The organism is Acinetobacter sp. ANC_7588, assembly GCF_056783995.1.
Window position 1 is genome coordinate 57,672 of sequence record NZ_JBWYIU010000012.1, and the last position, 56,932, is coordinate 114,603.

58 protein-coding genes, 2 tRNA genes and 2 pseudogenes (2 of these 62 only partly in view) are annotated in these 56,932 nt (G+C 37.6%); 46 read left to right on the plus strand and 16 right to left on the minus strand.

Annotation, left to right across the window (positions count from 1 at the left end; all coding sequences use genetic code 11):
- The 11 genes in view from AC1M9J_RS11745 to galE are tightly spaced (at most 32 nt apart) and all read left to right on the plus strand, a layout consistent with a single transcriptional unit that may run on beyond the window.
- Window positions 1–986, plus strand: the 3' portion of a protein-coding gene (locus AC1M9J_RS11745) for a polysaccharide biosynthesis protein (RefSeq protein ID WP_481952363.1). It extends 892 nt beyond the left edge of the window; the window shows 986 of its 1,878 coding nt (coding positions 893–1,878); the start codon falls outside the window, past its left edge; the stop codon is at window positions 984–986.
- A gap of 9 nt (window positions 987–995) precedes the next feature.
- Window positions 996–2,519 carry an MATE family efflux transporter gene (locus AC1M9J_RS11750; protein WP_481952364.1) on the plus strand — a complete coding sequence of 508 codons (1,524 nt, stop codon included), beginning with the start codon at window positions 996–998 and terminating at the stop codon, window positions 2,517–2,519.
- Between the two features lie 32 nt (window positions 2,520–2,551).
- Window positions 2,552–3,529 carry a polysaccharide pyruvyl transferase family protein gene (locus tag AC1M9J_RS11755; protein WP_481952365.1) on the plus strand — a complete coding sequence of 326 codons (978 nt, stop codon included), beginning with the start codon at window positions 2,552–2,554 and terminating at the stop codon, window positions 3,527–3,529.
- Between the two features lie 16 nt (window positions 3,530–3,545).
- Window positions 3,546–4,559: an EpsG family protein gene (locus AC1M9J_RS11760; protein ID WP_481952366.1), complete on the plus strand. Its 1,014-nt coding sequence runs from the start codon at window positions 3,546–3,548 to the stop codon at window positions 4,557–4,559.
- A 9-nt stretch (window positions 4,560–4,568) separates the two neighbouring features.
- Window positions 4,569–5,585: a glycosyltransferase family 4 protein gene (locus AC1M9J_RS11765; RefSeq protein WP_481952367.1), complete on the plus strand. Its 1,017-nt coding sequence runs from the start codon at window positions 4,569–4,571 to the stop codon at window positions 5,583–5,585.
- A gap of 3 nt (window positions 5,586–5,588) precedes the next feature.
- Window positions 5,589–6,419 (plus strand): glycosyltransferase family 2 protein, encoded by an 831-nt coding sequence (locus AC1M9J_RS11770; protein WP_481952368.1) that lies wholly within the window; start codon window positions 5,589–5,591, stop codon window positions 6,417–6,419.
- Window positions 6,420–6,434: 15 nt separating this feature from the next.
- The gene (locus AC1M9J_RS11775) at window positions 6,435–7,058 is read left to right on the plus strand and encodes a sugar transferase (protein ID WP_481952369.1); all 624 of its coding nucleotides are present in this window, start codon (window positions 6,435–6,437) and stop codon (window positions 7,056–7,058) included.
- A gap of 27 nt (window positions 7,059–7,085) precedes the next feature.
- Window positions 7,086–7,961 (plus strand): UTP--glucose-1-phosphate uridylyltransferase GalU, encoded by an 876-nt coding sequence (galU, locus tag AC1M9J_RS11780; RefSeq protein ID WP_481952370.1) that lies wholly within the window; start codon window positions 7,086–7,088, stop codon window positions 7,959–7,961.
- Window positions 7,962–7,974: 13 nt separating this feature from the next.
- Window positions 7,975–9,231 (plus strand): nucleotide sugar dehydrogenase, encoded by a 1,257-nt coding sequence (locus tag AC1M9J_RS11785; protein WP_481952371.1) that lies wholly within the window; start codon window positions 7,975–7,977, stop codon window positions 9,229–9,231.
- Window positions 9,231–10,904 (plus strand): glucose-6-phosphate isomerase, encoded by a 1,674-nt coding sequence (pgi, locus tag AC1M9J_RS11790; RefSeq protein ID WP_481952372.1) that lies wholly within the window; start codon window positions 9,231–9,233, stop codon window positions 10,902–10,904. The genes AC1M9J_RS11785 and pgi overlap by 1 nt, the downstream gene beginning before the upstream one ends.
- Complete coding sequence (gene galE, locus AC1M9J_RS11795) at window positions 10,897–11,916, plus strand: UDP-glucose 4-epimerase GalE (protein ID WP_481952373.1); 1,020 nt, start codon at window positions 10,897–10,899, stop codon at window positions 11,914–11,916. Before pgi ends, galE begins: the two co-directional genes overlap by 8 nt.
- 39 nt (window positions 11,917–11,955) lie before the next feature.
- Here the strand turns inward: galE and AC1M9J_RS11800 are convergent, their stop codons facing one another.
- The 3 genes from AC1M9J_RS11800 to AC1M9J_RS11810 all read right to left on the minus strand — a co-directional run bounded on the left by AC1M9J_RS11800 (window position 11,956) and on the right by AC1M9J_RS11810 (window position 13,792).
- A complete protein-coding gene (locus AC1M9J_RS11800) occupies window positions 11,956–13,326 on the minus strand; it encodes a phosphohexomutase domain-containing protein (protein WP_481952374.1) in 1,371 nt (456 codons plus the stop codon).
- Between the two features lie 270 nt (window positions 13,327–13,596).
- Window positions 13,597–13,672, minus strand: a tRNA-Gly gene (locus tag AC1M9J_RS11805).
- A 47-nt stretch (window positions 13,673–13,719) separates the two neighbouring features.
- Window positions 13,720–13,792: transfer RNA gene (locus tag AC1M9J_RS11810), tRNA-Gly, on the minus strand.
- A 227-nt stretch (window positions 13,793–14,019) separates the two neighbouring features.
- On the opposite strand from AC1M9J_RS11810, the gene AC1M9J_RS11815 reads away from it, so the two are divergent.
- The 5 genes from AC1M9J_RS11815 to AC1M9J_RS11835 all read left to right on the plus strand — a co-directional run bounded on the left by AC1M9J_RS11815 (window position 14,020) and on the right by AC1M9J_RS11835 (window position 16,878).
- Window positions 14,020–14,328, plus strand: a complete 309-nt coding sequence (locus AC1M9J_RS11815) for a BolA family protein (RefSeq protein ID WP_481590688.1) — start codon at window positions 14,020–14,022, stop codon at window positions 14,326–14,328.
- Between the two features lie 26 nt (window positions 14,329–14,354).
- Window positions 14,355–14,747, plus strand: coding sequence for a SirB2 family protein (locus tag AC1M9J_RS11820; protein WP_481952375.1), 393 nt, complete (start codon window positions 14,355–14,357; stop codon window positions 14,745–14,747).
- Between the two features lie 79 nt (window positions 14,748–14,826).
- A complete protein-coding gene (locus AC1M9J_RS11825) occupies window positions 14,827–15,663 on the plus strand; it encodes a ParA family protein (protein ID WP_481952391.1) in 837 nt (278 codons plus the stop codon).
- Between the two features lie 35 nt (window positions 15,664–15,698).
- Complete coding sequence (locus tag AC1M9J_RS11830) at window positions 15,699–16,088, plus strand: hypothetical protein (protein ID WP_416224328.1); 390 nt, start codon at window positions 15,699–15,701, stop codon at window positions 16,086–16,088.
- A gap of 199 nt (window positions 16,089–16,287) precedes the next feature.
- Window positions 16,288–16,878: a LysE family translocator gene (locus AC1M9J_RS11835; protein ID WP_092767920.1), complete on the plus strand. Its 591-nt coding sequence runs from the start codon at window positions 16,288–16,290 to the stop codon at window positions 16,876–16,878.
- Window positions 16,879–16,955: 77 nt separating this feature from the next.
- On the opposite strand, the gene AC1M9J_RS11840 is transcribed toward AC1M9J_RS11835, so the two are convergent.
- A complete protein-coding gene (locus AC1M9J_RS11840) occupies window positions 16,956–17,603 on the minus strand; it encodes a DedA family protein (RefSeq protein ID WP_035268957.1) in 648 nt (215 codons plus the stop codon).
- 198 nt (window positions 17,604–17,801) lie between these two features.
- Between AC1M9J_RS11840 and AC1M9J_RS11845 the strand changes: the two genes are divergently transcribed.
- The 6 genes from AC1M9J_RS11845 to AC1M9J_RS11870 all read left to right on the plus strand — a co-directional run bounded on the left by AC1M9J_RS11845 (window position 17,802) and on the right by AC1M9J_RS11870 (window position 23,453).
- Window positions 17,802–18,218 (plus strand): DoxX family protein, encoded by a 417-nt coding sequence (locus AC1M9J_RS11845; protein WP_481952376.1) that lies wholly within the window; start codon window positions 17,802–17,804, stop codon window positions 18,216–18,218.
- Window positions 18,219–18,451: 233 nt separating this feature from the next.
- Window positions 18,452–20,020, plus strand: a complete 1,569-nt coding sequence (guaA, locus tag AC1M9J_RS11850; RefSeq protein ID WP_481589363.1) for a glutamine-hydrolyzing GMP synthase — start codon at window positions 18,452–18,454, stop codon at window positions 20,018–20,020.
- Window positions 20,021–20,690: 670 nt separating this feature from the next.
- Entirely contained in the window at window positions 20,691–21,641 is a 951-nt protein-coding gene (locus tag AC1M9J_RS11855; protein ID WP_481596437.1) for a pirin family protein, read from the plus strand.
- A 22-nt stretch (window positions 21,642–21,663) separates the two neighbouring features.
- Window positions 21,664–22,062, plus strand: coding sequence for an OsmC family protein (locus tag AC1M9J_RS11860; RefSeq protein WP_481592181.1), 399 nt, complete (start codon window positions 21,664–21,666; stop codon window positions 22,060–22,062).
- A gap of 136 nt (window positions 22,063–22,198) precedes the next feature.
- Window positions 22,199–22,840, plus strand: coding sequence for a glutathione S-transferase family protein (locus AC1M9J_RS11865; RefSeq protein WP_481592182.1), 642 nt, complete (start codon window positions 22,199–22,201; stop codon window positions 22,838–22,840).
- Between the two features lies 1 nt (window position 22,841).
- Window positions 22,842–23,453, plus strand: a complete 612-nt coding sequence (locus AC1M9J_RS11870; protein ID WP_481596436.1) for an alpha/beta fold hydrolase — start codon at window positions 22,842–22,844, stop codon at window positions 23,451–23,453.
- 47 nt (window positions 23,454–23,500) lie between these two features.
- Here the strand turns inward: AC1M9J_RS11870 and AC1M9J_RS11875 are convergent, their stop codons facing one another.
- From AC1M9J_RS11875 to AC1M9J_RS11885, 3 genes are all read right to left on the minus strand, one after another.
- Window positions 23,501–24,109 (minus strand): SPOR domain-containing protein, encoded by a 609-nt coding sequence (locus tag AC1M9J_RS11875; RefSeq protein ID WP_035268975.1) that lies wholly within the window; start codon window positions 24,107–24,109, stop codon window positions 23,501–23,503.
- Between the two features lie 132 nt (window positions 24,110–24,241).
- Window positions 24,242–26,032: an arginine--tRNA ligase gene (gene argS, locus AC1M9J_RS11880; protein WP_481952377.1), complete on the minus strand. Its 1,791-nt coding sequence runs from the start codon at window positions 26,030–26,032 to the stop codon at window positions 24,242–24,244.
- 269 nt (window positions 26,033–26,301) lie between these two features.
- Window positions 26,302–26,904 (minus strand): hypothetical protein, encoded by a 603-nt coding sequence (locus AC1M9J_RS11885; RefSeq protein WP_481587717.1) that lies wholly within the window; start codon window positions 26,902–26,904, stop codon window positions 26,302–26,304.
- A 297-nt stretch (window positions 26,905–27,201) separates the two neighbouring features.
- Between AC1M9J_RS11885 and AC1M9J_RS11890 the strand changes: the two genes are divergently transcribed.
- From AC1M9J_RS11890 to AC1M9J_RS11910, 5 genes are all read left to right on the plus strand, one after another.
- Window positions 27,202–28,902 (plus strand): NAD-dependent malic enzyme, encoded by a 1,701-nt coding sequence (locus AC1M9J_RS11890; protein ID WP_035268988.1) that lies wholly within the window; start codon window positions 27,202–27,204, stop codon window positions 28,900–28,902.
- A gap of 156 nt (window positions 28,903–29,058) precedes the next feature.
- Window positions 29,059–32,448, plus strand: coding sequence for a type VI secretion system Vgr family protein (locus AC1M9J_RS11895; RefSeq protein WP_481952378.1), 3,390 nt, complete (start codon window positions 29,059–29,061; stop codon window positions 32,446–32,448).
- Between the two features lie 9 nt (window positions 32,449–32,457).
- Window positions 32,458–32,970, plus strand: coding sequence for a hypothetical protein (locus tag AC1M9J_RS11900; protein WP_481593730.1), 513 nt, complete (start codon window positions 32,458–32,460; stop codon window positions 32,968–32,970).
- Window positions 32,971–32,975: 5 nt separating this feature from the next.
- Complete coding sequence (locus tag AC1M9J_RS11905; protein WP_481952379.1) at window positions 32,976–35,393, plus strand: hypothetical protein; 2,418 nt, start codon at window positions 32,976–32,978, stop codon at window positions 35,391–35,393.
- Window positions 35,394–35,396: 3 nt separating this feature from the next.
- Window positions 35,397–35,933: a hypothetical protein gene (locus tag AC1M9J_RS11910; RefSeq protein WP_481596432.1), complete on the plus strand. Its 537-nt coding sequence runs from the start codon at window positions 35,397–35,399 to the stop codon at window positions 35,931–35,933.
- A 111-nt stretch (window positions 35,934–36,044) separates the two neighbouring features.
- Here the strand turns inward: AC1M9J_RS11910 and AC1M9J_RS11915 are convergent.
- Window positions 36,045–36,505: pseudogene (locus tag AC1M9J_RS11915) on the minus strand (Dyp-type peroxidase); the annotation flags it as partial.
- Between AC1M9J_RS11915 and AC1M9J_RS11920 the strand changes: the two are divergent.
- The 3 genes and pseudogenes from AC1M9J_RS11920 to AC1M9J_RS11930 all read left to right on the plus strand — a co-directional run.
- Window positions 36,496–36,723: pseudogene (locus tag AC1M9J_RS11920) on the plus strand (LysM peptidoglycan-binding domain-containing protein); the annotation flags it as partial. The pseudogenes AC1M9J_RS11915 and AC1M9J_RS11920 overlap by 10 nt on opposite strands.
- Window positions 36,720–36,968 (plus strand): hypothetical protein, encoded by a 249-nt coding sequence (locus AC1M9J_RS11925; RefSeq protein ID WP_481596431.1) that lies wholly within the window; start codon window positions 36,720–36,722, stop codon window positions 36,966–36,968. The pseudogene AC1M9J_RS11920 and the gene AC1M9J_RS11925, both read left to right, overlap by 4 nt.
- A gap of 179 nt (window positions 36,969–37,147) precedes the next feature.
- On the plus strand, window positions 37,148–37,609 hold the full coding sequence (locus tag AC1M9J_RS11930; RefSeq protein WP_481596430.1) for a hypothetical protein: 462 nt from the start codon (window positions 37,148–37,150) through the stop codon (window positions 37,607–37,609).
- 75 nt (window positions 37,610–37,684) lie between these two features.
- Here AC1M9J_RS11930 and AC1M9J_RS11935 read toward each other — a convergent pair whose 3' ends face one another.
- Window positions 37,685–38,605, minus strand: a complete 921-nt coding sequence (locus AC1M9J_RS11935) for a Dyp-type peroxidase (protein WP_092767896.1) — start codon at window positions 38,603–38,605, stop codon at window positions 37,685–37,687.
- Between the two features lie 160 nt (window positions 38,606–38,765).
- Between AC1M9J_RS11935 and AC1M9J_RS11940 the strand changes: the two genes are divergently transcribed.
- Window positions 38,766–39,386 carry a LysE family transporter gene (locus tag AC1M9J_RS11940; protein ID WP_481952380.1) on the plus strand — a complete coding sequence of 207 codons (621 nt, stop codon included), beginning with the start codon at window positions 38,766–38,768 and terminating at the stop codon, window positions 39,384–39,386.
- Window positions 39,387–39,515: 129 nt separating this feature from the next.
- Window positions 39,516–39,902, plus strand: coding sequence for a hypothetical protein (locus AC1M9J_RS11945; protein WP_481952381.1), 387 nt, complete (start codon window positions 39,516–39,518; stop codon window positions 39,900–39,902).
- Between the two features lie 17 nt (window positions 39,903–39,919).
- On the opposite strand, the gene znuB is transcribed toward AC1M9J_RS11945, so the two are convergent.
- The 3 genes from znuB to AC1M9J_RS11960 are packed head-to-tail and all read right to left on the minus strand — an operon-like array spanning window position 39,920 to window position 41,982.
- Complete coding sequence (znuB, locus tag AC1M9J_RS11950) at window positions 39,920–40,720, minus strand: zinc ABC transporter permease subunit ZnuB (protein ID WP_481596427.1); 801 nt, start codon at window positions 40,718–40,720, stop codon at window positions 39,920–39,922.
- A gap of 3 nt (window positions 40,721–40,723) precedes the next feature.
- A complete protein-coding gene (znuC, locus tag AC1M9J_RS11955) occupies window positions 40,724–41,512 on the minus strand; it encodes a zinc ABC transporter ATP-binding protein ZnuC (protein ID WP_035268168.1) in 789 nt (262 codons plus the stop codon).
- Window positions 41,491–41,982, minus strand: a complete 492-nt coding sequence (locus tag AC1M9J_RS11960) for a transcriptional repressor (protein ID WP_035268172.1) — start codon at window positions 41,980–41,982, stop codon at window positions 41,491–41,493. The genes znuC and AC1M9J_RS11960 overlap by 22 nt, the downstream gene beginning before the upstream one ends.
- A gap of 138 nt (window positions 41,983–42,120) precedes the next feature.
- Here AC1M9J_RS11960 and AC1M9J_RS11965 point away from each other — a divergent pair, with 138 nt between their 5' ends.
- The 13 genes from AC1M9J_RS11965 to AC1M9J_RS12025 all read left to right on the plus strand — a co-directional run bounded on the left by AC1M9J_RS11965 (window position 42,121) and on the right by AC1M9J_RS12025 (window position 53,520).
- Complete coding sequence (locus AC1M9J_RS11965) at window positions 42,121–42,963, plus strand: metal ABC transporter solute-binding protein, Zn/Mn family (protein ID WP_035268175.1); 843 nt, start codon at window positions 42,121–42,123, stop codon at window positions 42,961–42,963.
- A 169-nt stretch (window positions 42,964–43,132) separates the two neighbouring features.
- Entirely contained in the window at window positions 43,133–43,525 is a 393-nt protein-coding gene (locus AC1M9J_RS11970; protein WP_035268179.1) for an ATP synthase subunit I, read from the plus strand.
- Between the two features lie 111 nt (window positions 43,526–43,636).
- Complete coding sequence (gene atpB / locus AC1M9J_RS11975) at window positions 43,637–44,512, plus strand: F0F1 ATP synthase subunit A (protein ID WP_035268181.1); 876 nt, start codon at window positions 43,637–43,639, stop codon at window positions 44,510–44,512.
- Between the two features lie 80 nt (window positions 44,513–44,592).
- The gene (atpE, locus tag AC1M9J_RS11980; RefSeq protein ID WP_035268188.1) at window positions 44,593–44,847 is read left to right on the plus strand and encodes a F0F1 ATP synthase subunit C; all 255 of its coding nucleotides are present in this window, start codon (window positions 44,593–44,595) and stop codon (window positions 44,845–44,847) included.
- A gap of 38 nt (window positions 44,848–44,885) precedes the next feature.
- The gene (locus AC1M9J_RS11985) at window positions 44,886–45,356 is read left to right on the plus strand and encodes a F0F1 ATP synthase subunit B (RefSeq protein ID WP_035268191.1); all 471 of its coding nucleotides are present in this window, start codon (window positions 44,886–44,888) and stop codon (window positions 45,354–45,356) included.
- A gap of 11 nt (window positions 45,357–45,367) precedes the next feature.
- Window positions 45,368–45,904 (plus strand): F0F1 ATP synthase subunit delta, encoded by a 537-nt coding sequence (locus tag AC1M9J_RS11990; RefSeq protein ID WP_481596425.1) that lies wholly within the window; start codon window positions 45,368–45,370, stop codon window positions 45,902–45,904.
- Window positions 45,905–45,951: 47 nt separating this feature from the next.
- Window positions 45,952–47,496, plus strand: coding sequence for a F0F1 ATP synthase subunit alpha (gene atpA, locus AC1M9J_RS11995; protein WP_035268197.1), 1,545 nt, complete (start codon window positions 45,952–45,954; stop codon window positions 47,494–47,496).
- 89 nt (window positions 47,497–47,585) lie between these two features.
- Window positions 47,586–48,455: a F0F1 ATP synthase subunit gamma gene (atpG, locus tag AC1M9J_RS12000; protein WP_035268202.1), complete on the plus strand. Its 870-nt coding sequence runs from the start codon at window positions 47,586–47,588 to the stop codon at window positions 48,453–48,455.
- 26 nt (window positions 48,456–48,481) lie between these two features.
- Window positions 48,482–49,876 carry a F0F1 ATP synthase subunit beta gene (atpD, locus tag AC1M9J_RS12005; RefSeq protein ID WP_035268203.1) on the plus strand — a complete coding sequence of 465 codons (1,395 nt, stop codon included), beginning with the start codon at window positions 48,482–48,484 and terminating at the stop codon, window positions 49,874–49,876.
- A 26-nt stretch (window positions 49,877–49,902) separates the two neighbouring features.
- Entirely contained in the window at window positions 49,903–50,322 is a 420-nt protein-coding gene (locus tag AC1M9J_RS12010; RefSeq protein WP_035268205.1) for a F0F1 ATP synthase subunit epsilon, read from the plus strand.
- 348 nt (window positions 50,323–50,670) lie between these two features.
- Window positions 50,671–51,174 carry a hypothetical protein gene (locus tag AC1M9J_RS12015; protein WP_481952382.1) on the plus strand — a complete coding sequence of 168 codons (504 nt, stop codon included), beginning with the start codon at window positions 50,671–50,673 and terminating at the stop codon, window positions 51,172–51,174.
- 55 nt (window positions 51,175–51,229) lie between these two features.
- A complete protein-coding gene (locus AC1M9J_RS12020) occupies window positions 51,230–51,613 on the plus strand; it encodes a hypothetical protein (RefSeq protein ID WP_481587707.1) in 384 nt (127 codons plus the stop codon).
- A gap of 539 nt (window positions 51,614–52,152) precedes the next feature.
- Complete coding sequence (locus AC1M9J_RS12025) at window positions 52,153–53,520, plus strand: NAD-dependent succinate-semialdehyde dehydrogenase (protein ID WP_481952383.1); 1,368 nt, start codon at window positions 52,153–52,155, stop codon at window positions 53,518–53,520.
- A 35-nt stretch (window positions 53,521–53,555) separates the two neighbouring features.
- Here AC1M9J_RS12025 and AC1M9J_RS12030 read toward each other — a convergent pair whose 3' ends face one another.
- Complete coding sequence (locus tag AC1M9J_RS12030) at window positions 53,556–54,002, minus strand: AAA family ATPase (RefSeq protein ID WP_481952384.1); 447 nt, start codon at window positions 54,000–54,002, stop codon at window positions 53,556–53,558.
- A gap of 93 nt (window positions 54,003–54,095) precedes the next feature.
- Here AC1M9J_RS12030 and AC1M9J_RS12035 point away from each other — a divergent pair, with 93 nt between their 5' ends.
- Window positions 54,096–54,545 carry a hypothetical protein gene (locus AC1M9J_RS12035; RefSeq protein ID WP_481587704.1) on the plus strand — a complete coding sequence of 150 codons (450 nt, stop codon included), beginning with the start codon at window positions 54,096–54,098 and terminating at the stop codon, window positions 54,543–54,545.
- Between the two features lie 6 nt (window positions 54,546–54,551).
- Here AC1M9J_RS12035 and AC1M9J_RS12040 read toward each other — a convergent pair whose 3' ends face one another.
- The 3 genes from AC1M9J_RS12040 to AC1M9J_RS12050 all read right to left on the minus strand — a co-directional run.
- Complete coding sequence (locus AC1M9J_RS12040) at window positions 54,552–55,565, minus strand: pirin family protein (protein ID WP_481952385.1); 1,014 nt, start codon at window positions 55,563–55,565, stop codon at window positions 54,552–54,554.
- A gap of 89 nt (window positions 55,566–55,654) precedes the next feature.
- Window positions 55,655–56,239 carry a hypothetical protein gene (locus AC1M9J_RS12045; RefSeq protein ID WP_481952386.1) on the minus strand — a complete coding sequence of 195 codons (585 nt, stop codon included), beginning with the start codon at window positions 56,237–56,239 and terminating at the stop codon, window positions 55,655–55,657.
- A 194-nt stretch (window positions 56,240–56,433) separates the two neighbouring features.
- A protein-coding gene (locus AC1M9J_RS12050; protein WP_481590704.1) for a glutathione peroxidase crosses the window boundary here: on the minus strand, window positions 56,434–56,932 show its 3' portion. The gene runs 44 nt beyond the window's last position; 499 of the gene's 543 nt are visible here — the last part of the coding sequence; its start codon lies off the right edge, out of view; it ends in the stop codon at window positions 56,434–56,436.

Sequence of the window (56,932 nt, forward strand, 5' to 3'; positions counted from 1 at the left end):
AGCTGTGTCGTCAAATCGTCAAACATCAGCCTAAAATGTTAGTGCTGTTTGAGATGTCTGAATTTGCGCTTTATTCGATTGATCGTGAATTGCAAACTTCAGATGTACAGGTTATCCCAGTTTTAGGTTCTGTGACCAATCAAGCTAAATTGGAACGTATTTTGCAACAATATAGCGTGCAAACAGTCTATCACGCAGCGGCCTATAAGCATGTGCCACTGGTTGAAGCCAATCCATTTGAAGGGATTTATAATACTTCGATTGGTACACAGCGCAGTGTCGATGCCGCAGTGGCACAAGGTGTTGAAACTTTTGTCCTCATTTCAACAGATAAAGCAGTACGTCCAACCAACGTCATGGGTGCTTCAAAACGTATGGCAGAGCTTTATTGCCAAGGTTTAGCCTCAACGAATCCTAAGACGCAAATCAGTATTGTGCGTTTTGGTAATGTACTGGGTTCGTCGGGTTCAGTGGTGCCACTGTTTAAAAAGCAAATTGCTCAAGGTGGGCCTGTGACAGTGACGCATCCTGAAGTGACCCGTTACTTTATGACCATTCCTGAAGCGGCACAGCTTGTGATTCAAGCAGGAGCAATGGGTACAGGTGGCGATGTGTTTTTGCTTGATATGGGTGAGTCAGTAAAGATTGTAGACTTAGCCCGACAAATGATTAGTTTAAGTGGCTTCCGTTCTGTTGATGAAAATGGAATTGGCGATATAGAGATTCAGTTTACAGGTTTACGTCCAGGTGAAAAGCTGTATGAAGAGTTGTTGATTGATCAAGATGGTGTGAAAAAAACGGAGCATGAGCGGATTTTGAAAGCCTATGAGTCGTACTATGGTATTGATATAATTAAGCAAGCTTTTATTAATATGGAAGAATTATATATGGAAACTTCAAAATCTAGCGAAGATGATTTTTATCAAATTTTAAAAGAATATGTTTTTGATTTAAAAAAACAATATGATATTTTGAATTTGAAATGAGTATTGCTAATGAGTGAAAACAAAAGAATTTTTAATAATACAATTTTTTTGTATGTAAGAATGATCTTTGTCATTTTTTTAACTTTATTTTCTCTTAAATTGTTATATCAGTCTTTAGGTATTGAAAATTTTGGAATATTAAATTTAGTTACAGGTTTTGTATTATTGTTTTCATTTTTAAGCAGCGCGATGCGAAATGGGACACAGAGATTTTTGAATGTTGCATATGCATCAGGTGATATAAATAAAGTAAAAAAAACATTTTCAATTTCATTTAATGTACATTTAGTTATATCATTAATATTATTTTTTTTGGCTGAAACATTAGGTATTTGGTTTCTAAATAATTATTTAAATATACCTAAGAATATGTTTTTTGAGGCGCAAGTAATTTATCATTTAGCTGTTCTTTCATTAGTTTTTGGTATAATGGCTGTTCCATATCAGGCAATATTAATTGCAAAAGAAAAAATGACATTATACGCCTATTTGAGTGTTTTTGAGGCTGTTTTAAAATTTTTCGCTGCTTTGCTTGTGGTGGTGGTAAATGAATATTTATTAATATACTATGGTTTGGCTTTATTTTTAACATCAGTTTTAATGTTTGTGTTGTACTATATTGTTGTTGGTAGGAAGTATAATATTACTTATAGTTTAGGTAGTGATATTAAATTAGCTCGAGATATTGTGAATTTTTCAAAATGGAATATATTGGGTCAAATTTCTGCTGTAACATCAAATCATGGAAATACAATTATATTTAATGTATTTTTTGGAGTTGTAGCAAATGCCTCATTTGCAATATCCCAACAAATAAATGCCTTGCTTAACAATTTAGTATCTAATTTACAAACGGCTTTTAATCCTCAAATAGTAGAATCTTATGTAAAAGGAAATGTTGAAAGACATATTAATTTAGTATTGGTCGCTTCTAGATATTCACTTTACTTAATTGTTTGTATGTCAATCCCTTTTCTGATTTCAATTGAATTTATTTTGAAAATGTGGTTGGGGAATGAATTGCCACAGTATACATTAACTTTTTCCAAAATAGTAATTTTGGTAGCTATGATAGAGAGTGTTTCCGGATCTCTATGGATGTCAGCTCATGCGAGAGGCAACATAAGAAATTATCAAATTTTCATAAGTATAATATTGTTATTAAATTTGCCATTAAGTTATTTTATAATTAAAATATATGGTACAGCTGAGCAGGCAATATTAAGTACAATATTTATTAGTGTTTTGGCATTTTTTTATAGATTTTACTATTTTAAGAAAGGTATGCTATTATCCTTAGATAATCCAATATTAATGAATTACCTAAAAAATCTAATGTTTGTATTTGTATTTGTGTTTGTATTATTTAATTATTGTGCGAGACTCAATGTTTCAGAAATTTCCACTTTTATATTTGTTAATGTTATTATAGAATTTATTTTTTTAATGTATTTATTGATTTTTTGTATACCAAATTATGAAATAAAGAAAGTTTATAATTTGGTAAAGGTGAAATTGACTTCAAGTAAGTGATTTAATTTTTAATTGATTTTAGGTCTATAACGATGGAAAAATTTAAAAAAGCTGTAATGGTCTATGAGGATGTAGGTGGTCATTATAATGTTGGGGATTATGTGCAAAGTTTGGCAGCACAAGGTTTTATGGGTAACCCTGATTATTATATAAATAGAGAATATGCTTCTTTATTTAAAGAAGATAAAGTCAAATTGATTATGAATGGATGGTTTACACATACAAAGACTGACAGTTGGATCCCATCAGAAAATATCGACCCGCTATTTATTGCCTTTCATATAAATAGTAATGCTGTAGATACTATTCTCTCTCCTAGTGGTATTGCGTATCTTAAAAAACACCAGCCTATTGGGTGTAGAGATATGAATACTGTAAAATTATTACAAGAAGTTGGAGTTGATGCGTATTTCTCTGGCTGTTTAACGCTAACTTTAGATCGGTATAAAAAAGAAAATATAAAAAGGACAGATATTTATATAGTTGATCCACTATATAATTATCCACAAAGTAAATATATGTTTTCTTCGGTTAAACAGGTTGTCAAAGGATTAGTGACTAAAAATATTTTTAAATTAAATAAGCTGGATAATCATCTTAAAAATATTTTTTCCGAAGATCTATTAAATCAAGCAAAATATGAATGTCAGGTTTTACCTGGAAAGGGGATTAGTCATGAGCAAAGATTTGAGCATGCCCATGCTTTGCTCGAAAAATATTCTACAGCAAAGTTGGTAATTACTTCTAGAATTCACTGTGCATTGCCATGTTTAGCAATGGGTACACCAGTAATATATGTAAATGGTTTTGATGATTTCGTTGACACATGTAGATTTGAAGGTATTTTAGATTTATTTAATACTGTAAGTGTTAATAGTAAAACGGGTGATTTTACCACAAATTTTGATTTTTCAGGATCTAAAATTAGTAAAGATATTGAATTGGTTAACAAAAATGACTATTTAAAATTAGCAGAATATATGAAAAATATTTGTTCTAAATTTGTTTAAGAAGGTTTTTGTTTATATGAAAAGTATCACTATTCGCTTTACTTCACTAATTTATTTGCCTATAGTGATATTTTTTTCTTTAATTGCAAGTTTTCGGGGAGATACTCCAGATACGTATAATTATAAAGTGGTATATGATAACATTTTATCATATTCTTTAAGCCCTGACTTATTTTATAAGCAGACTTATATGGAGGTTGGATTTGCATATTTAGCATATCCTTTTAAGTATTTTAATTTTGACTTTAGATTTTTTATATTCTGTTACTCTATGTTGATATTTTTATTAATAAAAAAAATATCAAACAATTTTAAAATTAATTCAATTTATGTTTTATTTTGTTATATATCAACATTTTATTTTTACCATCAGTGGATGCAGATTAGGCAAGGTTTGGCGGTAGTATTAGGTTTTTATTTTTTATCTTTAATTTATATAAATAGAAGCAAAATTTTGGCTTCATTGACTATGGGATTTGCATTTTTAACACATGCGGTTATCTCACCTTTTTTGATTTTTTTTATTTTTATTCAAAAGAAAATTAAAGATTTCATAGATAAAGATAATTATAAATTTATTTTTATGGTAATCATATTAATGTTTATATCATTTACTATATGTCGTTTAATAATGATGTATGGTATGTCTTATGTTGATAGGATACAAACATATTCAGATTTAGAGGAAACGAGGGATTTTCTTCATCCTGCAAATTTAAGAGGTTTGCTTCTTTTAGCTTTATTTTTAATATTTAGGGTTAAAAATTCTGTTTTAAGTTTATTAATTGTAGTTTATGCTATTGGTATATCTCTACGATTGGGATTTTATGATTTTTTAATTTTAAGTGGTCGATTGTCTAATATATTTTGCTTTGCGGAAATATTTATTATTCCGCTAATTTTAAGTTTGAGATTTAATCGATTTTTTGTGGTTTTATGTGTTTTAATTTATTCATTAATTAGCTTGTATTTTACATTGGAATTACAATTACCTAATATAATGGAGAATTATTTTTCTCCATTGCCATAGGACGGGTGAATGAAAGTTGCTTTTGTGTTGCCACAAATTAAAAATTGTGGTCCTATTAATGTTGTTTTAAATCTTTGTAAAGAGTATGAGGTTTTAGGTGTTAAGACTAAAATCATTTATGTAAAAGAAGGCGGTGAAAAAGATTATCAAGAGATTTTCTTATCATTATGTTCTTTAGGGGTTATTAAATACGATGATGAGAAAATACATGATCTTCTCAAAGATATAGATGTGATCCATTCTCATGGATATTATCCTGATAAACTATCAAGTAAGTTAAATATAAACGCAAAAAAGATAACTACTATACATTGTATGTTTTTTAAAGACTATATTAAAGAATATGGATTATTGAAGGGGTTCATAGGTTCTATTTTACATTTTTCATTTTTAAAATATGGTAATTTTTATGGAGTTGTTGGTTGTTCAAAATCAGTAAGTGACTATATTTTATCATGGATTCCATCTTTAAATAATGTAACATTTATTAATAATGGCGTTAACCAAAATGTTTTTTACCCTCTTAGTTTTGAGAGTAAAATTAATAGAAGAAAAATGATGTCATTGGATAAATATAATAAAATATTCATTTATTCTGGTCGTATTATAAGGAGAAAAAGAGTGCCTGAGTTAATAGATATATTTAATGAGAATTATTCCAAAAATAATCTTCTAATTGTTTTGGGTGACGGTGATGAGTTGAAGGAGTGTAAAAGAAAAAATAATAAGAACATATTATTTATGGGTGCTGTTTCAAATCCTAACTATTATTATCAAATTGCAGATTATATTGTTTCCAATTCATCTGCAGAGGGATATCCAATGAGTATTATTGAAGCTGTGTCGTGTGGGTGTAGGGCTTTGTTATCAGATATTCCTCCGCATAGAGAGTTTATTCGAGAAAATCCCTCTATTGCCAATTTATTTGGTAAAGATATTGATGAAAAAGACTTTAATTTTTCAGAAGTTCATAACTTATCTTCTGATATGATGGCTTTAAAATATTTAGAAATCTATAAGAGTTAAGTTATGTTTTTTTCTGTTCTAATGTCTTTATATATTAAAGAAAAGCCTTCTTTTCTCCATCAATGCTTTGAAAGTATTTGGCAAAATCAAACAACTAAACCTAACGAGATTGTTTTAGTTCTAGATGGTGCTATTACAGAGGAGTTGGAAGAACTCGTTTCTTTGTGGCAAAATAAAATTGGAAGTATATTACGGGTAGTACGACTTCCAGAAAATCTAGGTTTAGGTAAGGCTCTAAATGAAGGTCTAAAATATTGTACTCATGAATGGGTTTTCCGTATGGATACAGATGATATTTGTAAGTCTGATCGTTTTGAAAAACAAATTGCATTCATACAAAAAAATCCTGAGGTTAGCGTTGTGGGTGGTCAAATTTTAGAATTTGATAAAGAACCAAAAGATTTAAACGTGATTAAAAGTGTACCTCTACAACATTCAGAAATAAAAGAGTTTTCAAATTCACGCTGTCCATTTAATCATATGACGGTGGCCTATAAAAAATCTGTAATTCAGAAGGTTGGAGGATATCAACATCACTTGTTTATGGAAGACTATAATCTTTGGCTAAGGGTTATAGGAAATGGCTATCAAGTGGCGAATATTCCAGATGTTGTATTATATGCGAGGGTTGGTAATGGCATGCATGCAAGACGTAAAGGGATTGAATATATTAAAAGTGAGAAAAAATTACTCGATTTAAAAAAACAACTTAAACTTCAATCACCAGTACATGCTAATATATTGTTTCTAATCAGATCGGCATTCCGACTTTTACCTAGTGGTATATTAGGAAAGGTTTATAACAACTTTCTTCGGAAAAAAACTTCTAATTAAAGTGGTACCCATATAATGAAACGCTTGGTAGATATACTGATAGCTATTGTAGCCTTAATAATTTTATCTCCGATATTTTTAATCGTTGCTTATAAAGTTCGTCAAAATTTGGGTTCACCAATTTTCTTTCTCCAAGAAAGACCAGGTAAAGACGGTAAACTTTTTAAAATGATTAAGTTTCGATCAATGAAGGATGCTACTGATAAAAATGGTAATCCTTTGCCTGATGAAGCACGTATTACACCGTTTGGACAAAAATTACGTTCTACAAGTTTAGATGAAATGCCACAACTCATTAATGTTCTTAAAGGAGATATGAGCGTTGTTGGACCTCGTCCGATGCTAAAAGAATTTGTTGAGCTTTATTCCCCTGAGCAAGCACGCCGCCTTGAGGTACGCCCGGGGATGACGGGATTGGCCCAAGTCAGTGGTCGTAACGAACTGGATTACGAAGAGCGTTTCAAATGTGACGTTTGGTATGTAGATCATCATAATATTTGGGTGGATTTTAAAATTATGCTCAAAACAGTGAAAGTCATGCTCAAGCGCGAAGGCATTAATGCGCCAGGGCATGTAGGTCCTTCTTTATTTGAGGGGAATGAACCCAAAGAAAAGCATGATGAAGTAAAATCATCTTAATTTTCATCTGACTATTTTAGAAATTTTATGATCAAAAAAGCCATTCTTCCTGTTGCAGGTCTAGGTACCCGTTTTTTACCTGCAAGTAAGTCTATTCCAAAAGAAATGGTCACTGTGGTTGACCGTCCTGCGATTGAGTATGTGGTGCGTGAGGCTGTTGCAGCAGGGATTGAAGAAATTATTTTAGTCACACATTCTTCAAAAGCCTCAATCGAAAACTACTTTGACCGTAATTTTGAGCTAGAAACCACCTTAGAAAATAAAAAGAAATTTGATTTACTCAAAGAAATTACCGAAATTTTACCGTCTCATGTGAGCGTGATTAGTGTACGTCAACCACAACCTTTAGGTTTAGGTCATGCTGTACTCTGTGCAAAAGCGGTTGTAGGTGAAGATGATTTTGCAGTTCTTTTACCAGATGTTCTTGTTAAAGATTCATCAGAACGCAATGATTTAAGTTTGATGATTCAACGCTTTGATGAGACTCAAGCATCACAAATTATGGTTGAAGCAGTGCCTGATTATCTGGTGGATCAATACGGTATTGTCGATGTTGCATCTATACCTGCGGAAGGTCATAGCATTGTCATGCAAGGCATTGTCGAAAAACCTGCAGTCGGTTCAGCACCGTCAAATTTATCAGTCGTTGGTCGTTATATTTTACCTGCCAAAATTATGCAATTACTTGAGCAAACACCAAAAGGTGCGGGCAATGAAATCCAACTCACCGATGCGATTGCGATGCTACAACAAACCGATACAGTTGAAGCCTATCGTATGAAAGGTCAAACTTTTGACTGTGGTAGCAAGTTGGGTTATTTAAAAGCTGTGCTGCATTATGGAGTAGATCATCCAAAATTAGGTGAGGAATTTAAAGCGCTGATTAAAGATCTAAAATTATAAAAAAGAGACACATATGAAAGTTGCAGTATTTGGACAGACCCTTTATTCAGGTGTTTTTGCAGGGTTAATGGCTGAAAGTGGTCATCAGGTCTTTTGGTGTGATGTTTTAAAAAAACCAACATCCGAGCAAGCCTATACCCAAGATGAAGCGGTTAAGCGTTTGCTTGAGCAACAGAAAGCTAATGGCTTTTTAAAATATTGCAACTTTTCCCATATTCCATTAGATATCGATGCTTATTTTTTTAGTTTTAATCCTACTGAAGAGATTCAAGCAATTGAGATTTTAAAAGAATTAAAATCTCGACCCATGATTCATCCTAAACTGATGATGAATGCTTCAACTCTAGGATTGCATGGCACTGATAAATTTGCACAAATTTTATCAGAAGATGATTGGGTATATTTGCCTGACATCATCCAAGAAGGCAATGCTTTACCAAGTTTGATACGGACCAAGCAACTGATCGTAGGCACTTCTTCTGAACGCGCACAAAGCAAAATTAAAGAGCTACTTAGACCATTATTCCCACGTACACAGCAATATTTATTTATGCCTGTACTGGATGCGGAATTTACCAAACTGAGTATTTCTGGCATGTTGGCGACACGTATTAGTTATATTAATGACTTGGCGGTAGTAGCTGAAAAAATGGGGATTGATATTGAACAAGTGCGTCAAGGCATGGCAGCGGATAGCCGTATTGGCGCATCTTATTTATATCCAGGTGCAGGTTTTGGTGGGGAGAACTTCTCACATGATATTTTGACATTGACGCAAACGGTGTTAGGTGCGGGTGCAAGGAGTCAACTGCTGGCACAAGTTTGGGATATTAACGAACAACAAAAAGAAATTCTATTCCGTAAATTATGGAATTATTATCATGGTGATTTAAACGGTAAAACTGTTGCGATTTGGGGTGCTGCATTTAAAGAAAATACCTCACGTATTCAGCAATCTCCGATTCACACCATGTTGAAAGCACTTTGGGCACAAGGGGTCAGAGTGAAGTTACATGATCCTCAAGCTTTGCCTGAAATTGAAAAAGTTTATGGCCATCGTCCCGACTTAATCTACTGTACAGACCATTATGATGCAGTCAAAGACGCACATGCGCTGTGTTTACTGACCGCTTGGAAGCAATATTGGAGTCCTGACTATCCTGAATTATTAAAAACCATGCGCCATCCACTGATTTTGGATGGGCGAAATATTTACGATCCAAGTTATGTGAAAGCACAAGGATTTGCTTATATGGGGGTAGGTCGCTAATGAGCAGTCATGCAAAACCTTATGCGGTTGAAGATCGTGCGACAGTCATACAACAATTAAACACATTGAAAGCTGAATTTGCGCAATTACATCTAACTGAGTTATTTGCCAAAGATGCTACACGTTTTGAAAAATTTTCTGTGACTGTTTCACCAATTGTATTTGATTTTAGTAAACATCGTATTAATCAAGATGCTTTAAATCGTTTGGTCGCATGGGCAAATGCGCAAGACCTTAATCCTTGGATCAAACGTCTATTCTCGGCACAAGAGATCAACTACACAGAAAACCGAGCAGCCATGCATTGGGCACTTCGTTTACCGAAGCATGATCTGACTCATCCTGAATTGGCAAAACAAGTGCATGCGCAACTGGATCGAATGTATGCTTTGGTCAATAAAATTCATGCAGGTCAATACCGCGGTACCACCGGTGAAGTGATTCAAGATGTCGTGAATATCGGTGTAGGTGGATCAGACTTAGGGCCACTCATGGTCAGTCATGCACTGTCTGATTTTAAGAAAATCACAGACAAACCACTCAATGTGCATTTTGTATCCACGATGGATGGTAGTCAGCTTTCTGATTTATTACATAAGCTCCGTCCTGAAACGACACTTTTTATTATTTCATCAAAATCGTTTGGGACTATTGACACCTTATCCAATGCACAAACCGTGCGTCTATGGTTGGAAAAAGCTTTAGGTCAGGAAGCGCAAATTTTAAAACACCATTTTATTGGGGTTTCGACCAAACCTGAAAAAATGACCGCTTGGGGAATTGCACCTGAAAATCAACTGTTCCTTTGGGATTGGGTGGGTGGTCGTTACTCTTTATGGTCTTGTATTGGTTTACCGATTGCTTTAACGGTCGGTGTGGATGGTTTTAAGCAATTGTTGGCAGGGGCGTATGCCATAGATCAGCATTTCCAAACAGCGCCTTTTGCTAAAAATCTGCCTGTACTGATGGGTTTACTGGGTGCTTGGAACAACAATTTCTTAGATATTCAAACGCATGCGGTATTGCCTTATGACGGCCGTTTGAAATATTTCGCCTCTTATTTACAACAATTGGAAATGGAATCGAATGGTAAATCGATTCAAAGAGACGGCAAGAAAGTAGATTTAGATACGTGTCCGATTGTGTGGGGCGAAGTAGGTCCCAATGCACAGCATGCTTTTTATCAGTTATTGCATCAAGGGACGCAGTCCGTCAGTTGTGATTTTATTGCACCAGTTAAGCGTTATAACGGGCAACAATTTACCTATATCGACAATGCAGATGCGTTAATCGAACAACATCATTTGGCATTATCAAATTGTTTGGCACAGTCTCGCTTGCTTGCTTTTGGTAATCAGGTATTGGAGCAACATGAAGTTGCAGATTTACCTGCATATAAACAATATGCAGGCAATCAACCGAGCACCACCATTTTAATGCAAGAGTTGAACCCTTATAGTTTGGGTATGCTGATCGCGATGTATGAGCACAAAGTCTTTGTCCAATCCGTGCTTTGGAATATCAATCCATTTGATCAGTGGGGTGTTGAAAAAGGCAAAGAAATTGCCAATCAACTCTTGCCGATTCTAAATGGTGAACAAAATGATTTGTCCAAGCTTGATGCGTCGACACAAGGTTTAATACAAATATTGATGGGGAAAGACAATGCCTAAAGTATTAGTGACGGGTGGTGCAGGTTATATTGGTTCGCATACCTGTGTTGAATTGTTAAATGCAGGACATGAAGTTGTTGTTCTTGATAATTTATCGAATAGCTCACCAGAATCTTTGAATCGAGTTCAAGCTTTAACCTCTAAATCTTTAGAATTTATCGAGGGTGATATTCTTGATCAAGCGATTTTGGATCAAATTTTCCAAGATCATCAGATTAATGCCGTGATTCATTTCGCAGGCTTAAAAGCGGTAGGTGAAAGTCAGCAAATCCCGCTGAAATACTTTGAAAATAACATTGCAGGTTCGATTAGCTTAGTCAAAGCGATGGAGCGTGCTCATGTCTTTAATTTGGTGTTTAGCTCGTCTGCAACCGTTTATGATGAAGCCAACGTCTCTCCACTCAATGAAGAGATGCCGACAGGCATGCCAAGCAATAACTATGGCTATACCAAACTGATTGTTGAGCAGTTATTGCAAAAACTTGCACAAGCTGATGCACGTTGGTCGATTGCATTACTGCGTTACTTTAACCCAGTTGGCGCGCATAAAAGTGGGCAGATTGGTGAAGATCCACAAGGCATTCCAAACAACTTAATGCCTTATGTGACTCAAGTGGCTGTGGGGCGTCGTGAAAAACTATCCATTTTTGGTAATGATTACGATACCGTCGATGGCACGGGTGTGCGTGACTATATCCATGTGGTGGATTTGGCGAATGCCCATTTATGTGCACTAGAAAATCGTTTAAATGCACAAGGCTGTCGTGCTTGGAATATTGGGACAGGCAATGGCTGTTCGGTGCTGCAAATTAAAAATACCTTTGAAAAAGTGAATGGTATTGAGATTCCTTTCGAATTTTCACCGCGTCGTGCAGGGGATGTCGCAACATCATTTGCAGATAATGCGCGTGCAGTTGCTGAATTGGGTTGGACGCCAAAATTAAATTTGGAAGATATGTTGGCAGATAGTTGGAATTGGCAAAAACAAAATCCAAATGGCTATCGTGAATAAAAAAATGGAGCGTTACAACGCTCCATTTTTTATGCGGTTTTAAGCCTGAATGAGTTGAGTGAGCTCATCGATATAAGCTTGCATCGGCTTTGGATTTTTGTCTTTACGGCTTTCAATATTTAAACGGAGTAAAGGCTCTGTATTTGAAGCACGTACATTTAAACGCCAAGCACCAAAATCTAAACTGACGCCATCCGTTTCATCAATTTTGGGTTTTTGGTCAGCAAAATGATCAAAGATGTTTTGAATGGTTTCTTTTGTGTCCGCAACTTTAAAGTTAATCTCGCCAGAACAAGGGAACTTTTCAATCATTTCCTCAACCAGAGCAGAGAGAGGTTTTGCCGTTTCAGAGACAACTGAGATTGCTAATAACCATGGAATCATGCCACTGTCGCAATAGGCAAAATCACGGAAGTAGTGGTGTGCTGACATTTCACCGCCATACACTGCATTGTGTTCACGCATTTTATCTTTAATGAAGGAATGGCCAGATTTCGATTGCACAGCTTCGCCTTGATATTGTTCAACGATATCGAAGGTATTCCACACCAAACGCGGATCATGCACAATTTTTTCGCCTTTTTGTTTCAGTAAAAAGGCTTGTGCCAAGAGACCGACGATGTAATACCCTTCAATGAATTGACCTTTTTCATCAAAAAGGAAACAACGATCAAAGTCACCATCCCAAGCGATGCCCATGTCAGCATGATGTTGAAGTACAGCATCGGAGGTGCTTGCACGGTTTTCAACTAAGATGGGGTTGGGAATACCATTTGGGAAGGTGCCATCCGCTTCATGATGAATTTTGATAAATTCGACTGGAATATTCAAGGTTTTAAATTTCTCTTCGATCGCATCGATCACATGACCTGCTGCACCATTACCCGCATTGACCACGAGTTTTAGTGGTTTGATTTTAGCAGGGTCAATATAGGTCATCAAATGATCAATAAATTCAGGCAAGATATTATAATGCTGAGTTGTGCCTTTAATTTCGACTGCTTTGAACTGATTTTTTTCAGCAAGAAGTTGGATATCTTTTAAACCCGAGTCTGCACCAATCGGACGAGCATTTTCACGTACAAGCTTCATGCCGTTATAGTCCATCGGGTTATGGCTGGCTGTTATTTCGATCCCACCTTGCACATCAAGATGGAATGCACCGAAATAAACTTCCTCAGTCCCAGTCATGCCTAAATCTAAAACATCAACGCCCGCATCATTCAGGCCATTGATGGTAGCTTGTTTCAGTGCTTCACTGGTTAAGCGAACATCGCAACCGACCACTACTTTTTGAGGTTGATAAATTTCGCCATAAGCGCGTCCAACACGGTACGCGATATCTTCATTGAGTTCTGTGCCCAATTTTCCGCGGATATCATAGGCTTTGAAACAGGTTAATTTTTCCATGTTAAGGTTCTAATCTATTGAGCAAATTGAATACGAAAATTATAGCGATTTTATGTAAGTACGGCATGGGTTGAGATGAAAAATTACATTTAAATTCAGTAAATTAATTTACGTTATGATGCTTATTGTTGGTTGTAAATCAAGCAGCGCTCATAAGTGGATGAATTTTTTTGGAAAAAATGTAGTGAAACTTTATTGGATGTAAAAAATTGAATTTATAAAAATTTAATAATAAAAAAGCCCTGATATTGATCAGGGCTTTTTTGAATCTGGAGCGGGAAAGGAGACTCGAACTCCCGACCCCAACCTTGGCAAGGTTATGCTCTACCAACTGAGCTATTCCCGCGGAGTCTATCAATTTTTTAAGTGAAAAAACTGAATGAAAAAATTTTGAGCGGGAAAGGAGACTCGAACTCCCGACCCCAACCTTGGCAAGGTTATGCTCTACCAACTGAGCTATTCCCGCATGCCGTGTATAATACAGCATGAAAAATCAGGGTCAACAACTTTATAAAAAAATATCGTGTGATTGAATAAAATTAAAGCATTTCAATGTATTTCGCTTAATTTTTGATAGGTCTTAAGCTCAAGATTAAAGCTTAACTCTCCAATGGCGGTGTGGTTTATTTACTTTTTATTCTAAAACTTCACGGTATACTGCTGGCAACCAATGAATGCGAGTGGAATTTAAGCATGACTTTAGAGCAACAATTAATTGAACGTTTACAACAATTGTCTCCTGTGCACTTAGAAGTGGTGAATGAGTCATCAGGTCATGGTGGCTATTTCCCTGGTAAAGAATCGCATTTTAAAGTCACTGTTGTAAGTGAAGTGTTTCAAGGCTTACGTTTAGTACAACGCCATCAAAAAGTATATGCACTGGCGGGTGACCTATTGAGTCCAGGAAAGATTCATGCTTTGGCGATTCATGCTTATGTGCCAACTGAATGGACTGGTCAAGCGCCAAATAGTCCTGAATGTGCGCATGCGCCGAAAGCTTAAATTTTAAAAGTAGGAGAGTGGCTGAAATGGATACACACTTAGTCATTAAAATCGTGCATATGTCGAGTTTGCTCTTGTTGATTATTGCTGTATTAGCACGTGCGACAACCTTATATTTTGGCGTCGAAAATCAACAACCCAATCCGAAAGGACGTAAAGCTTATGTTGCGCTTCAACATTTGGCATTTACTTTGGTCATTGGGACAGGCTTGATTTTATTGTTTTTGAATAATTTTCAAGTTCAGCCTTGGTTCTATGCCAAAGTGGTCTTAGTGATCGTGATGTTATCTTCATTAATTAAAGCATATCGCCAAGATGCGTTTGTATTGTTAATTCAACGTCGTGCGGGGGTACTGATTAGTTGTGTCGCATTTATGGCCATTATTGGCATCGTGATGATTAAGCCAACTTTTGGTTAATTGTTAGACACAATCGCTTAGGCTCTCACCCCTCTAGGTTAAACTTCATCTATAAAGTGAATTGAGCCTAGAGGGAATGATGCGTACACGTGTGGTGTTTAATCAAAAAGGTGGCGTTGGTAAATCCAGTATTACAGTAAACTTGGCTGCACTCAGTGCACATCAGAGTTTTAAGACGCTTGTCATTGACCTCGATCCTCAGGCCAATTCTAGTCAGTATCTATTGGGGGATGATGCGACTTATAATGTCGATAAACCTGCACTAGAACCCAATATTGAAAATTTTTTCGAAGATGTATTGGCGAATCAGTCCAGCAAAGGTTTGATTGGTCAAGCCATTGGAAATTTGCTCAAAAATAAAAATAAAGGCTTAGAAGCTTATATACATCAGTCACCATTCCCATCTCTCGATGTTTTGCCGGCAAGTCCCTCGCTTGGTGCTTTAGAGCATAGTCTCGAATCCAAACATAAAATTTATAAGCTGCGTGACGCGATTCAGCATCTAGCAGGGACTTATGATCGGATCTATATCGATACACCGCCTGCATTTAATTTTTTTACTTTGTCGGCATTAATTGCAGCAGACCGAGTGTTGATTCCATTTGATTGTGATGTCTTTTCTAAGCGTGCTTTAAACACGTTGATCGAAAACATCATGGAAACCCAAGATGATCATAATGATCGCTTGGAAATTGAAGGTATCGTCGTTAACCAGTTTCAAGCGCAAGCAAAACTTCCTCGTGAAGTGGTACAGCAGCTCAGAGATGAGCAACTACCTGTGCTCAATGCGATGTTGCCACCGTCGGTATTGATGAAAGAGTCTCATCATAAAAATATGCCGTTAATCTATTTAAATACAGATCATAAATTGACGCAGGCCTACCAATCATTGTTCAATGAAATCGAGAATAAATAAGATTTGAGAAGTGTATGAACTCACGCGCGATGAAAATGGTCATGCAACTTAGTGCAGTCGGTACGGTTGCTGTATTGATGACTGCTTGTGCGACGACGGTTAAACCGAGTTATGTTTCTCCGACGCAATATCAAGCATTGAACTGTGTACAACTTGGTGCTGAATTCAATCGTATTCAACAGTACATCAATAATGGTGTACAACCGCCTAAACGTACAGGTGTTGGCGTTGGTCTAGGTGTTGGTGGTGGCTGGGGCCGTGGCGGTTGGGGCTTTGGTCCTTCAGTTTCCGTCAATATGGGGCAGTCATCAAATACCAAAAATACTGAATTGTCGCGACTATATGGTGAGCAAGATGCGATCTCACAAGCGGCAACATTTAAAAATTGTCCTTATGTTCCTAAGCGTCAACAGCAAGCTCAGTAATTTAAAAGGGCTGTTCAATCTGAGTTTGAGCAGCTTTTTTTTAGCAAAATGTTTCAATGTAAATTTATTAAAATCAATATTTTATAAAATTATTAACTGAAAATAGACGTGACATTCATCATTCCTTCACTTTAAAAACTTGTCTTTAAATTCGTTTTTCGTTTAAGGTGTGCCTCCTCTAAATCTCTGATTTTAATCTATGGTAGAAAGTTGGCTTTATATTTTTGCAGTGTTCGCGGTATTACTTATTCCCGGTCCAACCAATGCATTATTGGCTAGCGCAGCACATCACCATGGCGTATTAAAAGCATTCTATTTCGTACCTCTTGAATTACTGGGTTATATCTACGGCATTAGCATTTGGGCACTGTTGGTGCATTTAACCCTACCAATTTGGCCAATGCTGATTCATATCTTACATTTGGTGAGTGCAGTTTATGTGATTTGGATGGCTTTTCATTTATGGAAAGCTTCACACCTTAAGCAATTGAGCCAAAAAAACATTCGAATGAGTCGCAGTCATCTTTTTAAATCGACTCTGAAAAATCCAAAATCTATTTTGTTTGCAGTTGGTATTTTTCCAGCATGGACTTGGGATTCTTTTCAAAACTATTTTTTAGTTTTGGGTGTATTCACCTTATGTTTAATTCCATGTGCTTTATTTTGGATGTATTTTGGTCGTAAAGTCTTGGCAGGGAATCAGACGGTGGTCAGCGCAGATCGCTTATACAAAGGTTCTGCCATGTTACTTATGCTCAGTATGTTACCTGTCATTATTGGATTTTTCTAAGCCTTTCAATATTTTGTCGTGATAAAAAAAAGCAGATTCTTGGTGGAGAATCTGCTTTTTTTTGAAGCCTAAGAGCATTACATCATTTCGGGATTTTTCTTTGGGAAAAACTTGTGGCGAATAAAGCCAATGATCCCCGGCAATACGCTCAGAATAATGATTCCAAAAATTAAATGGGTGAAATTGTCTTTCACGATCGGCATATTACCGAACAAATAACCCAAAGTGATAAACGAAGAAATCCACAAGAAAGCACCAACGACATTGTAAGTAATGAAGTATTTATAATTCATGCTTCCTGCACCAGCGACAAAGGGTGCAAATGTACGCGCGAATGGAACAAAACGCGCAAAAATAATGGTTTTACCGCCGTGTTTTTCGAAGAATTTTTGCGTATAGACCAAATGTTTTTTATTGATAAATCGAGATTCAATTTCAAAAACGCGTGGTCCGATATATTTTCCAATATGATAATTTAAGGTATCACCCAATACTGCTGCCGTGAATAACAACACGCCCAAAAGCCACGGATCCATTGCACCTGTTGAGGCTGCTAACGCACCTGCTGCAAACAGTAAACTGTCCCCGGGTAGAAAAGGCATGACCACCAAGCCCGTTTCTACGAAAATAATCAGGAATAAAATTCCGTAAATCCAAATGCCATAATTGGTAATAAATTCAAGTAGATGATCATCTACATGCAGAATAAAATCGATTAAATCCATGAGGGGTGAACTGAGCAAAAATGTGTTCAAATGCTAACAGCCATCGGCGCTGATGTCAGTAGTCAATTGATTTAAATTAGAGGTGAATTATTGTTCTGATTATGCAACGCTGATTCTTTATATTGATTATTTATCCTAAAAATAAAAGCTACTAATCTAAGGTCATTACCAAAAACAAAACATAGATAGGTCAACCCAATGTTTAATCCAAATCAAGTGATTCAAAAAATTGTTGCTCAACCCACAGTGCATGCAACTTTAACCTTCGTCGCACGTGCCCTTTTAGCATATATCTTTATTGTGGCGGGATGGGGCAAACTCGCAGGTTATAGCGCGACAGTTGGATATATGGAAGCGATGGGTGTGCCAGGTGCATTATTGCCAATAACCATTTTGGTTGAACTGGGTGGAGGCTTAGCACTGTTGTTTGGAGTGCAAACACGATTATTCGCAGCAGCTTTAGCTGGTTTCAGTTTAGTTACCGCATTTCTTTTTCATGGTACACCTGAAGATTCGATACATTTCATGAAAAACTTTGCTATGGCGGGTGGTCTAATCTTTCTCGTATTGCATGGTGCAGGTCAATGGAGTGTGGATCAGCGTTTTGAAAAATAAATGACGAATACGCAATGCAGGTGAAATGAGAGAATTATTCGCCTGCTGCATCGTGATCTGAATGTAACCCCAAGGCTTGCATGATCAAAGCAATCAACTGAAATTGTTGAATAAAAAGACAATATTTAATAATAATGTATTGAAATATAGAGAGATTTGAATAGTGTGCGTAAGCTTAATAAAAATGATAGAATAGCGCGCTAATCCTTCGTTAGCCTTTCATAGTTGTTATCATGACTACCAATACTCAAATTACCGAAGATCGTATCCTGATTTTGGATTTCGGCTCTCAATATAGCCAATTGATCGCACGTCGTGTACGTGAATCAGGCGTATATTCTGAAATGTATGCTTTTGATATGTCGGAAGAGGACATCCGCGCATTTAATCCAAAAGGGATTATTCTTTCAGGTGGTCCTGAGAGTGTTCACGTTGAAGGCAGCCCACGTGCGCCAGAAGTTGTGTTTAACTTAGGCGTACCAGTATTGGGTATTTGTTACGGTTTACAAACGATGTCTGCTCAGTTGGGCGGTAAAGTTGAACCGGGTACAGTTCATGAGTTTGGCTATGCTGAAGTCGATATTAAAGTACGTGATGCTTTAATTGGCGATCTTGAAGATTCAGCAGACAAATTGAAAGTATGGATGAGTCATGGCGATAAAGTGACTCAAATTCCAGAAGGTTTCCAAATTACTGCAAGTACACCAAGCTGCCCAGTGGCAATGGTGTCTGACGAAGCTCGTCGTTTCTACGGTATCCAGTTCCACCCTGAAGTAACCCATACTGCTAAAGGTAAAGAGTTACTTGAGAACTTTGTACAAAAGATCTGTGGTTGCCGTAGCCTATGGAATTCTGAAAACATCATTGATTTGCGTGTTGAACAATTACGTGAACAGATTGGTGATCAGAAGGTTCTTCTTGGTCTTTCAGGTGGTGTAGATTCATCTGTTGTGGCTGCATTGCTTCACAAAGCAATTGGCGATCAATTGACATGTGTATTCGTTGACAATGGTCTTCTTCGTTTAAATGAAGGGGATCAAGTGATGGAAATGTTTGCGAAAAACATGGGTATCCGTGTGATTCGTGCTGATGCTGAACAACGTTTCCTTGACGCTTTGGCAGGTGAAGTTGATCCTGAAGCAAAACGTAAAATCATTGGTCGTGAGTTCATCGAAGTATTTGCTGAAGAAGCACGTAAGCTTGATGGCGTAAACTTCCTTGCGCAAGGTACGATTTATCCTGATGTGATTGAATCTGCTGCAAGCAAACAAGGTAAAGCACATGTGATTAAATCACACCATAATGTGGGTGGTTTACCGGAAGATCTCGCTTTTGAATTGGTTGAGCCAATTCGTGATTTATTTAAAGATGAAGTACGCCGTTTGGGTACGACTTTAGGTCTTCCATTTGAGATGCTTTATCGTCATCCATTCCCAGGGCCAGGTCTTGGTGTTCGTATCTTGGGTGAAGTGAAGAAAGAGTATGCTGACATTCTTCGTTTAGCCGATGACATCTTCATGCAAGAACTTCGTGCAAGTGGTTGGTATGACAAAACTGCACAAGCATTCGCTGTATTCCAACCAGTAAAATCTGTGGGTGTAGTCGGTGATGGTCGTCGTTATGCATGGGTGATTGCACTTCGTGCGGTTGAAACGGTTGACTTTATGACGGCTCGTTTCGCACATCTCCCTTATGATCTTGTTGATAAAATCTCTACTCGTATCATGAACGAGATTGCAGAAGTTTCACGTGTTGTTTATGACGTATCGTCTAAACCACCAGCTACGATTGAATGGGAGTAATTTAGGGCTTTCAAGAAACAACGTTTCTTGCCTAAATTACGCCAAGAGCTATGCTCGCGGCAGTGAGGGATTTCGGACAGCATGGCTGTCCGCTTGAATTACCCCAAGCGCTGCGTGAGCGGCAGTATCTGAATCAAGACATACCCCAATAAAAAAGGACGCTTAGGCGTCCTTTCTATTTATTATCTAAAATTTAATTCAGAAGAATTCTATGTTTGAAGAATTAGTCAAAATACGTAAAGCATAGGAAGTCATTAGCCCAAATAACGTTGTTTTAAGAAATTTCCCAAACTCAAGCAATTTGATTGCTACTTACTTAGAATCTAAAGGATATGGTGAATTCCAATATATTTTAGGAAAAAATATAAAGGAAACAGAAAGTCTGCTTGGCTTTTAAATGTAGGAAGTAGATATATATAGTTGATCTAACAGCAGATCAATTTAGATTGGATAAAATTATTTATACGTTAGAGCATGAGTATCCTTTATCACAGTTATTTCCAAAACTATTAAATCAAGGGCGGGCAAGCATTCTATTTTTAATACATACAAAACTCCAATTGTCCTACCTATAGTATTCAGCGTATTAAGTCTAAGGTGGTTCAATTTGCATGACCTTGTTAATATCTATAACAAAGATAGCCATTTGCCAAACTTTTAGGATAACAACATGACCAATAATACTTATACCGAATTGTCTCATTCAGAAGACTGTGAAAAGCACGCCAACCAATTTATTCAGGAATTTCCACTGCGCCGTGCAGAAATTGGTCAAGGGACAGTGATCAAACGCGCTTTACCAAGTCGCCATAAGCGTATGATTGGCGCATGGTGCTTCTTAGATCATGCAGGTCCTGTAACATTTGAAGCTGGACAAGGTCTAGATGTTGGTCCACATCCACACATTGGTCTACAAACCTTTACTTGGATGATTGAAGGGACTATGTTGCATAGCGACAGCTTAGGGACAACAGATCAGCTCATTCAGCCCAAGCAAGTTAACCTCATGACCGCAGGTCGAGGTATTTCACATACTGAAGTCGCGCCAGCGAATGAAACAAAAATGCATGCTGCCCAACTTTGGATTGCATTGCCTGATGACAAACTTACCATCGATCCAGCTTTTAATCACTATCCAGAATTACCCGTCGTCAATCAGTCAGGTATCGAATTTACGGTATTGGTCGGTGAGTATCTAAATACAGTATCACCAGTCAAAGTACATACTGAGCTTTTAGGTGTTGATTTATTTGCGCAAGCAGCCACAAAAGCACGTTTACCTTTAAATCCAAAGTTTGAATATGGATTTATGGCGCTTGAAGGTACAGCAACTATTAATGGTCATCATTTTGATGAAGACAATATGGTGATTTTAGAGCCAGGGCTAGAATATGTGGAAGTAGAGATCCATGACAATAGTCGTGTACTGCTTTTGGGCGGTGAGCCATTTGAGTCACCAATTTTATTATGGTGGAATTTCGTTGGACGTACGCAAGAAGAAATCAAAATTGCACGTGATCAATGGATAGCAGAAGATCCACGTTTTGGGTCAATTCCATCATACCAAGGCGAGCGTTTGAAAGCTCCGATATTGCCTGATAGCATGCGTCCATCTAAATAATAAGACACAGAAGGAAAATAAAATGGCAACGATCGCAAATGCAAAGGTCACCACACTACCTGAAAAATGGGGTGGTGAAATTCAATCTGGTCAGCACACATTTCTCACCGATAAACCTGAATCATTCCAAGGTTTAGATCGTGGGCCTGCACCGTATGATTTTATTTGTTCAGGATTAATTTCCTGCACAATGATTACATTACGAATGTATGCAGAGCATAAAGGACTGGATTTGGGCGAATTCAGTGTCGAGGCAGATTTTAAAGCCAATAAAGAAGGGCAGGAATGGATTGAGCGTCGTTTAAGTTTTAAAACTAACTTGGATGAAGCGCTACAAGAAAAAATTTTAAATGTGTGCCAAAAAACACCCGTCACTAAAACATTGCTCAGAAGTGTCGAAATTAAAACAACAATTGTTTAAATATAGACAACTTAATAGGCATCAACATTCTGTATTTTTGTAATTTACAGCTAAAAAGAAGACATTTTGTGTAAAGCAGGATGTCTTTTTTTTATTCAAAATGGCTATATAGAGAGAAATAAAATTAGGTGGTCTTATGCTGACATTACATCATTTAGAAAAATCACGTTCTTCAAGAATTATTTGGGCGCTAGAAGAATTAGGTACTGAATACCAAATTCAACATTATAAAAGATTGCCAACTTACGCCGCTCCACCAGAATTGAAGAAGGTTCATCCTTTGGGGAAATCACCAGTGATTACTGATGATAATTTAGTGATCGCAGAATCTGCGGTGATTTTAGACTATCTGGCTGATCGCTATGATACACAGCATCAATTTAAACCCCAGTCACAGCCTGATTTAACACAATATCAGTATTGGATGCATTATGCTGAAGGTTCATTAATGCCACTTTTAGTGATGACCTTAGTTCTCTCGTTTGTACCTCCTAAAGTACCTTTTGTGATTCGACCAATTGCCAATAAAATTATTGATGGGGTGAGTGATGGATTTATACAACCGCGTCTCGCTGAACATATTGAATTTTTAGAACAGCATTTGGCGCAACATGAATTTTTTACATCTCAGTTTTCATTTGCAGATATCCAAATGAGTTTTCCCTTGATCGCGATGGATGAACGCTTAAATGGAAAATATCCGAACATTCATGCCTATGTAAAACGCATAAAACAAAGACCTGCTTATCAGCGAGCGGTTATCAAGGGTGGTGATTAAGATGGCGGATCAAGCAGTGAAATTAATCTTCCTGCCCGGAGCATCTGGCAGTACTGCATTTTGGAAACCTGTTCAATCACATTTTGAATCTGAGTACGACACGCATATCATTGCTTATCCCAGTTTTGGTGAATATCCTGATCATCCACATGTAAATTCAATGTCAGATTTACAAGATTATGTATTTGATCATCTTCAACACCCAAGTATTCTGATCGCTCAATCTATGGGTGGGGTCATTGCTGTTCAAGCAGCATTGAAGTATCCAAAATTGATTCAAGGTTTAGTGCTGGTCGCTACGTCAGGTGGCATAGATTTAACACCATTTCATGTTAAAGATTGGCGTGCAGAATATCAAAATGAATATGAAGTGCCGCACTGGTTTATTGATGATGAAACCAAATTAGATGAACGGCTTGCTGAAATTGAATGTCCTGTACTATTAATCTGGGGCGGAGATGATGACATTAGTCCTGTCGCAGTAGGTGAGTATTTAAATCACGCTTTTAAGTATTCAGAGCTGAATGTGATCCCGAACGGACAACATGATTTAGCTAAAGTTTATGCGTCAGAGTGTATTTCTTTTATCCAACGCTACTTAGCAAAATTTTAGGTTTGCTCTAGACTAAAAAAGGATGCTAATCGCATCCTTTTTTATGATTATCGTTTTACAACGATTGAATCAATACCGCTGTGTTGTAGGGTTTGCTGAGCGATAACAGCTGCTTCTTGAGAGTCATAAGGTCCAGAGACAACCCGATACCAGGTTTGACCGCCTTCCGTGGTTTTAATGACATCTGCAGATAAGCCGTTGAGAATAATTTCAGCACGACGTGCATCAGCACTATCTGGATCTGGATAACTTCTGACTTGTAAAAGGTAGCTACTCGCTACGGGTTGAGGTTCTGCATTTTCAATCAGCTCACCCTCTGTCGTTGTAGCATCAGCAACCACAGGTGCTTCCACGATGACAGGTGCGGTGTTCACTTGCTGATTTTCAGGTACAGCTTGATCGGGGATTGGAGTCACTTGTTGTTGAGGCAATAAATCGTAGAAGCGATAATCTTTATTCGTATCTTCTTGATAATGTTCAGATTGAATATCATTGCTTTTTGGTTGGACTGGCGCCCACGGTTTCCATAGCATTAAGGCTACGGCAAAACTCAGTACAATTAAAATCAGAACAAGCATACCTAACCATTTTGGTATTAATGGTTGTTTAGGTTTGTTAGGTCTTTCTGATACACCACGCTGCGTTTTTCCAAACACTTGGAAACCTCTCTTATTTTAAGATCATGCAATGGAAAATTGGATTACCATCACATGGAGTTTTTATCTCATTTTTTTCAATAATAAAAGTCTAAAGAGGTGAATCTTTTAAAAAGATTCACCTTCGATGACTTACATGCTTTCAGGTGCAGAAACGCCTAAAAGCTCTAAACCATTTTTCAAGACTTGACGAACATTTACCGATAACAACAAACGTGCTTGGGTCAGATCAGCATCATCACCGAGTACTTTATTTTCGTTGTACCAACCATGGAACAATGCTGCAAGTTCTTTTAAGTAGTTACCTACTTGATGCGGTTCATGGCTGTTTGCAGCACGTGCAATAATTTCAGGGTATGCTGCAAGTTTTGCTAAGATTTCAGTTTCAGCTTCTAATTCAAGCTTTGCGGCAAAACCACGCGCAGTGGTCGCATCGAAGTTGATGTTCAAGCTGCTTGCTTTTTCTAGCATACGACAAATACGTGCATGAGCATATTGAATGTAATACACCGCATTGTCTTTACTTTGAGAAACCGCGAGATCTAGATCAAAGTCGATGTGCTGTTCAGACTTACGCATGACATAGTAGAAGCGAGCAGCGTCGTTGCCGACTTCTTTACGTAGATCACGCAATGTGACGAATTGACCTGAACGAGATGACATTTGAACCATCTCACCACCGCGCCATAGGCTGACGAATTGTACTAATAACACAGTCAGTTTTTTTGAGTCATATCCCATCGCATCAATCGCTGCTTTTACACGTGCGATATAACCGTGGTGGTCTGAACCCCAAATATCAATAATGTCAGTATAACCACGCTGAAGTTTATTCAGATGGTAAGCAATGTCAGAAGCGAAGTAAGTGGTTTGACCATTACGACGTTTTACAACACGGTCTTTTTCATCACCAAATTCTGTTGATTTGAACCAAATGTTGCCATTTTTCTCATAGAGGAAGCCGCATTGATCAAGTGTTTGTAATGCTTCTTCAATTTTTTCAGTCAATGATGCTTCACTAAACCATTGGTTGAAAGTCACACCAAACTCACCAAGATCATCTTTAATATCATCAAGAATTGCTTTTAACGCAGCTTGATGAAAAACGCGATAACCTTCACCTATTAACGTCTGCGAGTTAAAAATTAGACCATCAATGTGTTTTTCTTTATCGCCAGAAATTACAACCTTGTTGCCTTCGGCATCAAGTTCTTCAGCATACTGCACATCTTCTGGCACATCTTTATAAACATCAGCTACAGGGCGAACATATGCATCGCCGTCTTGATCAATAATGCTTTGTGCAATTTCTTTAACGTAATCGCCTTGGTAAGCATTTTTAGGGAATACTAATGTTTGACCAGTTAACTCAAGGTAACGTAGATAAGTAGACGTCGCTAAAATGTCCATTTGACGACCAGCGTCATTCACATAGTATTCACGATCCACTGTAGCACCAGTTGCTTCAAGTAAATTCGCAACCGTCATGCCATATGCTGCGCCACGACCGTGACCCACATGTAAGCTTGATGTCGGGTTCGCAGAGACAAACTCAACTTGGATTTTTTTCGTAGCATTAACTTGCGTACGACCAAAATCATTAGCTTGTGCCTGAATAGCATCAAGAACAGCAAAACGTTGGTCTGCATTCAAGAAAAAGTTGATAAAACCAGGACCAGCGATTTCCGCTTTACTGATATCCGCAACTTCTGGCAGTGCAGCAAGAATTTTTTCTGCTAAATCACGAGGCTTCATACCTGCAGCTTTAGACGCGATCATTGCGATATTGGAAGCGAAGTCACCATGGCTTCGGTCTTTGGTTCGCGTTAAGTTTCCGCTGTTGTTAAAGTCAGATGGGAGGACCCCTTCAGCTTGAAGAGATTGCACTGCATGATCGAGAGCTGCTTGTATTGCCGTATTCATAATTTATCGAAAAATTAATGTCGCAGAAAAACGACAAATATAGCAAATTTAGCGCTCATTAGCGAAGCAGATTTGCGTTGAATAAAACTTATCCGACATAAAAAATAATAAAATAAGTTTTTTTAATCACTATGCGCTATTTGCAGAATTAACGATGATGAAATTAATCTTTTACATCTAATGCATATCGATGATTGAATTGAGCCTGATTGTCTTTATCTCATTTAATGTGAATTTAAATAGAAATCAGGCAATTTTATGACTCGAAATTAAGCCATACACGTGACAGGCTTATTTAGTAATTCTGCTTTACCATTTTGGAAAGTGTATAACTTAGATGCATGGAAGATTTTAATGGTTTTGGCCTTTTGAGCAGCAGTTTGAAATGTCGCTAATTTTTTTTGATTCGTCAAACTAAAAGGATTTCCGTAATTCTTATTGTCGAGTAGTACTTGGATCGTTCCAACTTCAGGCTGAAGACTATTTAAAATTTCTGATCCTTCCGCATTTTGTATGCTGAGACTTGGTTTTTGGACACTATTCTTACAATTTAAACGCAGGAACAGCATGTGACCATCAACAGCTTTGTTTTGTAAGTCATAAATTCCTTGAAGGTCATTTTCGATATATACCCACTGACCAATCGGCATATTTTGTTTAAGTTTCTCAATTTGCTCGAGTGTGGTTTTACTAATATCGACAATGCCTTTTTTATCAATTTCAGGGGTTTTATCAGCGCGTGCTAAACCCACCATTGAAAGTGCTTTATCACCGACCTTTGAAGTCGTTTCAGTGATAGTTTGGCAACCCGTTACATTTAGCAGTGAAATAATAGTTAATGGCAAAATGGCAATTTTAGCTGTAATTTTCATGTGGATCTAATAATGAAGTAAAAATACGATTGAATCCGATATTAGCTGAATCGTTCAGATTAGTTTGCAAAAAAAAGTTAATAAACATGAATAATACATTTGAAATGTGACAGTTTTATCTATTTTTCTATCAATAGAATGATGGATTGAAGTTATAAAATTTAAAAATACTGCCAATATTATTATCAATTTTATAAATATACATTTGTCTTCATTTCGGCTTAAGCTATTTCTTAAATAAATGGTAAAAATGAAATGAAAAGGGTCTGAATTTAGGCCTGATCCATGAGATTAGAGATGACAACTGAACACACTGAAGTAAAACACCCTCTTTATACCCCTTATGCTGGCTTTACTTTGCTTGAACTACCTCTTCTTAATAAAGGCTCTGCGTTCACTGAGGAGGAGCGAGCAAGTTTTAATCTCAATGGTTTGCTGCCTCATGTGATTGAAACGATTGAAGAGCAACACCAACGTTCATATCAACAATTTACGTCATTTCATGACGACATTAATAAGCATATTTATCTGAGAAATATACAAGACACCAATGAGACTTTGTTTTATCATCTCATAGAAAATCATTTATCAGAAATGATGCCGATTATTTATACCCCAACGGTAGGTGAGGCTTGTCAACGATTTTCTGATATTTACCGCCGTCATCGTGGTGTATTTATTTCATATCCTGATCGCGCCAACATCGACGATATTTTACAAAATGTGAATAAGAACAACGTCAAAGTCATTGTAATCACAGATGGTGAACGCATTCTTGGTTTAGGTGACCAAGGGATTGGTGGGATGGGAATTCCAATCGGAAAATTATCTCTCTATACCGCATGTGGTGGTATTAGCCCAGCTTATACATTACCCATTACATTGGATGTAGGAACCAATAATGCACAGTTGCTAAATGATCCAATTTATTTAGGTTGGAATCAGCCTCGTATTAGTGGCGATGAATACTATGACTTTGTGGATGACGTACTTCGTGCGATTAAACGCCGTTGGCCAAAAGCTTTGATTCAATTTGAAGATTTTGCTCAAAAAAATGCAATGCCATTGCTGGAAAAATATCGTAATCAATATTGTTGTTTTAATGATGATATTCAAGGCACTGCTGCTGTTGCAGTCGGTAGCTTAATCGCAGCAAGTCGAGCTGCAGGAAAACAATTACGTGACCAGAAAGTGGCATTCCTTGGTGCTGGTTCAGCGGGCTGTGGTATCGCTGAGCAAATCATTGCGCAAATGGTGGCTGAAGGTTTGAGTGATGCTGAGGCAAGATCACGAATTTATATGGTCGATCGTTTTGGGTTATTGACCGATAATCAACCAAATCTTTTAGATTTTCAGCGTAAACTGGTTCAAAGTTCAGAAAATGTATCCGCGTGGGCTGATGCGGAAGGCATCATTTCATTGCTAGATGTTGTAAAAAATGCACACCCGACTGTGTTAATTGGTGTCTCTGGACAACCGGGTTTATTCACTGAAGAAATTATTCGAACTATGGCATCCAATTGCGAGCATCCTATTGTATTACCATTGTCGAATCCAACGTCGCGTGTAGAAGCTGTACCAGCAGATATTATTCAGTGGACGGACGGTCGCGCTTTGATTGCAACTGGTAGTCCATTTATGCCTGTTAATTATCAAGATAAGCTACACAATATTTCTCAGTGTAATAACTCTTATATTTTCCCAGGGATTGGCTTAGGGGTGATTGCTGTGCAGGCAACGCGTGTTACAGACAATATGCTGATGGCATCAAGTATGGCGTTAGCAGATTGCTCTCCAAAATTGCAAAACCCTGACGACGACTTACTTCCTGATCTTAATGATTTGCAGAAAGTCTCCCGAATCATCGCGTTTAAGGTTGCAAAAGCGGCAATTGAGGATGGTGTTGCTTTGCCATTGAGTGATGAGCTGATCGAAAAAAGTATTGAAGATAATTTCTGGAAGCCTGAATATCGCCGTTATAAGCGAATTCCATTTTAAAAAAACTTGAATTTTCAATATAAATTCATTGGAAATAAATAGGAATCAATGCGTTGGTTCCTATTTTTTGTTTAGAATAATTACAATATTTAAAAGCAAGATTGAGCGGAATACGCTACAATTTTCAAAAATCATAATAATAGCTTTAATCATTCTATGCTCAATAATATCAATTCAATTATAGAAGGCTTGGGTCTTAGCCCGCAAAAGCGCGCCTTACATATTAAATTTTCTAATCCAATATTAGATAGCCAAGTTTTCATTCAACGAATTCAGGGTCAACACTTTATTAATCAAGGCTTAAAAGCTGAAGTATTATGCTTATCGACGAATGCGCATTTACAACTTAAGCAATTCATTGGTTGTTTAGTGGCTGTCGATCAAGTTACGGATCTTGGAAAATTAGCTCGGACTACTGGGATTGTGACAGGGGTGAGCCAAGGTCAAAGTGATGGAGCGTTGACCTTATATAAGTTGACTGTTGAAGATGCAACTTCACTTTGGCACAAACGCCGTAACAGTCGCGTATTTATGAACAAATCCGTGGTTGATATCACTGAGATTATTTTTAAAGAGTGGCAGACGAAAAGCGTGTTATTTAGTACCGCTTTGAGTCTGTCAACGGCGGGTTTAAAAGCATCATATGATATACGTCCATTTGTGATGCAAGCCAACGAATCAGACTATGATTTTCTAACACGCTTATGGCGGAGTGAAGGCATTAATTGGTTGATTGATGAGACAGATCAAACTGTGCCATTCTCAGCGAAAGAAATTCAATCACAAAAATTAAGGCTAATAGATGAAAATAGTCAGTACGAGCCTTTAGATCGACGCACGCTCAGATTCCATCGCAGTCATGCAACAGAACGTTTTGATACGATTACCAGCTTTATTGCTCAACGCTCAATACAATCTACAGCAATTCAGGTACAACGTTGGCAGGGCGATATACTTGCGCAAGATCAAGATGATTATCAACTCAGTGCTCATCAACATAGTGACCAGTTGGATAATGAAACCTTAAGTCTAGAACAAGCATGGACTGTGAGTCCTGCTTGGATTGCTGATTTAAAAGGTGAAGATCAAGCCACTCTATCAAACAATTCACAACTGCAAAAACTGAATACACAACTCAATCAATACCAAGATTTGCAGGCTAAATACTTTACTGCGGTGAGTAGCGTTCGAGATGCCAATGTTGGGTATTGGTTTGAATTTATGGGGCATCCAGAAATAGATCAACATCAAGGGGTAGATCGCCAATTTATTATTTTAGGAAAACATTTTTTTAATCAAAATAATTTACCTAAAGATTTAAATAATCAAATTGAAACATTAATTGATTTGAGTCGTTGGAAAAAGACAAAAACAGATGAGCGTTTATCTACAGAACTGAGTATAGTGCGCCGAGCTATACCTATTGTTCCAGAATATGATCCATTGAAACATCGTCCAGTTGCTTATCCTCAACGGGCAAAAGTGGTTGGTCCTGAAGGTGAAACGATCTATGTGGATCAATGGGGACGTATTAAGGTTCGCTTCGTATTTACACGTAATGATGATCATCAACATGATGGTGGTGCAGGGTCGAATGATAATGATACAGACTCTGCATGGGTTGATGTTTTAACTTCTTGGGCTGGGGAGGGGTACGGATCAAGATTCCATCCACGTATAGGTGAAATCGTAGTCATTGATTTCTTTGATGGAAATGTTGATCGACCTTTCGTTGTTGGGCGTTTACATGAAGCAGAACGTCATCAAACCATGTTTGATGTTAAGGGGCAGTTACCGGACACCAAAAAACTGAGTGGGATTCGTTCGTCTGAAGTTGGTGGTTCTGGATTTAACCAACTCCGATTTGATGATACGACAGGACAAATTAGTACTCAGTTGCAAAGTAGTCATGCGGCAACTCAATTGAATCTGGGTAATTTGAGTCATCCTAAGGATAAGGAAAAAAGTGATGGACGTGGAGAAGGATTTGAGCTGAGAACTGATGCGTATGGCGCTGTTCGTGCAGGGAAAGGAATGCTCATTACGACTTATGCACAAGAAAAAGCAATTGCTGATCATCTTGAAGCTACACAGGCTCAATCTCTGTTGAGTCAGAGTGAGCAGAGTATGAAAGTGCTCAGTGAAATTGCAGTAAAACAACAATCGGATGCATTAAATGTAATTAGTAGATTACCTAAATTTATTCAATCATTAGAAATCAAAAGTAGTGCTCAAGCTTTGCAGTCTACAGTGAATTTATTTAAAGAGGGAATAGCGAAGGATCCATTAAATGCACTGAAAGATTGTGGTGGTTTTATTAAGGATATTGGTACTTTAGGTGGTAATACTGCTGGAATTGTGGATGAGTTTAATAGTTACTTTGAGCATGCTCAAGAAGCGGTTGATAATCTCAAGGAATTTATTGATAACGTACAAGAATATGGTTCTGAAGCGATAAAGAGGAAATTTGAAAGTATTAAAAATGGGATTAAAGATAACCCATTTCAAGCACTTCAAGATGTGAGTAAAGCAATTTCAAGCGTTGACTTGAATATGGAAGATCAGCTTGTGTTATGCACTGGTTTTGGTGGTGCAAACAAAAAAGATGATATTAATCCAATAAAAGCCTTAAGCACACTGACAGGTTTTATGGAGGGATATACTCAAGGATTAGAAAATAGTTCTGATCAAAAAAAACAAGAGCAAGGGCGTTTATTTAGACAGGCACTCATGCTTTTGGCTTCACCCAATGGGATTGCATTAACAACGCCTGAGGACATTATTCTTCAAGCATCACAAGATATTGCGGAGAGTGCACAGGGTTCAATTAATTTAAGTGCGCAAAAAAATATTGTAGGGCACGCTCAAGACAAGATCAGTTTGTTTGCTGCACAGAAAGGATTTCGAGCGTTCGCAGCTAAAGGTAAAGTTGAATTACAAGCGCAAGATGATGCGATTGAAGCAATTGCACGTAAGGTGATTAAGCTTATTTCAACCGAAGATAAAATTGAAATTACCAGCCCTAAAGAAATTGTACTGACCGCAGGTGGCTCGCAACTCAAGATTAATGCTAGTGGAGTATTTAGCACGACGGGTGGAAAATTTGAGAGTAAGGCAGGGCAACATTTGTTTACGGGTGGGGCAACTGTAAATGCGCAATTACCTAAGATGCCTGAGAGTGGGATATTTAGTAGAAGATTTGATTTTAGTGAACTAATTTCAAAAGAACTTTTAAAGAATGACTATAAATATAAAGTCATTAATCATGATAAAAAGACAGAATATATAGGTTTTCTTGATGAAAATGCTCGCACAGAGAGAATCTTTAGTGAGAACCCTGATAATGTTGAAATAGTACTATTGGGTAAATCTGAGGATGAATCAGATAAGTTGCTTCTAATTGAGGAAGAATTTACTCAAGATAAAAGTGATAGTTCAGATGAAGCATGTTGTGGAGGGCATGATGAAGATGATCATGACTATCATGATGAAGAATTTAACGATGAAAGTGATTTAGAAGCTGATTTCAACAGTTTTGGACTTTAAGGTGGATTTATGAAAAAACTAAAAAAAATAATGACTATGTTCGTGTGCTTAAGTAGCCCAACACTATATGCTGAAAGTTCGAAAGAGTGTATGAATTATTGGAATCAACCAATAAAAAAGATCACGGTATTAGAAGAAGTTGAATGTGATCATATCTGGGATTTTGGTAAAAGTAAAAATAGTTTGAATCGCTTCAAAGTGGTAAATAATTTAAATCTTAAAACAACTAATACACAATGGATGTCAACAGGGCAGTGTCAAAAAGTATCATACAATAAAAAACAGTTTAATATTTACAATTCAGAGTACAAAGAATATGGGCACAATATTTGGCTAATTTACGATGACAAAAATGCTTTTGCATATTTTAGAAAAGTGAATAGTAAAGATCAATCAGTGGAGGTGAGTTGTGCTCAAGAGGGGGCGGACACAAATTTGAAATTTATACTCAATACTTATTTAAAAAATAATACATCTGTAAGTATGCAAAAATATAAAGCAAATGATTGGTATAAAGAGTAATAAGAATGAAAAAAACAATAACTTTTAAAGATGGGACAACTAGAACGTTTGAAACAAATTTGGAGGGTTTTATTCAAGCTGTAAGTTTTAAAGAATCTTCATCAGATTTGTCTTTGCCATTAAGCAATCCAGTCAATATAAGGTGTGCAAGAAAAGTAAACGAGGCAGGTTATTTGGGCCTATTTCAATGGGGAGAGTCTGCTCTGTATGAGCTGGGGTATTATTTAGGGGATAAAGGAATTTCCTATGATGATATTAAAGATGCAAGAAGAGGATCTGCTTTACACAATAGTTGGAAGAGTCAATTTGACTCTAATAATTGGTCGGGTAAGTGGTCAGGTAAAAGAAATATAAATTCCAAATCTGATTTTTTAAATAATCCTAAGGTTCAGTATGAGGTTATCAAAGAATGGATTGGTTATTTATGTAAACAAATAAGAAATAATAATTTAAATGAGCATTTTGGTAGAACGATTCAAGGCGTTGAAGTCAATGAGTCTGGAGCAATTGCTGGGATGCATTTGGTTGGTATAGGAGGTTTGGGTGCTTTTTTAGGGTTTTCAAAATTTTCTGGTGAAAAACAAACGGATGGTAATGGAACACATATTAAGAAATATATTCAAGACTTTGGTGGCTTTGATCTGGAGCAGTGCTGTAATCGGAAAATATATATAAATTTGAAGGATAAAAATGATAATGTATTACCAGATAAGGAAGTTACAATTGTCTCAAAATATTCTGGAAAAAGTTTTTCTGGTGAGACCAAAGTTAAAATAAAAAGCGATGAAAATGGATATCTTCCTGTCATTGTTAGGCATCCATCAACTGAAATTAAAATTGTAGCTGATGGCAAAGAGTCAAATCCTATTGTTCAGAAAGCTGACCAAAAACAACGTGCAATTTTAAAGGATTTTGAAGTTTCAAAATTTCCAGCAACCTTAGAGCAAAATAGTACTCCTCAGCCTAAACCTCTACCAAATAAAACACCTCAACAAGTAAGAAATGAGAAAAATCAATCTGAAGCTAAGCAAGAAGGAGCTGCTGAAAATAACAAAGATATTAGTTTCAATATTCAAATTGTAGAGGGTGATACAGGGAAACCAATCTCTAATATGAATTTTTTTCTTACATATAAAGCAAATCAGAAAAAACATACAGCGAATGATCAAGGTATTAAGCAAGGTATTATTGCTGAAGTTGGACAAGACATAGAAGTTTCAGTTTCAGGTGAAGTAGGAAATCAAAAAATACATCACTTTAAAGTCGAACAAACTTTGTCTAATCAGACAGTTAAAATTAAGTTACCAGTTCAATCTTTCAAAATAATTGTAAAAAAAGACAATAGATTGGTGCCGAATTTGCCAATAACATTATTTTATAGAGGGCGGGAGATTCCTAAAAAAACTAATGCATTAGGTGAAGTTTCTGTAAAAATGCTAGTTGGCTTTGTATATGGATTTGGTACTAGTAGTAAGTCTTTTATTAAAGTAAGGGCGATATATGGTAATACATCGCTAATATTTCGAATAAATGAAGGTTTTGAAAAACTTTCTAAACAAAATACTACAACTCAAACTAAACCGAATAATCAACAAACAAATTCAGGATCACAACCAAATAATACAACAACTCAAACTAAACAAGCTGAAGTAAAGCAGGAAACACCGAAAGCAATACAACAAAATACGCATACAGAAAACGGTGGTAAGCCTTTAACTAAAGTTAGTAATCAGTCCCCACCTACAAGTGATACAACGCGTTATCACATTTATCATGATGGGAAGATTAAAAGAGAGAACAAATCAGCTACAGGTTTCGCAGAATATATTTATTATGATTCTACAAGTAAGTCTCATAATTTAGGTAAATCAAAATATGTTGTAGCAAAAAGATGGTCTTCTAAGGGCGTCTTAGGCAGTGGGAATGTTTATTTAATCGATGTAAGACATTTTCAGAAATATCGCTCAGGTGTAGTCGGTTATAAAATGTTAATGAATTCTGGGCAGCAACGATATTATTTAGGTGGTATAGAGTTAGCAGCATTTTTAGGAGCACTATGCAAATCTGGGTATGATGACATTTCCTTTAATGGTTTTAGCAGAGTCAATGGTGATCCTGGTGAAAGTAAATCTCATATTAATGGTGAAGCAGGAGATTTGAGATATTTAAGAACTGATAAGAAGGCTTTATCGGTTATTTTACAAGATGCTAATTATGACCATGAAAGAACTTTAAATTTGATTAATAACTTTATAAAATTTGGCTGGGGTAAATCAAAAAAAATGCTAAGTGAGTATTTCACAAACTCTAAGGCCGGAGTCAAAAGTAATTATATTTTCCCAAATTGCAATCATTTAGCTAAACCAAGGCACAATAATCACCTTCATTTACAAGGGCTGTCTCCAAATCTAGAGGATATTTAATTTATGAAAAAATTATATTATATTTTTTCTATTTTATTATGTTGTGGTTGTTCAAATAGTCAAAGTAATTCATCTGATTTACATAGTATTAAGAGTAAAGAAAATGAATTAAACGGTATTAAAATAGGAGATAATTTAGACGCATTGAAGAGTAGATTTAAGGGGGATATAATTATTCAAAAATATAGTGATATGACTGACTTAAAAGAATGTCAAAACAGAAAAAATATTTTAGTTAATAATACTCTTACTAGTGTTGATGTTGATAATAATGAAATTGTCACCTCTATTCATACTCGAGATGTTAAAGCGGTTGATGCTAATAATATAAGTATTGGTAAGGGTGAAATTAATGTTGCGAAATTAAATAATAATATCAAACCAAAAAAAGTTTTTAGTGGGGATGAATCACTAGACCTATTTTTATATAAAATCCCTATGAAAGAAAGTAAAGGATATTTTATATATAATATCGATAATAATAAAATTGAGTCTATCTCAATTGAAAGCTTTGATCACATTTCCTGTAATTTGGAATGATTTGAAGTTGAGTCAAAATTTTCAAATCTAGTTTTAAATTTTAGAAATTAAAAATGAAATACTTTTTTAAAGTTAAATCTTAATAAAGCCGACTCTCGTTGGCTTTATTGATTAAACTTCTAACAATTCTTCAATCGGAGCAAATAGTATGCTCCATCTAAAGGCGCAACAAAGTGCAATAAACGATCATGAATACCATCGCCACTAGTTCCAAACATACGTGTCAGCATGCGATTAATACGGGTTAAATCTTTCGTATAAGCGATAAAATATAAACCTTGATCGCCGCGGCCATCCCCATATGGCAAAGAGTGGCGAAGAATTTCAAGCTCCTCACCTTCATCATCTTCAACCACGGTGCGAGCCACATGTGCATTGTCAGGTTTAACATCGTCATCAAGCTCAATGGTTTCGAGTTTGGTGCGCCCAATCACTTGCTCTTGTGCATCAACTTTAAGTTTTTTCCATTTATCTAAATCATGACGATAACGTTGAGCAAAAACGAATGAGCCATCAGTGAAAATTCCTGCATCTTTGACTAATAAAGCTGTTTTAGTATGATCATCTGGAAATTATTTATACAGTCGATACTGAAAATAAAACTGTAACAATTTTAGCGGCTATAGGCTTTGTTGGTAGTGCTGAAGAAAGATTCAATACAGAAAATGGTGGTTGTGTGTAGAAGGGGTGCAGTAGAACAGCTGTTTATACGATTTCGGGTAAAGCTTTGGCATCTCATGCTGGACGGGTGGGATATTTTAGACCCAATATAAGTGGAAAGAGAATATGAAAAAAAGTACAGTAGTTATTTCTATCATGGTATTAGCAGCTTGTACTGCTAATGCTGATAAAAAAGATTTAAATAATGTTCAGTTAGATAGTCTATTGACTTGTTATGGTGAGAATACTGAATATACAAATTTGGATGGTTATTATTATTTGCCAGATTATGGCTGTATATATAATGGTAAGACTAATAAGCTTGGGAATGCATTTGTTTTTTTGATTCCAAGTGTGGATAAAAAAAAGATCTAAATTACAAGAGTATAAAAGCAGTTAAGGAAAAAATTATTTTTTTAATTCCAAAAGATAATTTAGTTAAGACAAATAATTCCGATTCCAATTATATACCTAAAGCAAACTATAAATTTAAAGTTTTTTTAAACTCTGGGAAAGGTTGGGTTGAGAATAGTCAAGTTTCTAAATTAGATCAAATGAATGATTTTGTTGAAAATAGGGTTTTATCTTATAGCGGTGCTTTTTTAAAAAGAAAAATGGATGTTAATAAAGATGGGGTTGGTGACTATATTGAGGTTTTAGGCGGAAAATATTCGTTGAAATCAATTGTTATTAGGGATGGTCTTAATAATAAAACATTATGGAAAAATAATATTTTATTTGATGATGGTTTTAATAATTGTCAATATAGTGAGTTTAAGAATATAGTAATCAGTGAAAATAATTTTACATTAGAGTATAATACTTGTGCAGATAACTCTATGTTAGGTCATAGATATACAACATTTAGAGTCGACTCTAAAAATGAACCAGTTGTAATTCAAGATAATTATTTAGTTAATGAATTAAATGGAAAGGACAATAAAAAGCCTAAAAAAATAAACTGCATGTCTAATTCAAAGGTTTTTTTCTCTACTTATAGAGGGCGATGTGGTTAGGGGAATTGTTAACATATATTTGTATGTAACTACTACCTCCCCTATAAAAGCCGACTCTCGTCGGCTTTCTATTGTTTAATCTTCCAATACCTTTTCTAGCAACTCTTCACTTGGGGCAAAATAATAAGCTCCATCTAAAGGCGCAACAAAGTGCAATAAACGATCATGAATACCATCGCCACTAGTTCCAAACATACGTGTCAGCATGCGATCAATACGGGTTAAATCTTTCGTATAAGCGATAAAATATAAACCTTGATCGCCGCGGCCATCCCCATATGGCAAAGAGTGGCGAAGAATTTCAAGCTCCTCACCTTCATCATCTTCAACAACGGTTCGAGCCACATGTGCATTGTCAGGTTTAACATCGTCATCAAGTTCAATGCTTTCGAGTTTGGTGCGCCCAATCACTTGCTCTTGTGCATCAACTTTAAGTTTTTTCCATTTATCTAGATCATGACGATAACGTTGAGCAAAAACGAATGAGCCATCAGTGAAAATTCCTGCATCTTCACCTAGTAAAGCTGTTTCAGCACGATCATCTGGAAATTGAGGGTTTTCGGTGCCATCAATAAAACCAGTTAAATCTCGACCATCAAAATTTCGGAAGCACACGCGCTCATCTAAAACCTCAACCAAATCCTGAATTCCTTCAAAAAAAGCTTGGCTTAAGGCAAAGCAAATATCAGTACGCTGTGCTGCGATATGGATTAAAACATCAGCAGGGACCACAGGCATGGTGAAAGAGCCTTGAATTGGTTCAAGCTGTTTAAAACCTTCTGGTTGGTGAGGGTAAAGTTGTGACCAAAGTTCTGGTCCAAAAGCCACCGCAGTTTTAATTTGAGCATGAGGATGTTGAGTAATTAAGCGATCACGAGTCGTAAAGAGATCTTCAAGTTTTTCTTTTAGTTGATCTATTGATAAATCTTTTAAACGCAAAGTGATAAAGCGAGCATGATCTGAGGGTAATGGTAAGATTACGGATTGGGAAGTCATTCATGGCTCCTGAAATTATAATATCCTAATTTTGCTGATCACATTGTGCCTGATCATCATAGTGCTGAACAGACAGACGTTTAAAAAAACATTCAAATTTTAAATCTTAAAAAAGTCGAATTGTCATATAATCTCATCAAAATAAATCTCCCAAATCGTTATGTCTTATCAAATGTGGTTTGCCTACATGCTTGCATGTTGGGTTATTAGTATTTCGCCTGGTGCAGGTGCTATTGCATCTATGTCTAGTGGTTTGAATTATGGATTCAAACGAGGTTATTGGAATGCAATTGGTCTGCAGCTTGCACTTTTGGTTCAAATTGGAGTTGTCGCTGCGGGAGCAGGCGTACTTTTTGCTACGACTCCTTTGGCATTTTTGATCGTCAAATGGTTTGGGGTTGGGTATTTATTATATTTGGCATATTTACAGTGGAAAGCCCCAGTGCAGTCCATAGAAATTCAGTCTGATTTAAAGCAAAAGTCAGCGATGAAGCTAGTAATCAGCGGTTTCTTTGTCAATATGAGTAATCCAAAAGCAATTGTATTCTTATTGGCAGTATTGCCACAGTTTCTGGATCTTTCAAAGCCTCAATGGCCACAATACCTCATCATGGCTTGTACAATGATTGCTATTGATCTTATCGTTATGGCTGGATATACAAGTCTTGCATCGAAGGTATTGCGTTTACTTAAATCACCTCGTCAACAAAAAGTGATGAATCGTACCTTTGCAGGTTTATTTGCAGGTGCGGCTTTTTTATTGAGTTTAGTGCATCAATAAGACACAATAAAATAACGAATGAGGGTTATTTTATTGAAAATTATAATATTAATTTTGACTATTCTGTTGGGGCTCGGCTTAATTTCAACTCCCTATATCTGGGCGTATTTTTATTTACAGCCTGAAAGTGTGTGGGAATGGATCAAGTTTGTGATGTGGGGCGCGGGTGTTGGCATATGCGCCACATTTGGTCTTACAGTGATTTTAACTTTGATCACCACCCTTATAAAAAAAATGATTGTGGATGATACTTCGCAATATAAGATGTTTTTCAAACAAATGGTTTATTTGATGTGGATCAATGTGGTCTTATTTATCACGGCTGCAATCGGTTTACTATTCGAATGGTTGCCTTTCTATATTGTTGAATATTGGTTTATGCCTGAGACCTTTTTTGGCTTTTGGCATGTGATATGGATAAAAGGCCTCATTAATTTATTGGTTATGGTGGTTTTTTTATTCTCTTGTTATATCTTTCTCTGTCTTCATAAATATTTTATAAAGAAGCAAGATTAATGAATAGCCCAAATAAATCAGGCTATTTTTTTTAATTTTTGAATGATAAAAATCACAGCAAATACGATTGCCATGGTTAATACAATGCTTAAACCTGTCGCAATATTTAAACCTGCACTCGACCATAAGCCCACAGTCACACCAACTTGAGCCACAATAAAAGACCATAGCACCATGTGTTTAGGTGAATGTGCTAAAAGTCTTGCGGTTAATGCAGGTATAACCAATAAAGCACCCATGAGTAATGAACCTACTGCACGTAACGCTAGTACTGTAAATAAGGCAAGAAGCAGCATAAAAATAAGGCGCTGCCATTTCGCATTCACACCTTCACTTACCGCAATATCAGGATCAATCGCAATTTGAATTTGAGATTGCCAACTTTTATAGAGCACAGAGAGTGCAATGACAATCACCACTGCAAATGTCGGTAAGTCGGACCAAGATATTGTTAAAAGATCGCCAAATAAATAACTCAGCAACTCAGGTCTTAGCGCAGGGAGGTGTTGGATGACCAATAGTCCTGAGCAAAGCAGCGTTGCTGAACATAACGCAAGTAATGCATCGTTGGGCAGGCGAGGATCATGCAATACCCAAAGGACTGCGACCAAGAGTAACGCGGTAAACGTAACCCCCATCCATAAGGGGAGGGTGAGTAAGCCAGCAATCGCCACACCCAAGAGAGTTCCATGCGCCATTGTGTCTGCAAAGAATGACATACGGCGCCATAACATAAGACAACCGAGCGGTGCAGTTAGAAACACTAATAATGTTCCCATAATCCATGCGGGTAATAGAAGTTGTAACCATTCCATCATGATCTAAGCTTCCGGTTCTGGATGAATATGGGGGCGAGGATCGTGTTGACATGGCGTTGCTGTATCACCATGTGCACAATGATCGTGATGATGTTGGTAGAACACTCGATTAGTGCCGAAAATAGCCTGATACTCAGGGTCTTGTTGAATATTTTCAGGCAAGCCGCTACAACATATATGTTTATTGAGGCATACCACACGCTGTGTACCTTGCATCACCCACTGCAAATCATGAGAGACGATTAAGATCGAGCAGCCGTAGCGCTCAGGTAGACTTCGAACATAATCATAAAGTTCAGCTTCAGATTGAATATCTAAACCTTGCATCGGTTCATCGAGTACCAATAAGTTGGGTTGGCGCAGTAGAGCGCGTGCTAAAAGTACACGCTGGCGTTCCCCACCAGACAGCTGTTGGACTTTCGAATCTTGTAATTTTATGATCCCAGTATCTCGAATAATTTCTTGTTTAATCGCAAGATCACACTTTTCTAAATCAAGTAAATCTTTCACTCGAAGTGGCAAGCTGTGGGATGGATTGAACTTTTGAGGGACGTAAGCAAGCTTTAAGGCTTTATGATGTTTAATTTGACCAGAATTGGCCTTCACAATTCCGAGAATCACTTTGATAAGCGTAGATTTACCCGCCCCATTGGGACCAATGAGGGTAATAATTTCTTTGTCATGAATCTGAAAGTCAACATTCTTTAAAATGTCTCTTTCATCAATTCGCACATTAATTTGCTGCAGTTCAATTAATGGCAATGCAGAACTTACTGAGAGCACTGCTGACATAATCCTGAAATCTCAATAATGCTATGTTGAGCCTGAAAATGATCAGAGGAAGCCAATTGATCAAGTTGTTGAATCAAACCAAGAGCTGAAGCCTCTTTCACTGTATTGCATTTAGAGCAAATGAGAAAAGCGGCTTGATGTCCAGCACGAGGATGGCAACATGGAATATAGGCATTAATTGAAGTTAAACGATGAATAAAACCTTTTTCGAGCAAAAAATCGAGGGTGCGGTAAACAGTTGGAGGTGCTGCTGGACGTTCAGCATTACCTTTTAATTTCGCCAACAAGTCATAAGCGCCCATAGGCCCTGAGGCCGTTAAAATTAACTCTAAAACCTCTTTGCGAAGCGGAGTCAATTTAGCGCCTGAAGCAGCGCAGCTTGCTTCAGCTTCTAATAAACGAGCTTCAACATTCGGGTGATCATGCACACCGTGTAAAGTATCATGATGTTCGTGTGAACATGCGCTCATGGACTGACCTCAAGACTTCGAAAAGGGAAGGGGATATCTCATAAATAGTATCATGAGACCTTGCAACTTACGAACAGCATAGGCATTTTTAACTGTTTGTTATATTATAACGTCAAAATTCGAGTGGTAATTAATTTCATGTTGCGTCTGCTAGCACTATGCTTTACAGCATTATTCACAACCTTGGCTTGGGCACAAGCACCCTTGGTGGTTTCGACACACCCAGTGTATTTGATTGCAAAAGAAATCACTCAAGGTATTGAAGAACCAAAATTGTTGCTAGAAAATCAAACAGGGCATGATGTTCATCTGACCCCTGCGCACCGCAAATTAATTCAAGATGCAGGATTGGTTATTTGGCTTGGTAAAGCGCATGAAGCGCCATTAGAGAGTATTTTGGCGAAAAACTCTAAAGCAGTTGCCTTATTGAATACAGGAATATTGCAAACATTGCCGCTTAGAAATAGTCGAGGGGACGTAGTAAAAGGAACTGTCGATACTCATGTATGGTTAGAACCAAATAATGCAGTTCGTATTGGCTTTTTTATAGCGGCATTACGCTCACAACAACAACCTGAGTTTAAAGACAAGTATTGGAGTAATGCTAAACTTTTTGCACATGAGATGCTGAAAACCTCACAAAGTGTAAAACTCAATCATGGTGTTCAGCCGTATTGGTCATTACATGATGCATACCAATACTTGGAGCGTGCGCTGTTGCTAAAATTCGCTGGTGCGATGACAGAAGACCCACATATGGCACCTACAATTGCTCAAATCAAATATTTAAAAGACCATCGCCCTCAGCAAAAGATGTGTCTTTTGGCTGAAACTGTAGCTAATAAGAATCAATATAAGTCTCTAGGTCATGTGAATTTTCTCGCAGTTGATGAGAGTTTTGCTAAACACCAGAATTTTATAACAGCATGGCAGACTCTAGCGATACAAGTACGTGCATGTGTAGAAAAAGCACAAAAGTGATGTAAAAACAGCCGATAATTGTATAAGTGCTCAGCAATAAACGATCTAAAAATACCAGACTTAGGTCGGGAAAAGATTGCATGTTCAGGGGTGTAACTCTATAATGCCTGCGATTAAAAATAATCATCAGCTAAACTTGTCAAGCATTATTGCTGTGAGTGGATAATAAATGAGCCGAACTAGTCGCTTGATTGACCGACGATTAGCGAAAGCTTTAGTCATCTTGCAAGCATGTATGATACCTGTTTCAGCCTTGATAGCGTGGGTCTTGAAAGACTCGACTGCGGCTTTGAGTGCAGCATTAGGTGCATTCGTATGTTGGCTAGCCAGTTGTTATTTTTCATGGCAGTCGTTCAGAGCTGCAGGTGCAAGAGCTTCGAAACAGGTTCTATCGAATATGTATCGGGGGTTGCTCGGTAAGTTTGGAATTGTGATTGTTGGCTTCATTTTGATTTTAATCAATGTGAAACCGTTGTCAGCGGTCGCATTGTTTTGTGGTTTCATACTCGTTCAGACCATGTCGTGGGTCGCACCTTTTTGGGCGTCGCGTCTATCAAAATGAGTTGAATTGCAACGAAAAATTGAAAAGTTTTTTAGATGTTTAACGAGATATCAAGCAGCACGCGATATTCGTTAACTCTAATTTGTATTTGACATTAACCAGGTGTGATTTATGGCTGCTGAAGAACATACCCTTACCTCGTCTGAGTATATTCAGCATCACTTAACGAACATGACCTATGGTAAAGCACCAGATGGTACGTGGAAGTTAGCTGAGACTGCTGAAGAAGCGAAAGAGATGGGGTTCACTGCTATTCACTTGGATTCTATGGGTTGGTCAATCGGCCTTGGCGTCATTTTCTGTTTGTTGTTCTGGTTAGTAGCGAAAGCTGCAAACTCTGGTGTTCCGACCAAGTTCCAGGCTGCAATTGAAATGATCGTTGAGTTTGTTGACTCAAGTGTTCGTGATACCTTTCATGGTAAATCACGTTTAATCGCGCCTCTAGCTCTTACCATCTTCGTGTGGATTTTCCTCATGAACTTGATGGACCTTATCCCTGTTGACTGGATTCCTTATACAGCTCAACACATAATTGGTGGGCTATTCGGTATCGACCCGCATCATGTTTACTTCAAGATCGTTCCATCTACTGACCCTAACGTAACCCTTGGTATGGCGTTATCAGTATTTGCGTTAACTATTTTCTATAGTATCCGTGAAAAAGGTCTTGTCGGTTTCGGTGCAGAATTTGCGCTTAACCCATTCAATCCAAGTAACCCATTTTTAAAAGCATTATTAATTCCAGTAAATATTCTTCTTGAATTAGTAACTTTTATCGCGCGTCCAATTTCATTGGCTCTCCGTTTGTTCGGTAACATGTATGCGGGTGAATTGATCTTCATTTTGATCGCATTATTACCGTTCTGGATTCAATGGGCGTTGTCTGTGCCTTGGGCAATCTTCCATATTCTTGTTATCACGTTACAAGCATTCATCTTCATGATGTTAACGATCGTGTATATGAGTATGGCTAGCGAGAAGCATTAATTAATATTTGCTCGACTACACTATGTAGTTGGGCTAAAGTTTTTTTGTTTGATTTAAACTCAACCTCTGAGGATTTTTTCATGGATTTAGTAGTTGGCTTATCTGCTGTTGCAGCTGCTCTTTTAATCGCGTTCGGTGCTTTAGGTACTGCGATCGGTTTTGGTCTTTTAGGTGGTCGCTTCCTTGAAGCTGTTGCTCGTCAACCAGAATTGGCTCCACAACTTCAAACTCGTATGTTCTTAATCGCGGGTCTTCTTGATGCTGTGCCTATGATCGGTGTTGGTATTGGTTTGTTCATTATCTTTGCAAATCCGTTCATCGGCCTAGTAGGTTAATTAGCTAAATTCCGAAATCAACTATTTGAGGAATAGCAATGAATATTAACTATACTCTGTTTGGTCAAGCGATTGCGTTTGCGATCTTTGTCGCATTCTGTATGAAATTCGTTTGGCCTCCACTAATCAATGCGATTAGTGAGCGTCAGCGTAAAATTGCTGATGGCTTAAATGCAGCTGAAAAGGCGAAAGCTGATCTTGCAGATGCGCAAGCTCAAGTTAAAGCTGAATTAGATGCAGCGAAAGCACAAGCGGCTCAATTGATCGAACAAGCGAACCGTCGTGCGGCTCAATTGGTTGAAGAAGCTCGTACTCAAGCATCTGCTGAAGGTGAGCGTATTCGTCAACAAGCGAAAGAAGCTGTTGATACAGAGATCAATGCTGCTCGTGAAGAATTACGTCAACAAGTTGCAGCTCTTGCTGTTGCTGGTGCAGAGAAAATTCTGAACCAACAAGTTGATGAAGCAGCTCACAATGCCATGCTTACTCAGCTGGCTGCTAAACTTTAAGCGAGGCGATTATGGCTGAACTCTTGACGTTAGCACGCCCGTACGCTAAAGCAGCATTTGCTTTCGCTTCTGAGCAAGGTGCAACTGACAATTGGTCAAATGTGTTACAAGTGCTTAGTGCTGCGGTGCAAGATGAAGCATTTTCCGCTTACTTGAGTCGCCCTGAGCTTACTCCTGTGGAGCAAGTAAGTTTATTTGCTAAGGTTTTAGGTGCAGATCAAACTACTGAAGTGTCTAACTTTTTGACACTTTTGGCTGAAAATGATCGTTTAACTTTGTTACCTGAGATTGAAGCAGAGTACGAACTTCTTAAATCACAAAATAACAATGTGGTAGATGTCGTGATTGAATCTGCATTACCACTTTCTGCTGAACAAGAGCAATTACTTGCATCTGCGTTAGAGAAACGTTTCAACGCAGCTGTAAATGTTTCAGTAGAAATTAACCCAGCGTTAATCGCGGGTGTTGTTATTCGTGCAGGCGACCAAGTGATAGATGATTCTGCGCTTAATAAGCTTGAAAAAATGCGGACTCGTCTTCTTGCATAATTGCGTAAAAAGAAGACTGAACTTAATAAAGATTGAGGTATAGCGCAATGCAACAACTGAATCCATCCGAGATCAGTGCGCTCATTAAACAGCGTATCGGCGATCTGGACACCAGCGCGACCGCTAAGAACGAAGGAACCATTGTTATGGTTTCCGACGGTATTGTGCGTATTCACGGCCTTGCTGATGCAATGTACGGTGAAATGATCGAATTCGACGGCGGCTTATACGGTATGGCACTGAACCTAGAACAGGATTCAGTGGGCGTCGTTGTTTTAGGTAACTACTTAAGCCTTCAAGAAGGTCAAAAAGCTCGTTGTACAGGTCGTGTATTAGAAGTTCCGGTTGGTCCAGAACTTTTAGGCCGTGTAGTAGATGCTTTGGGTAACCCAATTGATGGTAAAGGCCCAATTGATGCAAAATTATCTGATGCAGTTGAAAAAGTTGCACCAGGCGTAATTTGGCGTCAATCGGTAGATGAGCCTGTACAAACTGGTTATAAATCAGTTGATACAATGATTCCAGTTGGTCGTGGCCAACGTGAATTAATCATCGGTGACCGTCAAACTGGTAAAACAGCAATGGCGATCGATGCGATCATCGCACAGAAGAATTCTGGCATTAAATGTATCTACGTTGCAGTTGGTCAAAAACAATCAACTATCGCAAACGTTGTACGTAAGTTAGAAGAAACTGGCGCTATGGCGTATACGACTGTTGTAGCAGCAGCGGCAGCGGATCCAGCAGCAATGCTTTTCCTTGCTCCGTACTCTGGCTGTACAATGGGCGAATACTTCCGTGACCGCGGTGAAGATGCGTTAATCATTTATGATGACTTGTCTAAACAAGCAGTTGCGTATCGTCAAATTTCATTGCTTTTACGCCGTCCACCAGGTCGTGAAGCTTACCCAGGTGACGTATTCTATCTTCATAGTCGTCTACTTGAACGTGCTTCTCGTGTATCTGCTGACTATGTTGAAAAATTCACTAACGGTGAAGTTAAAGGCCAAACTGGTTCATTAACTGCATTACCGATTATTGAAACTCAAGCGGGTGACGTATCTGCATTCGTACCAACGAACGTAATTTCGATTACTGATGGTCAGATCTTCTTAGAAACATCATTATTCAACGCAGGTATTCGTCCTGCTGTGAACGCGGGTATCTCTGTATCTCGTGTTGGTGGTTCTGCTCAAACTAAGATCATCAAAAAATTGTCTGGTGGTATCCGTACTGCTTTAGCACAATATCGTGAATTGGCTGCGTTTGCTCAGTTCGCTTCTGACCTTGATGAAGCAACTCGTAAGCAACTTGAGCATGGTCAACGTGTAACTGAATTAATGAAGCAAAAACAATATGCTCCATATTCAATTGCTGACCAAGCTGTTTCTGTATATGCATCTAACGAAGGCTACATGGCTGACGTAGAAGTGAAGAAAATTGTAGACTTTGATGCTGCATTAATTTCTTACTTCCGTTCTGAACATGCTGCGTTAATGCAACAGATCGATGAAACTGGTGATTGGAACAAAGACATCGAAGCAGCATTCAAAGCTGGTATTGAAAGCTTTAAAGCGACTCAAACTTACTAATTTTCAAACTGTTGAAATTTAGTGTCGGTTTGGTTCACGGAATCAACCTTCGAGGGCTCGAAAGGGCCTTCGAATACTAGGTTAAGCGTATGGCAAATTTAAAAGAAATTCGCGCCAAAGTAGCTAGTATCAAAAGCACGCAGAAAATTACTCGCGCGATGCAGATGGTAGCAGCTTCTAAGATGCGTCGTGCGCAAGAGCGCATGGCTCAGGGCCGTCCGTATGCCGAAAATATGCACCGTGTAATTGCTCATTTAGTACAAGCGAACCCTGAATATAAACATCGTTATATGGTTGAACGCCCAGTTAAGCGCGTTGGCTATATCATCGTGTCATCAGATCGCGGTCTTGCTGGTGGTTTGAACATTAACTTGTTCAAGAAAGTGGTAAAACACGTTCAACAGCAACAAGAGCAGTCAATTGAAGTTCAATTTGCTTTGATTGGTCAAAAAGCGGTTTCGTTTTTTAAAAACTACGGCGGTAAAGTACTTGGTGCAACCACTCAAGTGGGTGACACTCCAAGTCTTGAACAGTTGTCTGGTTCTGTACAAGTCATGTTGGATGCATACGATAAAGGCGAATTAGATCGCATTTATTTGGTGTCTAACGGCTTTGTGAATGCCATGACTCAAAATCAAAAAATCGAACAACTTGTTCCTTTAGCAGCTGCTGAAGATGACAAGACTCTTAACCGCCAATACGGTTGGGATTATATCTATGAACCAGAAGCTGAAGAGCTTTTAAATGGTTTATTGGTTCGTTATATCGAGTCTGTGGTATACCAAGGTGTGATTGAAAACATCGCGTGTGAGCAATCTGCTCGTATGGTTGCAATGAAAGCTGCAACGGATAACGCGGGTGAATTGATCAAGAACCTACAACTTATTTATAACAAGCTGCGTCAAGCCGCGATTACTCAGGAAATTTCTGAGATCGTTGGTGGTGCCGCTGCCGTTTAACATTATTTTGAATTGAGGAGACAGCAATGAGTAGCGGTCGTATCATTCAGATCATCGGCGCGGTTATCGACGTCGAGTTTGAACGCAACAGTGTTCCTAAGATCTATGACGCTCTTCAGGTTGATGGCACTGAAACTACATTAGAAGTTCAGCAACAACTTGGTGACGGCGTTGTACGTACAATTGCGATGGGATCTACAGAAGGTCTTAAGCGTGGTTTGAACGTAACTAACACTAACGCTCCGATCTCTGTACCAGTTGGTCCAGCGACGCTTGGTCGTATCATGGACGTTCTTGGTCGCCCGATCGATGAAGCTGGTCCTGTTGCAACTGAAGAGCGTTTACCGATTCACCGTCAAGCGCCTTCTTATGCAGAACAAGCAGCTTCTACAGACCTTTTAGAAACTGGTATTAAAGTCATTGACTTACTTTGCCCGTTCGCGAAAGGTGGTAAAGTTGGTCTGTTCGGTGGTGCCGGTGTTGGTAAAACTGTAAACATGATGGAGTTGATCAACAACATCGCTAAAGCGCACTCAGGTTTATCTGTATTCGCTGGTGTTGGTGAGCGTACTCGTGAAGGTAACGACTTCTATCACGAGATGAAAGACTCTAACGTTCTTGACAAAGTAGCAATGGTTTACGGTCAGATGAACGAGCCACCAGGTAACCGTTTACGCGTAGCGTTAACTGGTCTTACTATGGCTGAGTACTTCCGTGATCAAAAAGACGAAAACGGTAAAGGCCGTGACGTATTATTGTTCGTAGACAACATCTACCGTTATACACTAGCAGGTACTGAAGTATCAGCACTTCTAGGTCGTATGCCATCTGCAGTAGGTTACCAACCGACACTTGCAGAAGAGATGGGTGTTCTTCAAGAACGTATTACTTCTACTAAGTCTGGTTCGATTACATCTATCCAAGCTGTATACGTACCTGCCGATGACTTAACGGATCCATCTCCAGCGACTACGTTCGCTCACTTGGATGCGACAGTTGTATTGAGCCGTGACATCGCTTCACAAGGTATTTACCCTGCGATCGATCCACTTGACTCTACTTCACGTCAATTAGATCCATTAGTTGTTGGTACTGAGCATTACGAAATCGCTCGTTCAGTTCAAAACGTTCTTCAACGTTATAAAGAATTGAAAGACATTATCGCAATTCTTGGTATGGACGAATTGTCAGAAGAAGACAAACTTACTGTATACCGTGCACGTAAGATTCAACGTTTCTTCTCTCAACCGTTCCACGTAGCAGAAGTGTTTACTGGTGCTCCTGGTAAACTTGTACCGCTTAAAGAAACTATTCGTGGCTTTAAAGGTCTTCTAGCTGGTGAATACGATCACATCCCAGAACAAGCGTTCTATATGGTTGGTGGTATTGACGAAGTTATTGCTAAAGCCGAGAAACTTTAATTAGCTACCTAATTTAGGAGGTTCTCATGGCGACTATGCAATGTGACGTTGTAAGTGTTAAAGAGTCTTTGTACTCAGGCACTGTAACTATGTTAATTGCTAAAGGTGCTGGTGGTGAGTTAGGTATTATGCCTGGCCATGCTCCACTAGTAACTTTACTTCAACCGGGCGCGATTCGCGTTCAGTTGGAGAATGGTACAGAAGAATTAATCTATGTATCTGGTGGTGTTCTTGAAGTTCAACCGCATGTTGTTACGGTTCTTGCAGATACTGCAGTCCGTGCAGAAAACTTAGATGAAGCTGCAATCGTTGAAGCACGTAAAAATGCTGAAACTTTGTTAGCAAATCAAAAGAGCGATTTGGACGCTGCTGCTGCTTTGGCTGCGCTTGCAGAAACAGCTGCACAGTTGGAAACCATCCGCAAAATCAAAAACCGCGCTCAATAAGAGACGGTTTGAGATTGAAAAACCACCCGAAAGGGTGGTTTTTTATATATATATCTATTTAGAATATGATTCATTTAACACTTTATTGAAAATCTGTTATAAATGTTTATTGTACAGGTTAGTTTAAATAGCTTCTCAAAAATGACAAATGTTTAATTATTAATAGTTAAAAATAAATTTTCTATATAGCAGTTAGGTTTAAGACATGATTAAAAAGTTTGTATTTACTATATCAATCCCTATTGTGCTATTTGGTTGTTCTGTCACTACGACCCCAAATGGAAAGCAGGTAGACATGTTACCGCTTATTTCAGATAAAAATAGATATTTAAATGTAGATGATAAAATTTGAGTAAAGCAGAGAAGCTTGAAAATTATTCAAATCAGCTATCTGAATTTTATGGTAAGCAAAATAGTGCATATATTAGAGTTCTACCACGTCCTTCATATCAAACAAATGATCGGTTTACCCCTATCCCATTCATGGTTTATGAAATTGACTCCAATCCAGTGAAAATATTCGAAAATACAATGTTTAATCCAAACAATGTTCGGATAACAGAATATGCTCAACATGATCTAAGAATTCCAATTGGAAAGCACGATTTAATTATTGTAAATGGGCTTGGGAATTCACGTTGGTTTACAAAGATAGATGAAGTAAATTTTGAAAAAGATAAGAAGTACGTTATTGGTGCAGATGTGAAAAAAGGGCAAAATGCTCAAATTTTTATAGCAGAATACGAAATAGATAATCGCTTTAAAGTCGTAGAACCCGAACACTTCATTATTAAAAAGAAAATTATCGAAAATATACCAATAGGGAATTTAAAAAGTGTCAAAGTTTATTAAAACTCCATTCACAGTCATTATGATTTCAATACTTGGTTTACAGGGATGTGTCAGAATGATGTATCCGACATCTGAGACGGAATTAATGAGCAAATCGATCAATGGAGGAGTAATTACCGATTTGGAGATAGATTATGTTCAAGCCTATGCGAATTTAAAGCTGGCGTATAAACAATGTGTTGAAATCAAAGATGTAAATGGTTCATTAACTGTGAATTCATATTTAGATCGCGATAAAAAGATGGGTACTTTTACGGGTAATTTGCCTTATGGGGCGCTTTTCTTTAAAACGACTTTAGAAGCTACGGGGGAGAATTCAACAAAAATGACTTATTATGCGACAAAAATGTCAGCTTTGAATCAAAAATTGTTTCATAAGCGCATTGAGCAAGATCGTATTAGAGCTTTGGGTCAGGATAATAAATGTAATAAAAATTAGATTTCCTTTGTGAGATGGGGATGTATGTAAACTCCCCATTCCCCACAATCTTTACCTTAAAAATCTGATCAAGCCCTTCATCTAAACTTGGCACTTCAAGCTTTTTATAAATCGTTCGAACTTCCATGTCAGGAATATTCGCTTTACCTTCAAGGTAGCTATTACGCTGTTAAGTACAATTTAAATCTGTTTCAAAATAATAAGTAACAACTTCAAAACTGCTTATTAAGAAGCTGAGTTTAAAACAGCACGTTCTACTTTGATCGATATTTTTGATTACAATCTTACTAGTCGAGGTGAGAGTAGGAGTGATGTACATCTACTTATAACTTTACCAAGCACTACGTAACGATTTGCACCAAACTGTAAACGATGCCCGAGTTGCATAAAAATAATGCTAAGTTGATTGATGTAAACAAAATTTTTGAGCACTTTGAGCTTATCTAAAGTTTGCACAGCTAACGCGCACTTCAATGAATACGTTTAAATCAATACATAGCATTGAACTGTAAATTTTTATTGGCATGAAGGGATGAATTATGAGTTATCAATCCATTAACCCATTTACCAATACTGTATACAAAGAATATCCATCACACCAACAACAAGATATTGATCGTGCTTTGGATTCAGCCGAATCTATTCTTAAATCAGATTGGGTAAAAAATGTAGATGAGCGCGTAAAAGTTTTACAATGTTTGGCAGCATTATTTAGAGAAAAAAAGAGTGAATTAGCCAAGCTCATTACTTTAGATATGGGTAAGCTCATTGAACAAACTGAAGGTGAAATCGAATCCTGTGCTCAAATTGCTGAGTACTATGCAAAAAATACTGAACAATTTCTGAAATCAGTCCCCTATAAAACTGAGTTAGGCGAAGCTTGGGTGGAGCATCATCCATTAGGTATTATCATGGCTGTCGAACCATGGAATTTCCCATTTTATCAATTGGTCCGTGTATTCGCACCAAACTGTGGTATTGGAAATCCTGTATTGGCCAAACATGCAGGTATCGTTCCACAATGTGCTGAAGCATTTGAAAAACTCGTATTAGAAGCAGGAGCACCTAAAGGTGTTTGGACCAACCTATTTATCAATACCGATCAAGTCGCAGATATTATTGCAGACAAACGTGTGCGCGGTGTTGCATTAACTGGTTCAGAAGGAGCAGGTAGCGCGGTCGCTGCGCAAGCAGGCAAACACATTAAAAAGTCTACGCTTGAATTGGGTGGGAATGATGTCTTTATTGTGTTGGATGATGCGGACTTAAATAAAGCGATTGAGATTGGTTGTAAAGCGCGTGTAAATAATACAGGGCAGGTGTGTACTGCAGCAAAACGATTTATTTTGCATAAAGACATCGCTGATCAGTTTAGAACGGGTTTGGTTGAAGCATTTAAAGCGCTGAAAATTGGCGACCCATTAGACCGTAGTACAACACTGGGACCACTCTCATCGGAAAGTGCGCTTAAAAACTTGATTAAACAAGTGGATAAAGCAGTTCAGCAGGGTGCATCATTGGTTATTGGTGGTAAAGCAATTGATCATGATGGTTATTTCTATGAGCCGACAATTTTAGAAAATATTAGTCGAGATAATGAGGCTTGGTACGAAGAATTCTTTGGGCCAGTTGCTCAGATTTATGTTGCGGAAAATGAGGATGAAATCGTTGAAATCGCCAATGACTCTAATTATGGTCTTGGAGGTGTCATTCACTCTCAAGACATAGAGCGTGCAAAAAAATTAGCTTCGAGAATTGAAACAGGAATGGTGTGGATCAATTGGTTAACGGATACTGCTCCAGAATTACCATTTGGTGGCGTAAAGAATTCTGGTTATGGTCATGAACTCGCAGATTTAGGTTTTCAGGAATTTGTACAAAAAAAATTAGTGGTGGTGAAACAATAAAGTCTTTGAAATAAAGTGATCTTCGGGTCGCTTTATTATTTGGAGTCTAATATTAAATGGTGGTATTCACCTGCGCCTTTTATCTTAATATGATGTATTTCATCAAACCCCTCTTGAAAATCAGGTACTTCTAACTTCTTATATGTTGCTCGAACACCGACTTCAGGAATATTGGCTTTACCGCTTCGTTGACCATTGCGTTCTAGCGTACTTTTCAAATCTGTTTCAAAGTAATATGAAATCACTTCAAAGCCTGCTGTTTTGGCACGTTGAATATAACGAGCGCGATCTGCTTTGGTTGGGTTGGTATTGTCGATCACCGTTTTGGTTTTAGAGGCTAGACATGCTTCAAAGATCATGTTTTCCCGATGGCGAGTTTTTAGCATGTCTAAGTTAATTCTTAAATGTGAATGCGCCAAATGTAAAAGATAGTAGCTTGATTTGCCTGAAGCTTGAACTCCAGTGAAGATGATCAGTTGCATGGTTCAATTACATTAAAAGTATAAAGCTGAATTAAATCACGGCTTAGACTTTGCTACAATTCAGGTATAAGTCTAATAAATCCAAATAAAATAATGTATCGTCAAAGTCTAATTATCGCGCTAAGCATATTCACCTTCAGTCAGCTCACCGCATGTCAAAATTATTATTTAAGTCAGCCCAATGAACCTACTGAAGCGGCCTTGGTAGCTAACTCATATAAAAATGGTTTAAGTGCTGAAATTGAGTTGGATTATCTCAGCGTATTTCAAAATCTGAGACAAGCATATCGTCGATGTATCGGTTTCACACGTGATGATGACCTAGTCTTTACTGAAAATAAGCTTGAAGAGCATATTGAAATGGCAACCCTATTTGCTCGAACAGAACGTGGTGAATACGTTCATAAGGCAACTGTAGAAAAGCTATCACCTACGTTGACAAGATTTACCTTGTATTTGCCTCAACGTTATCCTTTTCCCAATGCACGTTTTGAACAGGATATTAAACGAGCATTGGGCAAAGATGAATACTGTAATATTTAAACCTTGTTAAGCCCCATCTGAACTCATTTGTTCAGGATATTCCTTGCGTTTACCACCTTCATAGCTTGCAAAACGGGGTGTTTCACGTGAAAACGTTGGAGCATCACTTGGCCAAGGCCATTCACCAAAATGGGTCTCACGATATCGTTTGAATGCAACATCAAGTTCTTCTTTGCTGTTCAATACAAAAGGCCCTCGCATTGCAACTGGTGCACCAATAGGTTCACCTTCTAACCATAAGATTCTCGCTTCTTGATCACCTGCTTCAAGTTGAATTTCGGTATCAGCTTTAAGCTCTACAAGATGTTTAAATTGAATGGGTGAATCAGCAATATTTAAAGTTGAACCCTGATAAAAGTAAGCAAATCGAGTAGAGGTCGCGGTCGTGGCTGGAATTTCAAGGTGTGCGCCAGCTTCTAAAGTAATTAAGTATATATTCACTTTATTTTCTACTGCAGCTGCCCAAGAGTGTGGTGGGCGACTTAATGCATTTTGATTTTGATATTGTCCAGAAATAACTCGTACATCAATGCTGCGAGACTGGTGATCAGTCGCTTTCACATGTGGAATTTGTTCACGCCAAAACATTTTATAATCAGCAGGTTGTTTTTTTTGTTCTGGAGATGAGTTAAACCAAATTTGAAATAATTCAAAAGGATTCTCTCGATCCTGATGAATTAACGGGAACATTTCACAGTGTTCAACACCATTTCCCGTACTTAGCCATTGCACATCGCCTGCAGCATATCGTCCACCATTACCCAAGGAATCAAAATGATCGACATAACCTTGTTCCACTAAAGTAATGGTTTCAAAACCCGTGTGTGGATGTTCGGGAAAGCCGGGAACAACACTACCATAATACATATTGAATTCTTGATTGATTGCAGGATGAACTGGTCCCATTTCAGCATTCCCGGCAGGGTAGTGATCAATATGATGAGCAGTAAAGATGAAAGGATCTTTTAAATCTAAACGAAAAGTAATAGGAGTTATATGATAGATGGGTGAGGTAGACATGCCGACTCCATGATATTTGAATTATTTAAGATCCAAATTAAAGACAAATCACTCACTCCACCATCTCTATTTTGTGAGAATAATGTATATCAATCCTCGGCTTGATTATTTTCTGTAGGTGATCCGGACTGAGTCAAAAGCATACTGGCTAATGTCACCATTTCACCTTGGATATTACCCATTTGCTTTTCTAAAGCTGCAAAATCGATGTTGTTTAAATTCACTTGGCCGTTTAGTAATGGTGAAGCTAATACATTTTGATTTGCCGTTAAAATATTAGAACGAATCTGGGCAATTTCTTGGCTTTTTAGGTCAAGTCCTGTCAATGCCTCATTAAATCCTAGTAATTGAGATTTCAAACTTTGCACTGACTGATCAAACTTTTGTGGATCTTTATTATTTACAGCTTGTTCTAAATCAGATTGTAGCTGTTGAATTTGCTCAATATATCCACCTGCTTTCAGCTGTACATCTGCCACATCACGTACAATATAAAACATATTACCTGACTTTAAGTCAGCTGGATCAGTGACTTGGACAGGAGAAGATTCTTCAACATTAGCTGCTGTTGATTCCTTTTCTTGATCGGGTTGTGGTTGCGGTTGACAGCCTAGCATTACGAGACCGAAACCAAATAATGCAAAAGGGGTAATAATGCTTTGAAATACTTTCATTAATAAAACCAAATCGTTAATCACTTCATTTCAAGATACGATACAAATATGAGTTAAATCTGAATATTTGCAAAGCAATAACAAAAATTTTAATGTGAAAGAGTAACTTATGATTTTGACAGATTAATGAAGATATTTATTGAATTGAATAAGAAATAATCAAGTGACAAGATCGTCACTTGATCTTGATGAGATTATTTCGCCAGTTCAGCATTAATTGCATCAACAATACGCGCATCATCTGCAGTGATGTCTGGTGCAAAACGAGCAACGACTTCCCCTGTTTTTGAAACTAAGAATTTCTCAAAATTCCATAATACTTCAGGGGGATTATTAGGCGTTAAACCATAATCAACCAGATCTTTCCACCAAGGCCCCTCACCAATACGCTCTGGAATGGCATTTGTTAAAGTTTCATATAGCGGATGTTTATTCTCCCCAACCACTGGAATTTTCGCAAAAAGAGGGAAGTCCACTTGATAATTCACTGAACAAAATTGTTCAATCTCTTCATTGCTTCCTGGTTCTTGTTCAAGAAAGTCATTGGAAGGAAAACCAAGAATTTCGAATCCTTGTTGTTTTTTTTCACTATAGAGTTTTTGCAGACCTTCGTACTGTGGCGTAAGGCCGCATTTAGATGCTACATTCACGATCAATAATACTTTGCCTTCGTATTGTGATAAATCAACAGGC

What these genes read in the sequence shown, in the direction of transcription:
- AC1M9J_RS12020 (WP_481587707.1), top strand. Translation starts at nt 51,230, where the DNA reads ATGATGTATCCGACATCTGAGACGGAATTAATGAGCAAATCGATCAAT.
- AC1M9J_RS11905 (WP_481952379.1), top strand. Translation starts at nt 32,976, where the DNA reads ATGAAAAAAACAATAACTTTTAAAGATGGGACAACTAGAACGTTTGAA.
- AC1M9J_RS12010 (WP_035268205.1), top strand. Translation starts at nt 49,903, where the DNA reads ATGGCGACTATGCAATGTGACGTTGTAAGTGTTAAAGAGTCTTTGTAC.
- AC1M9J_RS11885 (WP_481587717.1), bottom strand. Translation starts at nt 26,904, where the DNA reads ATGAAAATTACAGCTAAAATTGCCATTTTGCCATTAACTATTATTTCA.
- AC1M9J_RS11865 (WP_481592182.1), top strand. Translation starts at nt 22,199, where the DNA reads ATGCTGACATTACATCATTTAGAAAAATCACGTTCTTCAAGAATTATT.
- AC1M9J_RS11825 (WP_481952391.1), top strand. Translation starts at nt 14,827, where the DNA reads ATGCGTACACGTGTGGTGTTTAATCAAAAAGGTGGCGTTGGTAAATCC.
- atpG (WP_035268202.1), top strand. Translation starts at nt 47,586, where the DNA reads ATGGCAAATTTAAAAGAAATTCGCGCCAAAGTAGCTAGTATCAAAAGC.
- AC1M9J_RS11890 (WP_035268988.1), top strand. Translation starts at nt 27,202, where the DNA reads ATGACAACTGAACACACTGAAGTAAAACACCCTCTTTATACCCCTTAT.
- AC1M9J_RS11845 (WP_481952376.1), top strand. Translation starts at nt 17,802, where the DNA reads ATGTTTAATCCAAATCAAGTGATTCAAAAAATTGTTGCTCAACCCACA.
- AC1M9J_RS12030 (WP_481952384.1), bottom strand. Translation starts at nt 54,002, where the DNA reads ATGCAACTGATCATCTTCACTGGAGTTCAAGCTTCAGGCAAATCAAGC.
- znuC (WP_035268168.1), bottom strand. Translation starts at nt 41,512, where the DNA reads ATGTCAGCAGTGCTCTCAGTAAGTTCTGCATTGCCATTAATTGAACTG.
- atpE (WP_035268188.1), top strand. Translation starts at nt 44,593, where the DNA reads ATGGATTTAGTAGTTGGCTTATCTGCTGTTGCAGCTGCTCTTTTAATC.
- atpA (WP_035268197.1), top strand. Translation starts at nt 45,952, where the DNA reads ATGCAACAACTGAATCCATCCGAGATCAGTGCGCTCATTAAACAGCGT.
- argS (WP_481952377.1), bottom strand. Translation starts at nt 26,032, where the DNA reads ATGAATACGGCAATACAAGCAGCTCTCGATCATGCAGTGCAATCTCTT.
- AC1M9J_RS11840 (WP_035268957.1), bottom strand. Translation starts at nt 17,603, where the DNA reads ATGGATTTAATCGATTTTATTCTGCATGTAGATGATCATCTACTTGAA.
- guaA (WP_481589363.1), top strand. Translation starts at nt 18,452, where the DNA reads ATGACTACCAATACTCAAATTACCGAAGATCGTATCCTGATTTTGGAT.
- AC1M9J_RS12035 (WP_481587704.1), top strand. Translation starts at nt 54,096, where the DNA reads ATGTATCGTCAAAGTCTAATTATCGCGCTAAGCATATTCACCTTCAGT.
- AC1M9J_RS12025 (WP_481952383.1), top strand. Translation starts at nt 52,153, where the DNA reads ATGAGTTATCAATCCATTAACCCATTTACCAATACTGTATACAAAGAA.
- znuB (WP_481596427.1), bottom strand. Translation starts at nt 40,720, where the DNA reads ATGATGGAATGGTTACAACTTCTATTACCCGCATGGATTATGGGAACA.
- AC1M9J_RS11830 (WP_416224328.1), top strand. Translation starts at nt 15,699, where the DNA reads ATGGTCATGCAACTTAGTGCAGTCGGTACGGTTGCTGTATTGATGACT.
- AC1M9J_RS11910 (WP_481596432.1), top strand. Translation starts at nt 35,397, where the DNA reads ATGAAAAAATTATATTATATTTTTTCTATTTTATTATGTTGTGGTTGT.
- AC1M9J_RS11935 (WP_092767896.1), bottom strand. Translation starts at nt 38,605, where the DNA reads ATGACTTCCCAATCCGTAATCTTACCATTACCCTCAGATCATGCTCGC.
- AC1M9J_RS11960 (WP_035268172.1), bottom strand. Translation starts at nt 41,982, where the DNA reads ATGAGCGCATGTTCACACGAACATCATGATACTTTACACGGTGTGCAT.
- galU (WP_481952370.1), top strand. Translation starts at nt 7,086, where the DNA reads ATGATCAAAAAAGCCATTCTTCCTGTTGCAGGTCTAGGTACCCGTTTT.
- AC1M9J_RS11835 (WP_092767920.1), top strand. Translation starts at nt 16,288, where the DNA reads ATGGTAGAAAGTTGGCTTTATATTTTTGCAGTGTTCGCGGTATTACTT.
- AC1M9J_RS11900 (WP_481593730.1), top strand. Translation starts at nt 32,458, where the DNA reads ATGAAAAAACTAAAAAAAATAATGACTATGTTCGTGTGCTTAAGTAGC.
- atpB (WP_035268181.1), top strand. Translation starts at nt 43,637, where the DNA reads ATGGCTGCTGAAGAACATACCCTTACCTCGTCTGAGTATATTCAGCAT.
- AC1M9J_RS11765 (WP_481952367.1), top strand. Translation starts at nt 4,569, where the DNA reads ATGAAAGTTGCTTTTGTGTTGCCACAAATTAAAAATTGTGGTCCTATT.
- AC1M9J_RS11775 (WP_481952369.1), top strand. Translation starts at nt 6,435, where the DNA reads ATGAAACGCTTGGTAGATATACTGATAGCTATTGTAGCCTTAATAATT.
- AC1M9J_RS11870 (WP_481596436.1), top strand. Translation starts at nt 22,842, where the DNA reads ATGGCGGATCAAGCAGTGAAATTAATCTTCCTGCCCGGAGCATCTGGC.
- AC1M9J_RS12045 (WP_481952386.1), bottom strand. Translation starts at nt 56,239, where the DNA reads ATGAAAGTATTTCAAAGCATTATTACCCCTTTTGCATTATTTGGTTTC.
- AC1M9J_RS11855 (WP_481596437.1), top strand. Translation starts at nt 20,691, where the DNA reads ATGACCAATAATACTTATACCGAATTGTCTCATTCAGAAGACTGTGAA.
- AC1M9J_RS11990 (WP_481596425.1), top strand. Translation starts at nt 45,368, where the DNA reads ATGGCTGAACTCTTGACGTTAGCACGCCCGTACGCTAAAGCAGCATTT.
- AC1M9J_RS11770 (WP_481952368.1), top strand. Translation starts at nt 5,589, where the DNA reads ATGTTTTTTTCTGTTCTAATGTCTTTATATATTAAAGAAAAGCCTTCT.
- AC1M9J_RS11760 (WP_481952366.1), top strand. Translation starts at nt 3,546, where the DNA reads ATGAAAAGTATCACTATTCGCTTTACTTCACTAATTTATTTGCCTATA.
- galE (WP_481952373.1), top strand. Translation starts at nt 10,897, where the DNA reads ATGCCTAAAGTATTAGTGACGGGTGGTGCAGGTTATATTGGTTCGCAT.
- AC1M9J_RS11815 (WP_481590688.1), top strand. Translation starts at nt 14,020, where the DNA reads ATGACTTTAGAGCAACAATTAATTGAACGTTTACAACAATTGTCTCCT.
- pgi (WP_481952372.1), top strand. Translation starts at nt 9,231, where the DNA reads ATGAGCAGTCATGCAAAACCTTATGCGGTTGAAGATCGTGCGACAGTC.
- AC1M9J_RS11895 (WP_481952378.1), top strand. Translation starts at nt 29,059, where the DNA reads ATGCTCAATAATATCAATTCAATTATAGAAGGCTTGGGTCTTAGCCCG.
- AC1M9J_RS11940 (WP_481952380.1), top strand. Translation starts at nt 38,766, where the DNA reads ATGTCTTATCAAATGTGGTTTGCCTACATGCTTGCATGTTGGGTTATT.
- AC1M9J_RS12040 (WP_481952385.1), bottom strand. Translation starts at nt 55,565, where the DNA reads ATGTCTACCTCACCCATCTATCATATAACTCCTATTACTTTTCGTTTA.
- AC1M9J_RS11820 (WP_481952375.1), top strand. Translation starts at nt 14,355, where the DNA reads ATGGATACACACTTAGTCATTAAAATCGTGCATATGTCGAGTTTGCTC.
- AC1M9J_RS11860 (WP_481592181.1), top strand. Translation starts at nt 21,664, where the DNA reads ATGGCAACGATCGCAAATGCAAAGGTCACCACACTACCTGAAAAATGG.
- AC1M9J_RS11970 (WP_035268179.1), top strand. Translation starts at nt 43,133, where the DNA reads ATGAGCCGAACTAGTCGCTTGATTGACCGACGATTAGCGAAAGCTTTA.
- AC1M9J_RS11800 (WP_481952374.1), bottom strand. Translation starts at nt 13,326, where the DNA reads ATGGAAAAATTAACCTGTTTCAAAGCCTATGATATCCGCGGAAAATTG.
- AC1M9J_RS11755 (WP_481952365.1), top strand. Translation starts at nt 2,552, where the DNA reads ATGGAAAAATTTAAAAAAGCTGTAATGGTCTATGAGGATGTAGGTGGT.
- AC1M9J_RS11785 (WP_481952371.1), top strand. Translation starts at nt 7,975, where the DNA reads ATGAAAGTTGCAGTATTTGGACAGACCCTTTATTCAGGTGTTTTTGCA.
- AC1M9J_RS11925 (WP_481596431.1), top strand. Translation starts at nt 36,720, where the DNA reads ATGAAAAAAAGTACAGTAGTTATTTCTATCATGGTATTAGCAGCTTGT.
- AC1M9J_RS11930 (WP_481596430.1), top strand. Translation starts at nt 37,148, where the DNA reads ATGAATGATTTTGTTGAAAATAGGGTTTTATCTTATAGCGGTGCTTTT.
- atpD (WP_035268203.1), top strand. Translation starts at nt 48,482, where the DNA reads ATGAGTAGCGGTCGTATCATTCAGATCATCGGCGCGGTTATCGACGTC.
- AC1M9J_RS11750 (WP_481952364.1), top strand. Translation starts at nt 996, where the DNA reads ATGAGTGAAAACAAAAGAATTTTTAATAATACAATTTTTTTGTATGTA.
- AC1M9J_RS11985 (WP_035268191.1), top strand. Translation starts at nt 44,886, where the DNA reads ATGAATATTAACTATACTCTGTTTGGTCAAGCGATTGCGTTTGCGATC.
- AC1M9J_RS11965 (WP_035268175.1), top strand. Translation starts at nt 42,121, where the DNA reads ATGTTGCGTCTGCTAGCACTATGCTTTACAGCATTATTCACAACCTTG.